The organism is Moheibacter sp., from assembly GCF_049672845.1.
GTDB lineage: Bacteria > Bacteroidota > Bacteroidia > Flavobacteriales > Weeksellaceae > Moheibacter.
Window position 1 is genome coordinate 1 of record NZ_JBATWT010000023.1, and the last position, 57,671, is coordinate 57,671.

Sequence of the window (57,671 nt, forward strand, 5' to 3'; positions counted from 1 at the left end):
AAGGTTTTAAAACACGGATAATAGCAAAGATTACTGCTTTGACTATCGTCCAATTCATAAACAAAGAGTACTTTAATAGAAATATAAATAATTTAAAAATCCAAATTATTTAAAATGCACAACGGGTTAGAAAAATATTTGGATTTCATTAACGCCAATAACTGTACCAAACAATTTTCAAATTTAAATAAATTGTTTAAATCCAATTTTCTTAAGAATTAAATGAGGATAATTTTTAAAAATAAATCGGGCGTCTTCTTCAATTCAGTTTAATTCACGATTTTTGCAATTCAATTTTTAGAAAATGACTTCCAAAGAGATACGTAAACAGTTTTTAAATTTTTTTGAATCCAAACAACACCTGATTGTCCCATCGGCTCCCATCGTTTTAAAAGACGACCCCACGCTGATGTTCAACAACTCGGGAATGGCGCAGTTCAAAGATTTCTTTCTCGGCTATAAAAAACCAACATCTGTCAGAATTGCCGATACCCAAAAATGCCTTCGCGTTTCCGGTAAGCACAATGACTTGGACGATGTAGGGAAAGACACTTACCACCACACCATGTTTGAAATGCTCGGGAACTGGTCTTTTGGAGATTATTTCAAAAAAGAAGCTATCGACTGGGCGTGGGAACTTTTGACCGAAGTTTATAAAATCCCCAAGGAAAATCTTTATGTAACCGTTTTTGAAGGCGACGAAAAAGACGGAACGGCACAGGATGAGGAAGCGCTTGAACTTTGGAAGAAACACATAGCCGAGGAAAGAATTCTCTTTGGAAACAAAAAAGATAATTTCTGGGAAATGGGCGAAACGGGACCTTGCGGACCTTGTTCGGAAATCCATGTGGACATCCGTTCGGCTGAAGAAAAAGCATTGGTTCCGGGAAGAGACTTGGTCAATCAGGATCATCCGCAAGTCATCGAAGTCTGGAACCTGGTTTTCATGCAATATCTACGCAAAGCCGATGGTTCGCTGGAAATTTTACCTTCCAAAAGCATCGATACCGGAATGGGTTTCGAGCGTTTGGCGATGGTTTTACAAGGGAAAACTTCGAATTATGATACGGATGTATTCCGCCCTCTGATTGATGATTTAGAAAGAATTTCAGGTAAGAAATACGGTGTCGATTTCACGAGCGATGTGGCTTTCCGCGTGGTGGTAGACCATTTGCGTGCGGTTTCTTTTGTGATTGCCGACGGCCAATTGCCTTCGAATTCGGGTGCCGGATATGTAATTCGTCGGATTTTAAGACGTGCGATTAGTTATGGTTATCGTTTTCTAGATTTGAACGAAGCCTTCATTTATAAATTAATTCCGACTCTGAAAGCCCAAATGGGCGAATTTTTCCCGGAACTGGAAAAACAATCTCAATTGATAACCGATGTAATCAAAGAAGAAGAAACGAATTTCCTTCGCACCATCGATCAGGGATTGGTTCGACTCGATAATTTCATTCAAAATAATTCCAACCTGAAAGAAATTCCGGGCGATGTGGTGTTTGAACTCTACGATACTTATGGTTTCCCGGCGGATTTGTCGAGAATTATTGCGGAAGAAAAAGAATTGACCATCGACGAAAAGGGATTTGAATCCGAAATGGAAAAACAAAAACAACGTTCCAAATCGGCAACATCTTTTTCGGCTTCGGACTGGACGATTTTATTGGACGATGCGGTCGAGGAATTCATCGGATACGATTATTTGGAATCGGATGTGAAAGTGACACGTTATCGTCAGGTTGAAAATAAAACCGGAACTTTTTATCAGTTGGTTTTCCAGGCAACGCCTTTTTATGCCGAAAGTGGTGGACAGGTTGGCGATACCGGTTTCATTGAAAATCAATTCGAAAAAGTTGAAATTATCAATACCAAAAAAGAAAATAATCTGATCGTTCATTTCACCAAAGAACTTCCGAAATATTTGGAACTTCCGTTTCATGCGGTGGTGGATAAGGAGCGTCGCAATCATATCATGCGCAACCACACGGCCACTCACCTTTTGCACGAAGCATTGCGCGACGTTTTGGGAACGCACGTGGAACAAAAAGGTTCGTATGTGGGACCTGATTATTTACGATTTGACTTTTCGCATTTTAATAAGATGAGTGAGGACGAACTCAAACAGGTCATCAAGCAAGTCAACACCCGAATTGCAGAAAGAATTCCTTTGGAAGAAAAGCGTTCGGTTCCTTTCAAAAAAGCATTGGAAGAAGGCGCCATGGCGCTTTTCGGAGAGAAATACGGCGATGTCGTTCGGATGATTAAATTCGGAAATTCAATTGAATTATGTGGTGGAACGCATGTTCAGAATACGGCCGATGTGATTATGTTCAAATTGCAAAGCGAGAGTTCGAGCGCAGCGGGAATCCGAAGAATTGAAGCTACGACCGGATTGGCGGCGATTGAAGAATTGAAAGATACATTTAATCAATACAATCAAATTCTTGCCGAACTGAAAAATCCGGCTGATCCAATTGATGCGGTTCAAAAATTAGTGGATGAGAACAAAGAGTTGAAATCCCAATTGGAAAAATTTGTACTGCAACAAGCCCAAATGGAAAAAGAAACCTGGAAAAAGTCTTTTGAAAACATCAATGGTGTGAATTTCCTGGCGGTTCGTACAAGTTTGGATGCGAATACCATCAAACAAATCGCTTTTCCACTCCGAAAAGAAATAGAAAATCTGTTTTTGGTGGTAGGTTCTGATCACAATGGAAAACCTTCGATCACCGTTTCGATTTCCGATGAATTAGTGGAAAGCAAAGGATTGAATGCCGGACAGATCGTGCGTGAATTAGGAAAAGAAATCCAGGGCGGCGGCGGCGGACAAGCTTTCTTCGCAACTGCCGGAGGAAAGGATGTAAGCGGATTGGACAGAGCGCTGGAAAAGGCGAAGAGCCTCACTTAAAGCCTCCCCTAACCTCCCGAATCAAGTTCGGGACAGGCTCCCCAAAGGAGGGGGATTTTTGGGGTCGTAGATTTCTGAAAATATAACCTTTCAAGGGTTTGAAACCTTGACAAGGTTTTTTATGGATGAGCTTTTATGAAGTTTGCTAATAATTTTTCTATGTTTTCTTTTCCTACCGGATTTTGGCTATGGACGGTAAATTCGGGAAGTGTGGCTTGGTTGTCGAGACAATATTCGACCAAGTATTTGGCACAATCGAAACTGGTTTTTCCCAAACCTAAATCATGGTCAAAAGAAATAAAATCGGGCATTCCGTTTTGGGGGATAAATGCAACCAATTCTTCGAAATTATAAACTCTTTCAAATCCTTCGGGAGTTGGGCGAAGATCGTCGAGGTAAAGGTTTTTAGAGTTCATAAGCAAAAGTTTTAAAGCAAATTTAATCTATGTACAGGCCATTTTATGTCGCTTAAAAATATTTTTCATAACGACGCGACTTGTCTTATGGGCTCTTTATACTTGCATTAAATTTAAATATGAAAATAGCCATTGTGGGAAGCCGTAGTTTCAAAGATTACGAACTACTAAAAAATGAAGTTGAAAAATTTATATCTGAAAATTCGCTTGAGGAAGTAACAATAGTTTCGGGTGGAGCTATTGGAGCCGATACTTTGGCGGAAGAATTTGCCGCTGAAAAGGGCTATAAAACCATCATATTTCTACCTGACCGGAAAACACATGGACGAGAAGCTTGCAGAATCCGAAATACCGATATTGTGGAAACCGGAGAAGTGGTTTTTGCTTTTTGGGATGGAATTTCGACCGGAACCAAAGACTCAATCGATAAAGCTCAAAATCTAAATAAATCTGTGTTTATTCATTTGTTTTGATTGATATATATCGCTCAATTTCGGACAGATAGTCTTTGAAATTGGGTAAACGATGTGTGTCTTCTACTTTTAATAAGTTGATGTTTTCCAATTCATTTTCCCACAAATGAGCGTGTTCGATGAGTTCATCATTTGTGGGAACAATGAGCATTGCATCGGTTGGGTATTCAATTTTATTTAAATAAGTTTTGAGTTGTCTGGGAAATTCAAATTCAGCAATTCTTTTGGAAACATCAAGCAAGGGACTGCTTAGTATAAGAATTGAACTTTCACCTTTCTGGCGTCTGCGCTCGCGCAATTGCCAAGCAAAATTGGCTCCAGTTGAATCACCAAAAAGGATTGGGTTGATTTCATTTTCTAATTTCAATTCGGCTTGATCCAATAATTCCGAAATATTGTTTTCGTTTTTCCATTCCAGACAATCAAATTCAAATTTACCTTGAAAATATTCTTTTAAGTTCAAGTATTTTCTTGAAGTTGCGTCTGAATTGAGACCGTGGATGTAGAGGAATTCTCTCATTGCTTTGGTTTTTTGGAACATAATGCTTCATCTATATTGTCTATCACTTCCATCAAAAAATCTGAAATTTCCTCGTGCTTATTTAATTTTTCCGCATTAATTAAATTTTCTGCGTCACCAAGATTATTCCACTTGTGTTGCCAAAGAAGGGTGGTTTCGGTTTTCCAATCTGGTGCCTTAAAGCCTAAATCATCTCTGATTTTCTTAAATTGGCTTTCTGTATCCTCAGTATTTCCCGAATTTCTGTTAATTAAAATAAGCGGATTTTTATAATTTTTAAAATGAAAACTTACATTTAAATCTTTACTTATAATTTCTACTTTATTTGCTAATTTATCATTACTTTCTTGACAGATTTTCACATCCCAGTTTGCTCTGTTACTTTTATTCAACTCAACTTCAATGGACTCGCTTAGGTTTTTCAAAAAATAAGATTGTTTAATTTCTAATACTTTTTGAAAATTTTTATAAATTTCTGCTGATGCTTCGAAATTTGACTCTATAATATTGATGATTTCTTGACCCATTTTTTTATTTAATGTTTGATTAGTTAATCCCTTTATTAAAAATGAATAATGTACCAACATTTCGCGTACAATTGGCTTGTCTGTTGCTAATTCAATGCATTTCTCAACCCAATTTAAAATGTGTTCTTTATAAGAAATCCTATGGTAGATTATATTTTTTTCTTGACTTTCCTCTCCGTCTAAAGTCAAATAAAGAATTTTTGCTTGAGAATATCTTTGTTGATATCTCAGTAATTGATTTTTTTGTTCAGGTGCATAAATTTTATTTTCAATCACAATTACATTTCCTTTATGATCGTTGATTAACAAATCAATTCTGCCTCCTTTAGTGAAATTTTCATCAATTAACCCAATGTAAACTTCTTTTTTGCAACTTGCTGTTTTACAATTAAATTGAAAAGAGTCAGAAAAAACTTCTTTTAAAAAATAATTCTAACGGAACTTCATTTAGTCCATGGCTTCCATTCGGATTTAGTAGTTCGTTAATAATTGCAGAATGAGTTCTTACTTCATCAGACTCCATTCCCATGATGGAGAAAATATTGAAACTCTCTCCAGAAACTTTTTCTATTTCCTTATATTTTGAAATGATAAGGTTTACGGAATTTAGTAGATGTTTCATAAGAATTTAAATTGTTTTGATTAATGTACCACTTTCTCTTCGAACTTCAATTTTATCGTTATATAATTTTATGAAATTAGTTATTTCGATTTTCATGAACTCTCTTTACTTAATTTTTCCACAAATTTAAAACCTCTATCCGCCAATCGATGTCGTTAAAAAAACTTTGTCAAAGTTTAGAACTTTGACAAAGTGGAGATGACTTTATTTAGAAAATAATTATTTTTAATACTGCTCCAACAGATACTTAATTTTTTCCCTCTGTTTAGCCCGTTTAACCTTTCATTAACGCAAAACAGTATTTAAATTTTTTAAAATTGCAGCCGAAATCTATTTAGAATGAAATTCATCCAACTCAACCTTTTACTCATCCTTACATTTTTATTATCTCTCAACCTTTCTGCTCAGGAAAAATATACCATTTCCGGAACGGCCGTGGACGAATTCCTGCAAACACCCGTAGAAGCGGCCACTGTTTATCTTTCTCTGAAAAAGGACTCAACCGTTGTGGATTATTCGCTTACCGATGTGGATGGAAGATTCAGATTAGAATTAAGAAAAATTGAAGAACCGGTTTTTTTTAGTATTAATGATGATTTGAGTGGCGAATACCGAATTGATTTCGAATCCTTTATGGAAAATAAAGATTTAGGAAAAGTTGAACTCAAGACGGTCATCAGTCTCGGAGAAGCCGTGGTAACAGGTTCGGCACCACCCATTCGGATAAAGTCCGATACTTTGGAATTCAATGCCTCGTCTTTTAAAGTGCGTCCGGATGCAAACGTTGAAACCTTATTGAAACAACTTCCGGGTGTGGAAATTGACGAAGACGGAAAAATCACCGTCAATGGGAAAGAGGTGAATCAGATTTTGGTAAACGGGAAACCCTTTTTTGACAAAGACGGGAAAATTGCTTTGCAAAACCTTCCGGCAAATATCATCAACAAGGTTCAGGTTACCGACACCAAAACCAAAAAAGAAGAAATTTCGGGCGATAAAGCCAGTGGAAATAATTCCAGTATCAACCTGACCATTGACGAAGACAAGAACAAAGGTGTGATGCTCAAAGCCATGGCAGGGTATGGGACAGATGAGCGTTATGAAAGTAGTCTGATGCTCAATTATTTCAAAGGCGATGCAAGGCTCAGTATTTTGGGTTCTTCCAACAACATCAATTCGGTGGGATTTTCTATGAACGATATTTTTGATAATATGTCGGGAGGCAGAAACCGAAGTGTTTATATGAGTGATAATGGTTCTTTTGGAATTAACGGAATTAATTTTGGTGGTTCGGGAAGTGGAATTACCCGATCAGATATCGGCGGAATCAATTATTCTGATTCATGGGCCGATGATGATATCGAATTCAGCGGAAGTTATTTTTATACCGGTTCGGACACCCAAAACAACAACCGGACAGTTCAGCAAAACCTTTTGCCTGATAATACTTTCACGACCGAATCCACTTCGTCTTCCCGAAATCAGTCGTTTAATCATAATTTCACCACCAATTTCGAAGTGAAAATCGATTCGACTTCCAGCGTATGGATTGAACCCGGATTTGCTTTTAACAAAACCAAATCGGAAAGTATTTTTGATAAATTTTCGGTAAATGAGCAAGGTGAATTGCTGAATGAAAGCAATGGTAGCACCAATGACGAACAAACCAAACAAAGTTTCAGCAACAGCATTAATTATTTCAAGAAATTTGCCAATAAAACCCGTTTGAATCTTGAGTTCGCCAATTCAAATTCAAGAGACAAAGCAGATGCGTATAATGTTTCCAATACATATTTTTATCAGTCGGGCGGTGCAGATGACATCCGGAATCAGTATAAACAAGACCGAAATAAAGAAGATGAATTTACCTTCAATCTGGAATATGAAATTCCGGTTTTGGATTCTGCCAATCTTGCTTTGGGTGTGGATTATGAAATTAAAAACCGAACTGATAATACCTATACTTTTGATTATGATGAAGTTTTTCAGGATTATCTGGCGCTGAATGAGATTCTGAGTTTTGAACTTTCTTCAGATTTCACCGGAATAAACCCTTATGCGAGCTATAATATCCGCAAAAATAAATTCAACACATCGATTACAGCTGGTGTTTCATTTTTATCACAGAAAAACCAAGGAAATTATCTTTCACAGGATTATTTTCTCAAACAGGATTATGTACTGCCAACATTTTCGGCCAATTTGAATTATCGTTTCAACAGAGGAAAATCGATTTATCTGAATTATAATTACGATGCAAATTTAGCTTCGGCACAACAACTTCTACCGATTGAAAACCTTTCCGATCCGCTGAATATTTATGTAGGAAATCCCGATTTGAGTCCGAATAAAGTACACAATATTTATTTTGGGTTTAATAATTTCAATTTTCAGACAAGAACCGGTTATAATATTTATTTCGGAGGAAATTACAACGAAACAGGAATTACAAATTACAGAATCATCGACGAGGATTTCGTGACGACTTCCACTTATCGGAATGTTCACGGAAACTACAATCTCTGGTCGGGCATTAACGGAAACAAGTCCTTTTCAAAAGGAAGAAGCAAATTCCGTTTGGGCGGTGGAATCGGCTTTAATCATTCCCATAACAAAGGTTTTGTGGATGGCGAGGAATTTATTTCACGCAGCTACAGCCTTTCACCGCGGGTGAATTTCAATTGGGATTTAGGGGAAGTCCTTACCATCAACCCAAGTTACAACCTTCGTTATCAGTTCACGGATTATGAAAATTACCGACTGGATAATTCGACCAATATTATTCATACAGCCAAACTTACCACCACGAATTATTGGCCCAAAAATTTCGTATTTGGAAACGATTTTAGTTATACCTATAATTCCAATATCGCAGACGGATTCAAAAAAGATTTCTTTTTGTGGAATACAAGCCTGGCGTATAATTTCTGGAAAGACCAACTGACATTTAAAGTAAAAGTCTATGACGTACTGAATCAGAACACTGGTGATCGCAGAACCATTTCGGACACCTTTATTTCTGATGTTCAGAACGATGTATTGAAGCGCTATGTAATGTTTTCACTCGGATTTAAACTGGATAAATTCGGTGGTGGAAAAAATGAAAGAAGAAGAGGTTCGCGTCTGATGATCTGGGATTAATCTGCCGGACTTTTTTGAAAGAGTATTAAGGCCTAAGTATTAAGAATTAAGACATTGTAGGATGTATATTGTATGAATGTATACTGAGGTTGAAAAAGAGTTAAGACTTTTTTTGATAAATCATCCAACACCCTGCATCCAACACCTAACATCCAACACCCTACCTAATAATTATCCCTCACATATTCCAGGAGCTTTTGCGTCTGCTGGCGAACCTGCCAGTTTTCCTTTTGATAATGATTATTCATAATGCTGAAAATCAATATTTTACCTGAATTTGTCTTTAGATAACCACTCAGGCAATAATTGTTTGAAAGCGTTCCGGATTTGGCATAAACATAAGGTGTTTTGCCGCCATAATTTCCTTTGAGTGTTCCGGTTCGGCCACCGATGGCAAAGATTTTAAACAAACGTTCCTGCTCAAATTCAGAGAGCAATTTGTCCAAAACAAAAACCATATCCTGAGGCGAAAAAAGATTGTAGCGGGAAAGTCCGGAGCCGTCAACCCAAACGGGATCCTGCGGAAATCCTTTCAGGAATTTCGTTTTCATATAATTCACCGCTTTTTCGGTACTCATCGAGCCGGAAACCTGAGCGGAAACCATCAGTAGAATTTGTTCGGCCAAAAAATTATCGCTCACTTCCATCATTCTTTTGTAAACCAAATCAGACGGAAGGCTGAAAAGGGTTTTAGCGCTTTTCGGTAGTTCTTTATCGGTCAGAAAAACATCTTTGCCCACGGCATCTGACAGCATCTGGCGAATCAGCTCGTCTTTAACTACAAAAGGTACACGTGTGGAAGAGCCATTTCTCGAGCCGAGGAAGAATTTATTCTCATGAAAATCACGACTGAAAAGACTTTCCTGATATTCAACCGAATCTGCCAGCGTCAAAGGAAAGGCAGAAGGCCCGCTTTTACCTTTTTTGATGGTCGCCATATTTCCATACAGCGGAAATTCGCTTCTTTCGGGCGAATAATATTTTTCATAATCTTCCCATGACCAGCCCAGTCCCATACGGGTTCCTTCAAATTTCCCCCAGCGCAGGTAAATGTTTCCCGGTTCTTTTTTCAAAAAATCAAGCGCACGGGTTACCGAACGGAATTCCGGATGAAGAAAAGTAGGGTCGCCCAATCCTTCAATGTATAAATCTCCGTCTTTTTGCTGATAACGAAGCGCCGGAATTGAATCAGGCAGCACTTTCATAGCGGCATAAAGCGAAAGAATTTTTACGTTTGAAGCGGGCGTGAAATACTTTTCACCATTGTAATTTTCCAAAACCTGTTTTTTCGCCGGATCATATAAATAAAAACCCGTAAACTGGGTTTTGTAAAAATCGGATTCCAAATGATTTTTCACCCAGTCAGAAGTTTGGGCAGTTGCCATTTGGCTTAAAATTATAAATAGAAATCCCAAAGAAAAATTCTTCATTTATTCTGTCTTTTCAGTTTTAATGTTAATATCTGTAGGAGGATTGGATATTGAAATTCCATTTTCATCAAAAAGCTGTTTCATTTCTTTCATTAATTTGAAATGTGTATCCCAATAATCCTGTCGCTTTGTAAATGCTCTGACTATGAGATTTACACGACTATCAGTTAGTTCACCTATTTCAACCGTTATATTTTTATCTTTTAAAACTGCAGGAGCGTTTTCCAGCATTTGACGGATTATACTCTGAGCCTTTTCAATATCCTCATTGTAAGACAAACTGATTTTCAAATCCAATCTTCTGGTATCTTTAACGGAATAATTGACAACCGGATTGTTCAGTACACTCGAATTGGGTAAAGTAACTACTTGTTGACGGTCATTTACAATCGTTGTATATAAAATACTAATGGATTCGACTGTACCCGAATGACTCAAAGCTTCGATGTAATCCCCTACTTTAAAAGGTTTGAACAAAATTATCAGAAGTCCGCCGGCGAAATTGGACAAACTTCCCTGCAAAGAAAGGCCAACTCCGGCCGCAAGACCGGCCATGATAGCTGCAAAAGAAGTCACTTTGATCCCAACAGTGCTGATGGCTGTAAGAATGACCAAAAGTTTGAAAACCACATCAATTACCGGTAAAATAAATTCCCGTATGGAAGCATCTACCTCGCGTTTGATCATGCGGTTTCGGATGATTTTTTTCAAACGGTTGGCAATCCAGAAACCACCGGCAATGATTAGAATTGCTACAGCAGATTTAACTCCAAAGCGGATTAATTCATCCAAAAGCCATTCGAACTTTTCAAACTCCATTTGTAATAATTTTCACAAAAATAATAGTTAGGAATCAGATTGAACAATTCCAATCAGATTTTAATATGTTTTAAAGAAATATTTAGACATAATTCACTTTTTTGCAAGAAAACATCTATAATTATCGCTAAAATAGCCCTTTGTAGGTATTTTATAATCTATTTAAACCCAATATTTTTACGCCAACTCATTAAAACACTATAACATGAAATTTTCAACATTTATTTTACTCTTTTCATTTCTTTTTATCAATATTTCTTGTTTTGAAGATCTTTTCGGCTTGGAAGACGATGGTGACGAATATTATTATGGCGACGACGACGGCGGTGGATCGGGAAATTTAAATCCAGGCTATGATTATTATTATGAATGTCCCGGTGGATACGGAAGTTCTTTTACGGTTCCAATTCCCGAAGGGACAGCCAGTTGTCAACAGGCTTATGAATACTTTGCCCGGGTATATGGATGTAATGATATAGATAATTTCAACTCAGCCAATTGTGCACTTTGCCATGATTGCGGGATTGAAAATTATTGTACCGTCTGTGAATAGATAAAGTTTCTACATCAAAAGATAATCTAATAATCCGGCTCAAAACATGGGGTCGGATTTTTTATTGAGATTCTCTCTGCCATCTGTCTTAAAAAGCGAAACATGGTTATCTTTGCACCGATGAAATTTGAAATCCAAGGAAAAGATCCTAATTCCAAAGCAAGAGCTGCCACTATTTCCACCGCACACGGCGAAATTCAGACGCCTATTTTTATGCCGGTAGGAACAGTGGCAAGTGTGAAATCGGTTCACCAGCGCGAGCTGAAGGAAGACATAAAAGCCCAGATTATTTTGGGAAATACTTATCATCTCTATCTGCGCCCCGGCATCGGGATTTTAAATCAGGCCGGCGGACTACATAAATTCATGAATTGGGATCGCCCGATTTTGACGGATAGCGGTGGCTTTCAGGTTTATTCGCTTTCCGACCGGCGGAAAGTTACCGAAGAAGGCGTTCGTTTTAAATCCCATATCGATGGATCCTATCATATGTTCACACCTGAATATTCGATGGAAATCCAGCGAAACATCGGTGCCGATATCATCATGGCTTTTGACGAACTCACCGGAATTCCGGCCGAATACAAAGATGCCAAACGCGCTATGCATGTCACGCATCGCTGGTTGGAACGTTGCCGAACTTGGTTAAATGAAAACCCGTCACTTTATGGATATGAGCAAACCCTATATCCGATTGTTCAGGGAAATTCATTTCATGATTTACGAAAAGAATCGGCAGAATTCGTGGCCAATTTCGGAGCGGACGGAAATGCCATCGGTGGATTGAGCGTTGGCGAACCGGAAGAAGTCATGTATGAAATCACTGATTTGGTAACCGATATCTTACCGCAAGATAAACCGCGTTATCTGATGGGAGTTGGGACGCCCTGGAATATTTTGGAATGTATTGCTTTGGGTGTCGATCAATTTGACTGTGTGATGCCCACCCGAAATGCAAGAAACGGAATGCTTTTTACCTGGAATGGGGTGATGAACATGAAAAATGCCAAATGGAAAGATGATTTTTCACCTTTGGACGAATCTGGAAAAAGTTATGTGGACAGTTATTATTCCAAAGCGTATGTCCGGCATTTGTTTGTGGCGGAAGAATATTTGGGCAAACAAATTGCATCGGTGCATAATTTAGCTTTTTATCTGGATTTGGTGCAAACCGCCAGAAAGCATATTTTAGACGGAGATTTCACCGAATGGAAAAATCGGATTCTTCCACAATTAAAACAAAGACTATAAGTTCATTTGAGAATATTTGACAAATATATCGTCCGCAATTTCGTGAGCACCTTCTTTTTCATGGTAATCATCCTTTCGGCTATTGCGGTAATCATCGATTTGAGTCAGAAGCTCGGACGGATTGAAGACAACGGTTCCACACCATGGGAAGCGATGACGCAATTCTATCCGTTCTGGGCGGTTTGGTTGGTGAACACATTTTTACCGGTTGCCGTATTTATTTCTGTGATTTATTTCACTTCGCGGCTTACCATGCAAACCGAAATTGTGGCTGCACAAGCGGGCGGAATCAGTTTTTATCGTTTGACCAAACCCTACGTTTGGGTAGCAGCGGGAATTGCAGTTGTGGCGCTTTTTGTGAATAATTTTGCCTTGCCATGGGCCAACATCAAAAAGAATACGTATCAGTACGAATACCTGCTCAGCAGTTCCAAAAAGGGTGAATATTACGAACGGCAGAAAATTTCTTCCCAAATTTCTCCCGACGAATTTATTTTTGCCCAAAACTATGACCGTGTCCAGAAACGGGGGACGAGCTTTGTTTATCAGGAATTCGAAGAAGAAAAATTAAAATATCAGATCATTGCTTCTTCCTTTAACTGGGACGAAAAAGATTCGGTTTACATACTTCGAAATGCTTACATACGCAAGGTAAAATCAGGTACCAGAGATAGTTTGGGATATGAAATCACATTGAAGCGAACTTTTAAATCCACGCCCGACGAAATTCTCCCGGAAGGTTATGTAGCCGAAACAATGAATTCAATCGAACTGAATCAGTTTATTCAAAAACAAAAATTCAAAGGTTCTGCGAGCGTTAACGCCTATATGAACGAATTGCATCAACGCAACAGTTCGCCTTTTTCAACCTTCATTCTCACGCTTTTAGCACTTTCGCTTTCTTCCCAAAAACGACGAGGCGGAATCGGATTAAACCTTGCGCTGGGAATCATTCTGGCTTTTGTCTATATTTTCTTCAATCAGATTTCGCTTACTTATTCCACGCAAGGATATGTCTCACCGTTTGTTGCGGCTTGGGGACCTAATGTTTTGTTTGGAGTCTTGACGGCTTATTTTTATATGAAACGGGCGAGGGCTTAAGTATTTAGAGTTTGCTTTATTCTATGTTTTCCATTTTTCAAATAATACTCTAAACGCTTCGGGTGTTTCTCCTAATATTTTAAAAGTGATTTCACAATCTTTATTAGCTGTGGAATATTTAATTTTATATTCATCAAACTGATTGATATAAATTTTCAGAGACAGTTTTTGGTTTATATGAAATTGAATGGGCAATTGATTGAATAAGTATTTGAAAATCTTAAAGTTATTATGCTCAAATATTAAAGTATCCTCACTTATTTTTAATGTAGCATTTGTATACAACCCGCCGGTTGTTTTTCCAATCATTTTTGGATATTTTACTTGTTTAAACTTAATAGAAACTTCCAGCATATAATTAAAATTAAACTTTAAGCATTACCCAAACCGTTCAAAATGCGCCCTTTCCAATTCCTCCCTATGATCCGGATGGGCGATGGAAATCAAAAGTTTGGAACGTTGCTCCAGATTTTTTCCGTACAAATTCACCACGCCATACTCCGTCACTATGTAATGCGCATGACCTCTCGTTGTAACCACACCGGCTCCTTCTTTCAAAAACGGCGTAATCCGTGAAATTCCCTTATTGGTAACCGATGGAATCGCAATGATGGGTTTTCCACCTTCGGAAAGCGCCGCGCCACGCATGAAATCCATTTGACCGCCGATTCCCGAATATTGATAAGTCCCGATGGAATCCGAACAGATTTGTCCGGTTAAATCCACTTCCAGCGCACTGTTGATTGCAACTACCTTCGGGTTCTGACGAATCGTTCCCGAGTCATTTACCAAAGAAACATTCATAAACGACATACTCGGATTGTCATGCACAAAATCATAAACCCTTTTGGTTCCGGCCACAAAAGAAGTCACCGTTTTACCACGCAGAATATTTTTCTTTTCATTGTTAATCACACCCGACTCGATAAGCGGCACCACGCCATCTGAAAACATTTCAGTGTGAATTCCCAAATCTTTGTGATTGCCCAAACAGCTCAGAACCGCATCGGGAATTGCCCCGATTCCGGCTTGCAAAGTTGATCCGTCTTCAATTAAACTTGCAACATTCTCTCCGATTTTTTGGATGGTATCATTGATTTTACTTCCATAATCCACCGCAGGAAGTTCGGTTTCGTGCCAGACCATCGCATCGAATTTGGAACTGTGAACGGGTGAGTCACCTAGCGTTCTTGGCATTTTTGGGTTTACCTGTGCAATGACTAGTTTGGCATGGCGAACTGCCGACCAGGCCGCGTCCACAGAAGTTCCCAAACTGCAAAATCCCTGACTATCGGGTGGCGAAACTTGTACGATGGCCACATCCAATGGGAGATATCCTCTGGAAAACAAAAGCGGAATTTCACTCAGGAAAATAGGAACATAACGGCCATGGGAACTATTCGCCCATTCACGAATATTGGTGGAAACGAACAAAGAATTCAGATAAAAACTATCGGTCACACCCGGTTCCTTCCATTCGATATCACCAAACATACTGATGGAAACCAGTTCTACATTTTTAATTTCATCTTTTCTTTTTAATAAAGTATTCAAAACATGAAGCGGCGTTGCTGCGCTTCCATGAAGAAAAACACGGTCACCGGATTTCACCAGTTTCACCGCTTCTTCAGCCGAAATGTAATTTATATTCTCCATAATTCTCAAATTTAACGAAGATTATTAATTTGCTGAAATGAAATGATGAATCTCATTAAAACTCGTAAATTTGCACTCTTAAAATTAATTAAAAATGATCAACATTACACTTCCGGACGGGAGCATCAGGCAATATGAAAGCGGAATTACTCCGATGGGAATTGCCCTGAGCATCAGCGAAGGATTGGCTCGAAATGTCATATCCGCATTGGTAAACGGCGAACAGGTAGAAACCACAACTCCTATCACCACCGACGCTACCGTTCAGCTTTTGACGTGGAATGATGATTTGGGAAAGAAAGCATTCTGGCACTCTTCTGCCCACCTTTTGGCACAGGCAATTGTGGAATTCTATCCAAACGCCAAACTAACCATCGGGCCGGCAATCGAAAACGGATTTTATTATGATGTAGATTTTGGGGAAGAAAGTTTTCAGGAAAAAGATTTCGAAAAAATCGAAAAAAGAATGCTGGAAAACGCCCGAAAAAATTCGGAATTTAAACTCTATCCGGTTTCCAAAGCCGATGCTTTGAAAGAATACGCCGGAAACGAATACAAAACCGAACTGATTGAAAATCTTGAAGACGGAGCGATTACGTTCTGTTCGCATGATAATTTCACCGATTTATGCCGTGGTGGACATATTCCAAGCACGGGAATTGTGAAAGCGGTGAAAATCCTAAATGCCGCCGGTGCTTATTGGCGTGGAGACGAAAAAAACAAACAATTGGTGCGTGTGTACGGGATTTCTTTTCCGAAACAAAAAGATTTAACCGAATACCTGAATCTTTTGGAAGAAGCCAAAAAACGTGACCATAGAAAATTGGGAAAAGAACTTGGATTTTTCACTTTCTCTGAAAAAGTCGGACAAGGATTGCCGCTTTGGTTGCCAAAAGGAGCTGCTCTGAGAAAGAAATTGGAAAACTTCCTGATGAAAGCCCAACAAAAAGCCGGATATGAAATGGTAATTTCACCGCACATCGGACACAAAGATCTGTACGTAACTTCCGGACATTATGCGAAATACGGTGCCGATAGTTTCCAGCCGATTCATACGCCGAACGAAGGCGAAGAGTTTTTATTAAAACCCATGAACTGTCCACATCACTGCGAAATTTACAAAGCTGAGCAATGGTCTTATCGTGATTTGCCCAAGCGTTATGCAGAATTCGGAACGGTATATCGTTACGAACAAAGTGGTGAATTACACGGATTAACACGCGTTCGCGGATTTACACAAGATGATGCCCATTTGTTTTGTACGCCCGATCAATTATTGGAAGAATTCAAAAATGTGATTGATTTGGTATTGTATGTTTTCAGTTCACTTGGATTTGAAGACTTTGTGACCCAGGTTTCTTTGCGCGATCCGGATAATAAGGAAAAATACATTGGTTCTGATGAGAATTGGGAAAAAGCCGAAAATGCCATCATGCAGGCTGCCGAAGAAAAGGGTTTAAAAACCGTCGTGGAATACGGTGAAGCCGCATTTTATGGTCCTAAACTTGATTTCATGGTGAAAGATGCTTTGGGCAGAAAATGGCAATTGGGAACCATTCAAGTCGATTATAATTTACCGGAACGATTTGAGTTAAGTTATATTGGCGCAGATAATCAGGCACATACGCCTGTGATGATTCACCGTGCACCATTTGGTTCCATGGAAAGATTTGTCGCAATTTTGCTGGAACACACCGCCGGAAATTTCCCGCTTTGGTTGACCCCAGATGTTTTTATCATCCTGCCAATCAGCGAGAAATATCAAGAATATGGTGAAAAACTTTCTAAATTCTTAGAAAATTCCGATATTCGCGGCCTGATTGATAATCGCAACGAAAAAACGGGGAAAAAAATCCGCAACGCGGAGATGAAAAAAATCCCTTATATGCTGATTGTAGGTGAAAAAGAAGCCGAAAATGGTACAGTTTCTGTTAGAAAACACGGCGGTGAAGATTTAGGCGAAATGACAATGGAAGAGCTTAAAGAAAGGATTATCAAAGAATTAGAAGTTAATTAAAATTATATAAACTATCGCAATAAGAAGAAAAGGTGGGGGACGTCGTCCCGCACGAGTGATCAAGGAAGATCAGCATAAGATTAATCAGAAAATTACCGTACCCGAAGTCCGGGTAGTTGGTGAGGGCATTGAGCCCGGAATTTATCCTATTGCCAAAGCTTTGCAAATGGCAGAGGATGCAGGTTTGGATTTGGTAATGATTACCGAAAAGGCGGTTCCGCCGGTATGTCGTATTGTGGATTATAAAAAATTCCTATACGAACAGAAAAAGAAGGAAAAGGAACTGAAAGCCAAACAACAAAAGGTTACGATTAAGGAAATCCGATTTGGACCTCAGACAGATGATCATGACTACGAATTCAAAAAACGTCATGCGAGAAGTTTTCTGGAAGAGGGTTCAAAATTGAAAGCTTATGTGTTTTTCAAAGGCCGATCCATCATCTTTAAAGATCAGGGCGAAATTTTATTGTTGAAACTCGCTCAGGAACTGGAAGATGTGGGCAAAGTGGAACAACTTCCAAAATTAGAAGGAAAGCGGATGATCATGATGATGGCTCCGAAAAAATAATACGAAACTCGAATTTCGACATTCAAATTTCGCAAAAGGAACAAACGTTTTATAAAACATACAGTTATGCCAAAATTAAAAACAAAATCTGGGGCTAAAAAGCGCTTCAAACTTACCGGAACGGGTAAGATCAAAAGAAAACACGCTTACAAAAGCCACATCCTTACAAAAAAGGAAACCAAACAAAAACGTAATTTGACTCAGACAGGATTAGTTCATGCTTCTGACGAGAAAAGCGTTAAACAACAATTGAGATTAATCTAATTTAATCTCCGGTTTATTTAATTAAATTATTAACCCTGTGTTGGTGCTCAGTCAAGTGACGATTATCGTCCGCCCACCACAAAAAAATTAAAAATTATGCCAAGATCAGTAAATTCAGTAGCGTCAAGAGCGCGCAGAAAAAAGTTGATGAAGTTAGCCAAAGGTTACTTCGGACGCAGAAAAAATGTATGGACCGTAGCTAAAAACGCGGTTGAAAAAGGATTGGTTTATGCTTACCGTGACCGTCGTCAGAAAAAGAGAAACTTCCGTTCTTTGTGGATTCAAAGAATCAACGCGGGAGCGAGACTTCACGGAATGTCTTATTCACAATTTATGGGTGCTGCTAAAAAAGCCGGAATCGAATTGAACCGTAAAGTTCTTGCCGATTTGGCCATGAATCACCCGGAAGCTTTTAAAGCAATTGTAGAAAAAGTAAAATAAATTAAATCACATAAAACGTTTGTAAATCCCGCACTCTCGTGCGGGATTTTTTTGAATTCAACATAATCATAGTCCATTATTTATATGTAATTAGTAGATCATAATCTATTATTTATATAAAAACAGTAGATTACAACTTGTTTTTTATACTTTTGTAGAAAGTTAAAGGCATGAGCATTCAAAGGAAATTAAGGAATCATCTGATATCCAAATGGGATTCTGGAAAAGTAATTTTGGTAACAGGTCCGCGGCAAGTAGGAAAAACTACTTTGATTCATTCGCTATGTAGAGAAAAGGGAGACTATCTGTTTTTGAATGGAGATGATCCGGAGGATAGGGTTTTACTGGAAGATGCTGGAGAGAAAAAACTGCGGCAAATCATCGGAGATCATTCAAGAATTTTTATAGATGAAGCACAGCGCATCAAAAACATTGGAATTTTACTTAAAATTATTCATGACCAAATTGACAATGTAAGCGTGCTGGCGAGTGGCTCTTCAGTGATTGGATTAAATGAAGAAATAAATGAACCTTTAACCGGCAGAAAATGGGAATTTAATTTGTTTCCTTTTAGTTGGGAAGAAATGAATCAACATTTTGGGTATTTAGAAAATCAAAAAAACCTTTCATCTTATTTGATTTACGGAATGTACCCGGAGGTCATAACGCATCCCAATGAAAAGGAAGACATCCTGAAAGAATTAACCAAAAGTTATTTGTATAAAGATTTATTGCAACATAAGGGAATTAGAAAACCGGAATTATTAGATAAAATTTTACTCGCTTTGGCTTTGCAGGTAGGACAAGAAGTCAACTATAATGAATTGGCAAATTTAGTGCGTGCAGATAGGTCCACTGTGGAAGAATACATTTCTCTTTTGGAAAAAACCTATGTCATTTTCCGTTTACTTCCGCTGAGTCGAAACATTCGAAATGAAATCAGTACTTCTCGTAAAATTTATTTCTATGACAATGGAATTCGCAATGCAATCATAGGAGATTTCAAACCCCTTGATTTTCGGCAAGATATCGGGGCATTATGGGAAAACTTCATGGTTTCGGAGCGAATAAAGAAATTGCGATACGATGCTTGGTCCGGAAGATATTATTTCTGGCGGACGTATCAGCAGCAGGAAATTGACTGGATTGAAGAGTCGGAATCCAAATTCAATGCTTTTGAATTCAAATGGAATCCAAAAAAAGGCAAATCAAAATTTTCGAAGACCTTTTTGGCTAATTATCCGGTAGAATCGACTTCAGTTATTTCCCCCAAAAATTTAGATGAATTTTTGCTGTAATCAACCCTAACAGGGTTTTAAACCCTGTTAGGGCTAAAAAATGAATTATAAATGCTTATCCAATAAAGTTCTGATTTGCGGGTCAGAAGGACGTGGCGCGTCTACATTCAAGATGTTTCCATTCTGATCAACTAAAATAAATCTCGGGATTCCTTTGATGCCGTACTCCTGTACAAAATCTGATTTCCAGGCATTATCGGCAAAGATTTGAATTCCTTTAAGGTCTTTTTCTTTGACCATTTTCTGCCATTTGTCAAAGTCTTCCTTAGGATCGATCGACATACTTACAATCCTGATGTTTTTGCCTTGATAATCAGATTCCAATTGTTTCAAAGCCGGAATTTCACGGATGCAAGGGCCACACCAGGTTGCCCAAACATCAATATAAACCAGATTCCCTTTCAGATCGTCAAGCGAAACGGTGTTTCCGTTGATGTCAGGATAGCTGAACTTCGGTGAAGGTTGTCCCGGAAGCAATTTCTGAACTTTTGCAAAAGCCTCGGCCGATTCCTTTTTTAGTTTATTATCTTCGGCATTTTTCTGAATGAAATCGTTGTATCGCTCTGCATCGGGACTTCCTGATTCGATTGAATACATCAGGAATTCCTTCATCACCGCATCTTTTATTTTTGGAGATTTGATTTCTGAAATAACCTTCATAATATCATCTGGTTTTTCAGTCATTCCCATTTTTTGGGCAATTTTCGAAAACACAAATTGCTGGTAATTAGGGATGTTGGTGAAATCATCTTCGTTCTCTAAATTGATTTTGCTCAATTCATTTTCAATTTCTTTTGATAATTCAACCTCATTTTGAGTAAAATATTGGTGAGCAGACGGATATTGTAACAATTGTAAATAATAACCATATTTGATATTCTTTTCTTCTATGATTTCAAAATCTTTTTTGACATCTGATTGAGTCAGAATACTTTCTATTTCAACTTTCAGCTCTGATACTTTTTCTTTGTATTCATTTTCAGGAAGCGAGAAAAATGCTGCCGGATCAGGAGAAAAAGATTCTTCTTTGAGGTATTTCTGAGCTAAATAATTATTCTCATTGGCAGAAGTTCCGCCATATTTTAATTTCTCGTCAAATTCCTCCATATCGGTCGAAACAAATAAACTATCGCCCGGATTCAGGAATATTCCGGTTCTTTCTCTTCCGGCATAAAATTCGAAATATCCGGCCGTAGATATTTTGAGCGTGTCTGCAAATTCTCCCTCATGAAGGGCGATAGCTTTGCGTAAATTCTCGCTCACAACATATACACTGTCAGCATTTGCGTTTTCGATTTTTCCGGCAATGGTCACAAAATTCTTTTCTTCCTTACTACAAGAAAAAATAAACAAGAGAATAATTGCAACCGGAAATATATTTTTCATAATGAAATTGGATTAAATTTTATCAAAACTAAGAATTTAAAATTCCCATTAAGAATTTTTTTATTTTTTTGACAGTTTCAGTCTTTGAATTTCTCTGTTAATTGTGTTAAACCGCTTAAAATACGATCATTGCACAATCTAATTTATTAAATTTGAGTAAAAGAATCAGTTATGAAAATCAGAATTTCAATCCTTGTATTATTATTAATCGGAATTTATAGTTGCGATTCAAAATCAGAGAACCTACAAGAAATTGAAAAGATTGAAACAGAAAATAAAGAAATGACATCTTTTCATTGCTATCAGTTCACAAATGGAAAAGACTCTATCAGTTTACATTATCAACGTGATGGGAATGAAATAAAAGGTTGGATGAATTATGATTTTTTTGAAAAAGACGGATCAATCGGTGAAGTGGAAGGAGAAATATCCGGTGATACATTGAAGCTGGAATATAAATTTCTGGCCGAAGGAACTATATCCGAAATGGAAGTATTTTTTCTGAAAAGAGATAATTATAAATTATATCGAGGTTCAGGTGAAATGGTGATGACAAATGATTCGGTAATGATTTATTCAAATCCTTTCGAAATTAAATTTACTGATAATATGCCATTAGGAGAATTAAAAAACTGTTCTGAAGATTTAATAAAACAATCCGACAAGAAATTCTATATGGAATTTAAAAGCAGAAATTAGAAAAGACTTCCTTCATCTTTGGAAGTTTGCTGTTCGAAACCCGCGTCCACGAGCAGATTGGATGAATTGGCAGCAGCTACAGCCAAGACGTCGGCTCGTTCGTTGAATTCATTTCCGGCGTGTCCTTTTACCCATTGGAAAGAAACTTTGTGTAATCGATACAAAACAAGAAATCTTCGCCATAAATCTTCATTTTTCTTGCCTTTGAACGCCTTTTTTTCCCATCCAAACACCCATTTTTTTTCTACTGCATCGCAGACATATTTCGAATCTGTATAAATGGTAATTTCGGATTTAAGTTTTTTCAGTTTTTCCAAGGCAATGATTACGGCCATCAGTTCCATACGGTTGTTGGTCGTGAGACGATATCCTTGTGAGAATTCTTTTTTAATTTTATGTTCGGTTTCAAGCAAAATAGTTCCATATCCGCCCGGGCCAGGATTTCCAAGCGATGAACCGTCTGTATATGCGATGATGGCCAATATTTCGAAATTAAATATTAATTTATAAGATCATCATAAATCAGCTTGTAGGACTTTTCTTTGACCTCTGATTTATCACGCAAAGATAGATGTTCAGTAGGAATTATATCGATTAAGTTTACGCATACTTTACCAGGATAACCTCTGGTCCAAGACCATGGAAACATTTCTTTCACACCTTTGATCGAATATATCACAATGGGAACTTTTGTGGAAATCGCAATCATAAAGGCTCCCTCGAGGAAATCTTCCAGAATGATGGATTCATCATCAGGAATTCCGCCTTCGGGAAAAATCACAATGCTACTTCCCTGGCTGATTCTTTCTTTGGCAAGTTTAAACACGCGTGTACGGCTTTTCGTATCGGATCGGTCCACAGTGATGCATATTTTTCTGTAAATAGGCCCGAAAATAGGAAGTTTGGCCAGTTCGTCTTTTCCCACAAAAACAATCGGATGGTTTTTATGAAGAATTGCCATCAGCATAATATCCAGAATCGAAGTATGATTCGAGATAAATATATAAGGTTGATTTTTTTCTAAATCTTGATTTTTATTTAATTCTAACCGAAATCCCAAACCGTAAAAAATCAAAATCGCCCACAAACGTATTCCTTTGTAGGCAAGTGGGAAAGTTTTGGGTGACAAAGCCAGCGGGAAAGTCCAAAAAACTCCTATGGTAATGATGAGTAATGTGGATAAAATTAAAAACCAAATTTTCCACAGCAGTGTCATTATTTTTCTGAAGCCTTCCATTGACCTTCAAAATTAGTAAATCCGCTGTGAGAACAAATAAAAAAAGCCCTGAAAATTCAGGGCTCTTATTTTGCTTTTCCTAAAAGGATTATTGAGCAGCTTCTTGAGCAGCGTCTTTTACGTCAGCAGCAGCACCTTCTACAGTTTCAGCAGCACCTTCTACAGCTTCAGCAGCACCTTCTACAACAGTTCCAGCAGCTTCAGATGTAGCATCAGCAGCAGCGTCAACAGCTTCAGAAGCATCTTCCAAAGCAGCATCAGCAGCTTCGTTTGCATCAGCAGCAGCTTCTTCTACTTGCTCTTCGTTAGTTTTAGTTTCACAAGCGATGTTAGTGAAAGACAAAGCTACTACAGCCAACAAAGCGAATCCTTTTACAAATACTTTTTTCATAACTAAATTTTTTAATGGTTTTTATTTGTTCCAAAAGTACATTAGCTTTGTGTCTGTCTCTTTGAAAATGCGTTGTAATCAGTTTGTAAATTATTTTACAATTTACAAAACGCTAATTATCAAAGATTTAAACCTATAAAATTGAATAAAATTTCTGATATAGAATTATTTAATTTACTGAAAAAAGACGTCACAAAGCGTTTTTTTGAGTCAAATTCTGCCTCATCCCAGGATATTTCTGAGTGGAAAGGTCAGGACATTGTGAATTTTCAGGAAGATGTTTTTGAAAAAATGCGTTCAACCGTAAGTGAAAAATGGTTTTACACCTATTTCAAATCGGAATTTAAAAAGCTTCCGCGAATCGATATGCTCAATCTGCTTTCGCAATATGCAGGTTACACGGGTTGGGCAGAATTTGCATTGAAGCAGCATAATGATTTAAAAACAGAACCCAAACCGGAGATAATTGAAGAAAAACCGGAAATTATTCCTGAAGCCGTTCCGAAAGAAATTCCGACACCGGCAAAACCGGAGGAGAACAGAGAAATCAAAAAGGAAGTAAAAAAGAAAAACCGGATTTGGCCCATTGCTTTGATGAGTTTTTTTGGATTGGGAATAGCGGCAGTCGCTGTTTATTTCAGTTTTTTCTATCAGAAAACCTATGAATTCTGCTTTGTAGACACCGATAGAAATTCCAGAATTACAGAACCTATCGAAATCACCATTGCAAGAAAAGGATTTACGCCGTTGGAATTGTTCACAGAACAAGGTTGTGTGGAATTTGCTTCGACAGAAGACACACTCTTGATGACCATTAAATCAACTTATTACAAACAAGACACTTTTAAAATTAATCTGCATCAATACCAAGGAATGGAAACAATCCGCCTGGAACCCGATGATTATAAAGTTATGTTACGGCATTATTCCAAGTCCTCACAAAGTGTAAAAGAAAGAATCAAAATGCTTGATTCGATGATTGCAGACGACGCGTTAATTTATCAAGTATATGATAATGAATATTTTGGGGTCGAAGTATTGAGTAAAAAACAATACATTAATTTAGTATCCTTGCCCACCAGTTCCCTTAAAAATTTCACGCTGATTGAAGCGGAAAGAAAACAAGGGAAAATTGTAAAAATCAAATTCAAAATCCACTCAGATGAAAATTAAGTCATTAATAATACTGCTCATTTCAGGGTTGATTTTTGCCGTCTGGTCTTGTAAAAATGAACCGACTTTTCAGGGTGAGCATGATCCTGAAGTTATCAAAACTTATAAAAATCAGTCCACAACGGTTTCCAGAATGGATTCGCTGGCTTCTGTGAATTTCATTACCCGACAAAAATTAACCGAATTATATGAACTGACTTCGCTTTATTCGGCAAATGCTTCCGACAGTTTACTGCGCGAAATTTTATATCCTCAAATTAAAAGTTATTTCCTTGAAAATGATACGGTTAATATTCCGTTTTTGCTAAAAGAAATGGATTCGTTACGGGTTAATTACGTGGAAATCAGCAATTTGAAATTGTCTGAAAAAGACAGCCTGTCACCCGATTCGGTCAAAATTGTGAACTACGGCGTTCGTTATTTTTCAAATGATAAACGACTCATCGATTCGCTTGAAAAATCGGCCACTTTCATTTTGAAAAAAGAACCGAAAAAATTCAAGCACGAATTTATTTTCTATTTCTCTGATTTAAAGTCGGTTCAAAAGGCTGAAAACGATACGATTTCATCGCCTGTAACGCAGTAATCCAGCGGAATATCGGTAGGTTCAACTTCCTGAATTTTGGGTATGGGCGGAAAAAAATTCAGTCCGATTTTTAAAGGTTGAACTTGAAATTCTGACAAAAATCGGTCGTAATATCCGCCGCCATAACCGATTCTGTTGCCCAAGCGGTCACAAATCAACATCGGTTGTAAGATGACTTCAATTTGGCTGTTGTCAAATTCAATGCAATCAGTTGGTTCGGGAACTCCGAATTTTCCAGTCGTCCATTCGGTTCCTTTTTCAATCCGGCAACTGATCATTTTTTTTCCGACTACTTTCGGAACCAAAACTATTTTATCATGATTCAGAAGAGATTCAATGATGGGAAAAGTATTGATTTCGTAGTTCTGAACAATCGGCACAAAAATATGAAAGACCGATTTTTCCCAAATCGGCATTTTTTTTAGGTTTTCAAGGATTTTCAGGCTGCATTCTTGGATTTCAACTTCAGAAAGCTGATTTCTTTTGGATTTATAAAGCGATCTGAGTTCAGACTTTTTCATGTTTCCTTCACCGAAATTATGTTTACCGGACAAGCTTTGGCAGCACGATCGCAATCTTCAAAAATACTGTGATCTGGATCTTTCAGTGTATGAAAACCTTTTTTATCAATGGCTTTCAATAATACCGATTTTCCATCTTTTTTGGACATCCGGAATTTTTCAGGTGCCAGCTCAGCGCAATAATTGCAGCCTATACATTTGTCCCTTTGTAAAGTTATGATAACCATTTAAGTTTCAAGTTTAAAGTTTAAGGTTTCAAGTTATCAAGTTATCCCCTCTAACTCTTCAACACTCAAACGCTCCGACACTCATCAATTTCACGCTTCCGCAAATTCGGTTTTGACGAGTTTGTACAATTTATCGGAAGGACGAATTCTGAAATCAATCGGAATGGTGATATTATCACCTTTTTTTGCAGAATCAGATACCAAATCTTCCACCATCATAGAAGAAACAGTCGTTTCTTTAGCGCCGGTTGTTGGTCCTGTAATCAATATTTTATCACCAATTTTCAAGTCATAAGCTTCAATCTGGAACTGACCGATATTGGTTTTCGGATAAAAATGTTTTCCTTTTCCGATGTACACTTTCTTTTGCGTGGCCATAGAGCCGTTTGCCGGCGACCATTCGCCTAATTTTTGACCAAGGTAATATCCGCTCCAGAAACCTCTGTTGTAAACGGTTTGAAGCAAAGTCATCCAGTAATCGGTTTTTTCTTTTGAGAAAGTTCCATCGGCAATTGAATCGATGGCTTCGCGGTAACAACGAATGACGGTGGCCACATATTCCGGGGCACGACCTCGTCCTTCGATTTTCAAAACTTTGATGCCAGCGTCGACTATTTCATCCAGGAAATCAATGGTGCAAAGGTCTTTGGGTGACATCATATATTCGTTGTCCAGTTCGATTTCAAATCCGGATTCCTGATCGATTACGGTGTATTTTTTACGGCAATTTTGTTTGCAGGCACCTCGGTTGGCTGATGAGTTACTCGAATGCAAACTCAGGTAGCATTTTCCTGAAACTGCCATACAAAGCGCTCCATGGCCGAAAATTTCGATTTCTACCAAATTTCCGGATGGTCCGCATATATTTTCTTTTTTGATTTGTTCTGTAATCTTTTTAACCTGACTCAAACTCAGTTCGCGGCTCAATACAATTGTATCGGCAAACATCGCATAGAAACGAACCGTTTCAATGTTGGTCACGTTGATTTGAGTAGAAATATGAACTTCCATCCCGATTTGGCGTGCATAAGCAATCACCGCTTGATCCATAGCAATCACGGCAGTAATTTCCGCTTCTTTGGCTTTGTCCATAAGACTTTTGATGACAGAAAGATCATGGTCATAAATAATCGTGTTCAGCGTGAGATAAGTCCGTACACCTAATTCTTTACAACGATTGGAAATTTCCGGAAGGTCATCCATGGTAAAATTTATCGAAGCACGCGCACGCATGTTCAGCTGTTCTACTCCGAAGTAAACTGAATCCGCTCCATTGTCAAGGGCAGCCTGCAGAGATTCAAAATTCCCGGCCGGTGCCATCAATTCCATTTTTCCGTCTTTTGTCATATCCTTTTTATTGAATCTGCAAAATTACAAAAAAACCTCACAGGTTCATCCGAATTACTTCGGAACAAATAAAATCATGAAAGATTTAAATTATTCTTAACTATTTGAAATTTATAAAGTAAATCACTCCATATCGGACTCATTCTGTTTATCACCAAGCATCCAAGGGATGATGTAATAGAATCCGATGGCTGCGATTGTCATCAAAATTCCGGTTCCAATCCATAATGTACTGAAACCAAATTCCTGGGCTATGAAAGTTCCCAAAGAAGGTGTAATGATAAACGCCAGCGAAAATCCAATTCCCAAAAGTCCCATATAAGCACCTTTATTGTCAGCGCCAGACCTAAGTGCCGTAACGGTGGACATAAAAGGAAGCGTCCAGATTTCGCCTACGCATAGTATGGTCATGGAGATAATGAGAATGACGAGGCTGTTGTTAAATCCAAGAATTGCAAAGGAAATTCCACAAAGAAATGTTCCCAGGAAAAGAGTAAACCTCAGTTTAAACTTTCGTTCGGCAATCTGAACGAACAGCATTTCCAGAATTACGATGATAAGTCCGCTGTATCCGAGAATGTATCCGATGGTTCTTTGGGATAATTTGGCTTCTTCCTTGTAAAAAATAGTCAATGTATTGAGAATTTGGAAGAAACAAACCGAAAACAAGAGGCAGAAAAAAGCAAATAGAATAAATTTCTGATCTCTGTAAGGGGAAAGAGATTTTGGATTTGATGTGGTTTCTTTGACGATTTCGCGGTTTCTGTGACTTCGGTTACGGAAAAACCAGATATAAGTGATTCCCGCAATCAGTGCAGCCAGCGCATTTGAGAAGAAAAGAAAATTATAGGAAATCGCCGATAGAATTCCGCCGAGTGCAGGTCCAATGGAAAACCCCAAGTTCACTGCCATTCGATTCAACGAAAACGAACGTGTGATATTTCCTTTTTTGGCGTAACGTGTAATAGCAACGGAGTTGGCCGGGCGAAAAGCCTCACTTACGGTACTTTGTAAAAGAATTATAATGGCGAGTCCCACTTCTGATTTGAAAAGCGGAATCATACAAAACAGGGGAACGCTCAACAACAGTGCGGCAGACTGAACTTTGAATTCACCGATTTTGTCGGTAATCATACCACCAAGCCAGGAACCGAGTACGGAACCGATTCCAAAGAAACTTAAAACCAATCCTGCATTTTTCAGGCTGAACCCCAGATGATCGGTCATATAGATTCCCAGAAAAGGAAGCACCATAGAACCGGAGCGGTTGATCAGCATTACCACTGCTAGCATCCAGCTTTCTGCCGAAAGGCCTTTGAAAGAATCGGTATAAATTTTTAAAAGTCTCATCTATGTTTTGCCGTGTTGTTAATTGCCGGCTTAAGCCAAAAAAAGCAGCCCTTTTTGGACTGCTTTTCGATTTTTTATTTTTTATAAATTAATTCGAAACAACTTTGATGTCCACTCTTCGGTTTTTGGCTTTGCAAATGTCGGTATCGTTGGCTTCACATACGAAATGCTGAGCGCCATAACCTTCAGATTGCATTCTGCTTTCATCGACACCTAATTTAGCCAGTGTAGATTTTACCACGTTTGCACGTTCTGTAGATACATTCAGGTTTACTTCTTCTGCACCAGTATTGTCGGTATATCCGCCAATTTTGATTTTCGCATTGGGATATTCCGCCATCAGGTCTGCAATGTTTTGCAACTGCTCTTGAGATGACTCCAATAAGTTAGAAGAACCTGTTTTGAAATGAACTCTGTCCAGGGAAACCCATTTCCATGCATCTCCTCTCGCACCGGTCTGTTCCAATTTAGTATTGGAAAGGAATCTGTATAATTTTTGTTCGCTGGAAGAACTTCCTACATTCAATGTTTTACCTGATGGAAGTTTGATTTCAGAAGTTTCTCCCAAGTCATATACAAAATTCCCATCGGCATCTATTGTTTCTGCATAAGCGACTTCGGTATTTTCTGTAATTTCACCTTCAACTAAAGCATCGGCCTCACTTGAAGCATGTCCGCCCAAAATAGGAGCGATTACCAATCCGATCAAACAAGTCAATTTAATCAAAATATTCATGGATGGTCCTGAAGTATCTTTGAATGGATCCCCTACCGTGTCACCGGTAACAGCAGCTTTGTGTGCCTCAGATCCTTTGTAAGTCATTTCGCCATTGATTTCAACTCCTGCTTCGAAAGATTTTTTTGCGTTGTCCCAAGCACCTCCTGCATTGTTTTGGAAAATAGCCCAAAGTACACCCGAAACGGTAACACCCGCCATATAAGCTCCAAGTGCTTCTGCTCCCATAACAAATCCGATGATAATCGGTGTGATGATAGTCAATGCTCCCGGTAACATCATTTCTCTCAATGCGGCTTTGGTTGAAATTTCAACACATTTGCCATATTCAGGCGTTCCGGTTCCTTCCATAATCCCAGGAATTTCTTTGAACTGACGACGTACTTCCTCCACCATGGCCATCGCTGCTTTTCCAACTGACTGCATCGCCAAAGCGGAAAACACAACCGGAATCATTCCTCCGATAAACAAAGCAGCCAAAGTTTTGGCTTTGAAAATATTGATTCCGTCGATTCCTGTGAAGGTTACATAAGCTGCAAATAATGCAAGAGCCGTCAATGCCGCAGAAGCGATTGCAAATCCTTTTCCGACTGCCGCAGTCGTATTCCCCACTGAGTCAAGAATATCGGTTTTTTCACGAACTTCTTTTGGAAGTTCACTCATTTCGGCGATTCCTCCGGCGTTGTCTGCGATTGGTCCGAAAGCGTCGATTGCCAACTGCATCGCAGTAGTTGCCATCATGGCAGAAGCGGCAATTGCCACACCGTAGAATCCGGCTAATTCATAAGAACCCCAGATTGCAGCTGCAAATAATAAAACAGAAGAAAAAGTTGAAATCATCCCTGTAGCCAAACCTGCAATGATGTTGGTTGCGGCTCCGGTCGATGAGTTTCTTACGATGTTCACAACAGGTTTTTTACCTAATCCTGTATAATATTCAGTAAATGCAGAAATCAACCCTCCAACGGCAAGACCAATTAAAGTTGCGTAGAAGACGTTCATTCTGGAAATTTCTTTGATTCCTTCTCCGAAGAAATCCATGTATAAGGTTTCAGGCAACATCCAATTGATCAAAAAGAATCCTGCGATAGCAGTAATAATGATAGATGACCAGTTACCTAAATTTAAAGCGGCTTGAACCTTACTTTCTTTGGCTTCGTTTGAATTAACTTTTACCAAGAATGTCCCGATGATTGAAGCAATAATTCCTACTCCGGCAAACATAATCGGCAGGATGATAGGTCCCATTCCACCGAACTCATCTGTAAAAGAAGTTCCATTGGCAGTTACAAAATCCTTGATAATATAATTCCCCAAAACCATGGAAGCCAAAACAGTTGCTACATAAGAACCAAAAAGGTCAGCTCCCATACCGGCTACGTCACCTACGTTATCACCTACGTTATCGGCAATCGTAGCAGGGTTTCTCGGATCATCTTCGGGAATTCCGGCTTCAACTTTACCTACTAAATCCGCTCCAACGTCGGCTGCTTTGGTATAAATTCCTCCACCCACACGTGCAAAAAGCGCAATAGACTCAGCTCCCAGAGAGAATCCGGCAAGAGCTTCCAACGCAATGGTCATTTCGTCATAAAAAGGTTTGCCACCTGTTACGAAATGATTAATGAAAAATATGAAAAACAAAGAAAGACCTAATACAGCAAGACCTGCCACTCCTAGTCCCATCACGGTTCCTCCCGAAAAAGAAACATTCAGCGCTTTTGGTAAACTTGTACGTGCAGCCTGTGTGGTTCTAACGTTTGCAGCAGTTGCTACTCTCATCCCAATGTTCCCCGCAAGTGCAGAGAAAATCGCTCCGATGATAAACGCAGGAACAATCAGCCAGCTTGTGGTATCCACGATGGTGGAAATCCCGAACAATGCAGCAGACGCAACGATTACGAAGATTAATAATAAACGGTATTCGGCCGATAAGAAAGCCAGTGCGCCTTCCTGAATGTTTTTTGCAATTCCCTGCATTTTTTCATTCCCCGCATCCTGCTTCTTTACCCACATGAATTTTGAAATCATCATCAATAATCCTACAATAGCGAGGATTACCGGAATCCATAAAGAGAGTTGTTCCATCTGTATAATTTTAATTGTTTTTAATTGTCAAATAATGTCTTAATTCTCTGTTTTTCACATAAAACATTTCGTTTTTTATAAAAATTTTAACAATCAGCAAATATAGCATATTCCGTTTATTTGAAAAGAAATTTGAAATTTATCTTGAGAATTCGACAAAATTATACCTCAATTAGTTAGGAATCCTTAAATCACTATTTTATCATTTACCTAAAGTCTCCTTATTTTGAGATTTAGCTTCCCTGTTGGAAATAGACCTCTTCATAGGGTTGGATCAGAACCCAGCCATCTCCGGAAAATTTCATTTGGAATTCTTCACCGCTTCCTCTACCGAGAAGGCTTTTGAAAGATACGTTTGTTTTCAGTTCAGGGCTAAGATTCCCTGACCAGGCCACCGTGGCATTGGGATCGGTAAAAACGGGTTCATTGGGTTTGACCATCAAAACCAGCGGATCGCCGTGCGTCGTAATTGCAATGTGTCCGGTTCCGGTCAGGCGTACCTGAAAAATCCCGCCCGACATCATTCCGGCTACACTTTTCAGCATCGTTATCTGGTTTTTAATCGTCTGGTCGTGCGCTAGAATATCGTTTCCGTTTACACAAATCGACTCATTATCAAGATGTAAGACTTGTACTTTTTTGCCGTTGTCTGCCAGATAGAGTCGCCCGGTTCCTTCGGCTTTCATCAATTTGGCACCTTCTCCCGTAAGTGTTTTTTTTAATAAATTTCCAAGTCCGCCGGAAAGCATTCCTTCCCGCTGAAATTTTATGTTGCCAGTATAGCCCACCATTGCCCCATTTTTGGACCAAACGAACTGATTATTCAGGTTGATTTCCAGCATTTGGGGTGTTTCGAGTTCAAAATAATCGTGTTCGGCATCATTCTGCCGTTTTTTGGCAATGAATGATTGTAAAGAGTATTCGCTCATAATGTATTAATTAAGTTAGTTTATCTAATTAATTTCAAAATGAAAACTTCCTAAAAAGAAAGTCCCATTCCGATTGTAACACCAAATTTTCGCGCATCGGGCAATTCCAGATAATTTCCACGCCAGTTAAAATCAATTCGGAACGGACGAAAATTCCCGATTCCGATGTTCTCAATTCCAAATCCGTATTCGAAATAAATTTTATCATTCGGCGCCAAATACTCAATGTCCGAACGGTTCATCTCCAAACTTTCCTTTGAGATATCGCCCCAAGCCGCTCTGATAAATCCTATTTCTCTGATTTTTAATTTTTTAATCAAAGGAATTTTATTGAAAATCCATCCGTTGAAATGATGATCGAGAATAAAAGTCGCATAGGAATCGGTAACGAATTCATAATAATCCAATTGTGAAAATATGCCCGGAATCTGTCCGTAACTTTCATTTCCCGGAATTACACTCAGCAAAGAAAGCGGTACACCTTGAAAGATTTTCCCCGCTTCGACCGTTAAATCACTTCTCCCCAAAGAACCAATCAGAATCGGTTTGCTGAATAAAAACTGGAGTTTGTCGTAATTGAACTGACTGTTAAAAAGTCCGCTGAAGCCTTTGGTATAACGCAACATAATGGTCGGTGCCAAAGTGCTGTGTTCGTATCGGTCGATTCCGTATCGGGAAAATTTCGCACCCGGACGAGCGATCAAAGACAAACTGATTTGGGTATCGATCAGATGTTCTTCCCGATAACCTTTTTCGTTGATGTAGCCGATGTTGAACAAGGCCGGATCTCCGGCGCGTGTGGTCTGATAATTTCCGTCAATCCGCACGGTGAAATTTTTCCAGGGATCAATCGAAGTGTAAATATTCGTCTTGTTGATATGGCTGAGTTTGTCATTGCTTCCTTGTCCGATGATCGAGGAAGATGCAAAACTTCTGGTCATAATCCCGTCGGAAGTGGTGAGTTGAACGCCCAATTGTTCAATATCGCGTTTGGTTCCAATTCCAATTTGGAAGCGGTTAAATTTATTGAACATAAACCTTGCTTCGGCACCGTATTTAAACTGATGATCTCTGAAGCCGTAAGCGAGATATCCGGCAATTCGCCACATATCGTTTTGTGAAAAATAAGTTCGTGCGCCGGCACGTAAACGGAAACCTTCAATATCGTTGTATCCAAATGAAGAATATAAATTTCCAATGTCGATGGCATTCCAAACTTGCCAATAACCCGAGCCGAGAATTTCTACCGATTTCACAATTCGCTTGAAACGAGGCACTTGCTGAAGACTGTCGAGCATTTCATAAATCCCATCTTCGTTTCGGGAAAGTCTTTCGTGGCGGGCGTTTGCCCAATACAAATCATTTTTCTCAAAAGCGCCCGAAGTATAAGGATCGTGATTTCTTTCGTTGTAAAATTCGTCCGGATGAGGGTTATCAAAATTGAAATCTTTGTAAGAAACCGTTCGGTGCGCAAACAAACCTTTTGAAGTTTCTTTCTTATTCAAAAGACTCATATCCAATAAAATATATTCGCGTTTCAATAAGAAAACTGAATCGTTTTTCACGTCAAATTGTTGGCTCACAAAGATATCCCGCACAAAGTTCACATCGATGTTTTTGGTGCTTTGCATATCGATTTCCTTCACGGCGTATTCTTTCATACTGATGTAAAAATCGCCTTTGAACGTATGTCCGGCGTCTCTCTTTGGATAGTATTTAATTCGATAGCAATCAATGCCGTCAATGTTGATCGTGTCGGAAAGTTCGTATTCATAAACCGAAAATCCGTCGCGTGCAATCGGACTTACGAAATTGATATTGAAGAAATTAAGTCGATTTTCGTAAATATTGAATTCTTTGTAAAGATTTTTCAGGGTTTGGCCCACAATTTCGTTGTCATCAAATCCCGAACTTTTATTGGCCACCAAATCTTTTCTTTCCTTTTTTGTGGGTAAATTTTTCCCGTAAACTTTATAAATGGATTCGTTGAGAAAGGCCGGGAGAAAGGCTTTTCCGGTGATGTCGGATGTATCTATTTTCTCGAAAATAAATTCCATATCCTTGAAAACCCGGTTTTGGGTGAGTGCGCTGTCCACATTGTTCAGGTCGAACTGCAGTTTTTCATATTCCTCGTATTCATATTGAGGAACGTTTCGCAGTCCATTGTTTCTCTTTCTAGCCCAGACTTCGCGCATGATGGCATACGCCGGGTTTTCTTTTTTGTTTTTGTACTTCTTTTGTCGGCCGGTGATGGTTGCTTCCTGGAGCGAAATGGTGGATTCTTCCGATAGCGAAGCATCGGCAGTCAGCGTAATGACAAGATTGTAATTAACTTTTGAAGTGAGTTCAATTTCTTGGAATTCAAATCCGTCAGCGGTAATTTCCAAAATAGAATCATTGTTTTCGGATTCGAGATAGAAACTGCCATCGGTGTTTGTAGTGGTAAAAACGCCGGCATTGGGTAAAGTTACATCAGCATAAGCCACAGGTTTTTTGGTAGCGGCATCGGTAATTTTACCCGAAACCTTTACTTGAGCAGCCAGTGATCCACAAATCAAAAGCAATAATAAAACGATAAGCCGGTTGAAAGTCATAAAACGTTTAGCAAATATCCATAAAAAAACCTTCCAAATTCAGGAAGGTTTCTATGTTTAACAAATTTAAATGTTTATTTCTTGTAAGCGACAGATTTGGCTGCATCCACCACTTCTTCCACGCTGGGAAACCATTCTTTGAAAAGTTCAGCCGAATAAGGCGCTGAAATATCGGGAGCGGTGATTCTTTTTATCGGTGCATCCAGATAATCAAATGCTCTTTGTTGAACCATATAAGTTACTTCCGTCGAAATGGAACCATAAGGCCATGATTCTTCCAAAATCACCAATCGGTTGGTTTTCTTAACCGAATTGATAATGGTATCGTAATCCAAAGGACGCAAAGTTCTCAGGTCGATGACTTCTGCACTGATGCCTTCTTTTTCCAATTGTTCAGCAGCGGCCAAAGCATTTTTCATGATTTTCCCGTAAGAAACAATCGTCAAATCGGTTCCGTCTTTTTTGATGTCTGCAACCCCGATCGGAATTAAATATTCATCTTCGGGAATGTCCATTTTATCGCCGTACATCTGTTCGGATTCCATAAAAATCACGGGATCGTTGTCACGAATTGCGGATTTCAATAATCCTTTTGCGTCATAAGGATTGGATGGAACCACAACTTTTAGTCCGGGTGTATTGGCGTACCAATTATCAAAAGACTGTGAATGCGTTGCACCCAATTGTCCTGCTGAACCGGTTGGTCCGCGGAAAACGATGGGAACATTCCATTGTCCGCCCGACATTTGGTACATTTTTGCGGCATTGTTGATGATTTGGTCAATGGCCACCAGCGAGAAATTAAACGTCATGTATTCTACAATCGGGCGACAACCTGTCATGGCTGAACCCACAGCAATGCCGGAAAATCCGCCTTCGGCAATTGGTGTGTCGATTACACGTTCCGGCCCGAATTCGTCCAGCATACCTTTGGAAGCTTTGTAAGCTCCGTTGTATTCTGCTACTTCTTCACCCATCAGATAAACCGAAGGGTCTCTTCTCATTTCTTCACTCATTGCTTCGGCAATGACTTCTCTGAATGTTTTTTCTGCCATTTTGAAATTCTAAGGATAGCAAAAGTAAGGAGTTTTGGCTAAATAATGTTCATAAATGCTTTTAAAAAGTCCGGATATTGATATTGGGCGAGGTTTTATGTTAACCATCTGGGTTTTGAATAGCTAGAAAAATGTCTTAATTCTTTTCTTTCGAAATGCGCAAAATATAAACTAGTGAAAAATGGGATAGACCCCAACGCTGCAACGATATGGAAAACCAGTGACCCCTGCGGGTCTACCCCTAAATTTTATTGAGCTAAAGATAAAAAATATGCGGACAAACATCTGAAAAATTTGGGATTAGCTATCGCTGATCCCTAAATGGGAAGATTCAAAGCTCAAAAAGCCTTCAAGATTTCATCTTGAATATTTTTTTGTTTTCTTTCATTTTTGAAATTAAAATTTCAACATTTCAGAAAACAAAAAAACCTCACAGTTTCCTGTAAGGCTTTTTGAGTTTTGTGGGAGCAGAGGGATTCGAACCCCCGACCCTCTGCTTGTAAGGCAGATGCTCTGAACCAACTGAGCTATGCTCCCTCAAATTTGGACTGCAAATATAAGTAGGTTTTTCAGTTCTGCAAATAATTTTTTCAAATTTGGGTAAAATATTTTTAAGGACTAAATTCGCCGACTGATTTACAAAGAATTATGGGAAAGAATAAGCTGAAGAGATTCGCCGAAAACAAAACCTTTGATAACGTATTCCAGCCCACGCGTCAGGAAGTTATGGGAGAATTTGATTTAAAAGGAAATTGGAATGCCGAATTTTTTAAAAATGAAAATCCAATCGTCCTGGAACTCGGTTGTGGTAAAGGTGAATATACCGTGGCGCTCGCTCAGAAGTATCCCGATAAAAACTTCATCGGAATTGACATCAAAGGCGCCCGTTTCTGGCGTGGTGCCAAAACTGCCGTTGAAAATGGAATGAAAAACGTAGCATTTTTGCGTACCCAAATTGAACTCATTGATTATGCCTTTGGCGAAAATGAAGTCAGTGAAATCTGGATTACTTTCCCAGATCCGCAAATCAAATTTCGACGTACCAAACACCGATTAACGCATCCGGAATTTCTCAAAAAATACCACAAGGTTTTAACTGAAAACGGGCTGGTTCATTTGAAAACCGATAGTGAGTTTCTCCATGGCTATACCCATGGAATTATCCAGATGCAAGGTCATGAAGTATTGATTTCCAGTCATAATGTTTACCATCCTGACAATAAGGAATTACCTGAGGAAATCACGTCCGTACAGACTTTCTACGAACAGAAATTCTTGGAAGAGAATAAAAATATTACGTACATTCGTTTCAGCTTAAAATATTAACACACAATGAAAAAACAAATTTATTCCCTTTTAATCTTAATGGTTTCGGGACTTTTATTTGCCCAGGAAAATGACTGGTTTCATGCAACTATGTATGCAGAAAATGCACAGGCGCTGAAAGATGCAAACCCCGACGGAATTCAGATTCTTGCTACAAACGGCGATCAGTCTGCAGTATATGTAAAGGAAGATGTAGCGCACCAACTTCACGGAAATGTGGTGATTCATGGTCCGGGGTTCGTTTTTAAAAAATCGGAACAAGAAGCCATTTCTTTCATTCAGCAAAATTTTCAAAGAGCTTATGACGTAATGGATTTTACCATTACAGAAGATGCATACGTTCAGGAATGTCTGGATATGGTAAATGCGCAGAACATCGAAGAAACCATCCTGATGCTTGAGGATTTCGGAACGCGGTACCACCAAAGAGCCGAAGCTGAACAAGCAATTTATGACCTCCGCGACAAATGGCAGGCGCTTGCAACGGCTGCAAATCGTACCGATGTGTCTTTCGAGGTTGTTGAACATTTCGGTACACCTATGCCTTCGCTGATTATGACTATTGAAGGAGCGGAACAACCGGACGAATATGTAATCATTGGCGGACACGCAGATTCCATCACGCAATTTGCCAGCAACGCGCCGGGTGCCGATGACAATGCTTCGGGAATCGCTACTATTACGGAAGTAATTCGCGTTTTACTGGACAATAATTATAAACCGCAAAAAACCGTTCAGTTCATGGCTTATGCAGCAGAAGAAATTGGATTGGTAGGTTCAGACGAAATTGCCGAAGATTATTTCAATGACAATAAAAATGTGGTGGCCTATGTTCAGTTTGATATGACTAATTACAATGGTTCTGTTCAGGATATTGCCATCATTCAGGACAATTATACCAGCGGCGATTTGAATATTTTTCTTATCGAACTAATGGAGCATTACAACAATACCGGAACACATGCACTGACTTATACAAGTTCAGCTTGTAATTACGCTTGTTCAGATCATGCTTCCTGGAAGGCTCGTGGTTATCTGGCTTCTTTTCCGTTTGAAGCGAGATTTAACGACAGCAATCCACATATTCACACAACGGGTGATGTTTATTCGGTAAGCGGAGATTCCAATCACGCTGCGAAATTCACAAAACTCGGATTGGAATTCATCATTGAGGTGGCGAAAAGATCTACACTTTCCACTTCAGAAGTTTCCAAACCTTCAGTTAGTCTCGTGGTAAACAACAAAGAATTGATTTACGAAATCAGCAGTGCCAGCGGTAAAATCAAATCTTTGGAAATCATCGATACTTCTGCAAGAAGAGTATTGAGCAAATCCAATCTGGATGCTTCCGGAAAAGTCAACATCAGCGTATTACCTGCCGGCGTTTATGTAGCAGCTTTCAAAGATGCACAAGGCAAATCAATCGTGAAGAAATTTTTAGTGAAATAATTGATCAGAACTTTATACAAATGAAAAAGCAACTCTTTCAGAGTTGCTTTTTTTATGCGTTAAGAATTAAATTAAAACCATTGTTTCTGATTGCGAACGTAAGTTTCTTCGAACTCTTCGTCAGATTTCGTCAGGTAAATAATGCCTTCAATCAGTCCGATTATACCGCCGATTCCACAAGTTAGAACGCCTACGATAAGTTGAATAATTCCGGTCTGTGTATAACCCAGATAAAATTTATGAACACCAAGACCTCCTAGTAAAATGCCCAGAAGTCCGGCGATAAGTTTTTTATCTGATGTCTTTTCCGGCTGTGGTTGTGGATTTTGTGAATGTACTTCCATATGATTTGATTTATTGCAAATTTATGAGAATTGATTTAAATAGATTTAAACCACTCCTGAAATTTATCGCCCAACACAGGAACCAGTTTTTTCTCGCCCTGAACAGCGCCTATAAAACCAATAATCCACATGATTATCACAAGCACATACAGCGCCCAACCAACTAATCCGCCGATCTCTCCTAAAATCGCAGCCATGATGTAAACGATGATTCCCACCGCAAAAGATGACAACATAATACCCAAAGACTGTCTTATGTGAAAGTTCGTGTAATCTGTCTTTTCCTTACGTACAACGAAGGCTATCAACAAGCCTATCCAAGTAAGATAACTTACAATTCCAGTAGTTTTTTCGTCCATAATTTTTTGATTTTTATTATGTTAACAAATTTAACTTATTTTCCAAATCTCACAAGTTTTTTGAGTTTAAAGATTTGTCAAACCACTTAAAACTCTATATTTGCAACCGAATCGGTGTCCGCCACAGGCGGATGAAAAGGGAATCCGGTGAAAACCCGGAGCTGTCCCCGCAACTGTAAGTTCAATTTTTTAATCTACAATCCACTGTGCGTCGCGGCGTATGGGAAGGAGAAAGAACAAGCCAGGAGACCTGCCGTTTCATTAACCCATAATTTTTTGCTTTCGGCGGAAAAGCAACGAGCACGATGAAAAATAAAATTTTATTTCTGTGCATGATGTCGATGTTTCGACTGGTTTTTGCACAATCCGACACGGTTCAGCTGAATGAAGCAAGTATTTCAGACAGTTACCTATTGCGTTTTACTGAAACAAGGAAGACGACGACTCTTTCGGGCTCGGTTTTGCAGCGAAGCGGTGGTTCAGCGGTTTCCTTATTGAACTTCAATTCACTCGTTTACCTGAAAGAAAACGGTGCCGGAATGGTCGCTTCGCCTTCTTTCCGGGGAACAACGGCCTCCCAAACGGCCGTCATCTGGAACGGCATCAACGTCAATTCTCAATTTCTGGGGCAATCCGATTTCAATACGTTGAATACCTTGGCTTTTGACAACATCAGCGTTCAAGCCGGTGGCGGAAGCATCGGATACGGAAGTGGCGCTGTGGGCGGAAGCATTCATCTGAACAATGAAATCCGTTTCAATCGTGGATTGGAAAATCAAATTTCGGCGCGCTATGGAAGTTTTAATTCCTACGGAATGAATTTGAAATCAACTTATTCCAACGATCAGCTCAGTCTCAATCTGGCGATGGGAAGAGTGGGTTCTGACAATGATTATGAAATTCACGAGACGGATTTACGAAATGCGAACGGCGAATATTACAATCAGTACTTGAATCTTTCGGCTGCTTATCGCTTTCGTCCGGGACATTCTTTGAAGTTGCACAGCCATATTTCGGATGGAAAACGACATTTTTCATTGATTGGACTCAATTCGATTCAATCAAAATACGAAGATTATAATTCGCGCTTTATGGCCGAATGGGACTATCAATCCGGGAACTGGATTTCCAATCTGAAACTCGTTCATTTGGGCGAAGAATACCGGTATTTCCCGACTTTGCAAACCGTGGATTATGAATTCGGCGATTCAGATACCTGGATGGCGCGCTATGATTTGGGATGGAATAAAAACAATTTCCTTTTGAATGCCATTCTGGATTTCAGTCATACCGAGGGAATTGGTTCTGAAATTCTTTGGGCCAAACGACAAATCGCATCGGCAAGTCTTTTGTGGAAACACCAATTGAATTCAAAACTTTTGTACGAAGCGAGCATTCGCCAGGAATTTGCCGATAGTTATCGGCCGCCCTTTTTGTATTCTTTGGGTTTGAAATGGGAGGTTTCAAAGTTTTATGAGCTTCGTTTGAATGCGTCCAAAAACTTCCGTATGCCGACTTTCAATGATCTTTATTGGCCCGGAAGTGGAAACCTTGATTTGAAACCCGAAACATCCCATCAGGCGGAGCTGGGCAATCAATTCAAATTTGGGAATTTCTCATTGGATATTCTGGGTTATTATAATTCGGTCAAAGATTTATTGCAATGGATCCCGGACGGTGCCATCTGGGCGCCTCAAAACATCGGAAAAGTAGAGGTTTACGGTTTGGAATCCCAATTGAATTATGAAAGAAAATGGGGGAATCATAATTTTGAAATTCAGGGATCTTATGCATATACGGTTTCGGAAAATCAGGTGACCCAAAAGCAATTGATGTATGTTCCTTTTCACAAAGCGACGGCTTCGGCGGGCTATTCTTACCGATGGATTTCGGCGTATTATCAGTTCATGTACAATGGGAAAGTCTTTACCGATACGCAAAATGAGCATGAATTAGCGGCTTATCCGGTTTCTAATTTCGGTTTGGAATTCGCCTTTGGCAGAAACCGAGATTATAAAATAGGCGCTCAGGTTTTGAACCTATGGGATGAAGCCTATCAAAACGTTCTAAACCGGCCGATGCCCGGAAGAAATTTCAATCTGTATATAAATTTAAAATTCTAATAAATGAAAAAATTACAATTCTTAGCAGCAGGTCTTGTGTTTTTTGCCTTGACTTTTAGCTCTTGTAGCAGCGATGATGATCTTGCGTTTGAACCGCATTCCACCGAAGATTTCGAAGATGGAATTTTGATTCTCAATGAAGGGAGTTTTGGTGGCGGAAATGCTTCTCTCAGTTTTTTGGATGAGGGAGGAGTAGTTCAAAACAATGTTTATCAGTCGGTGAATGGAAGTTTATTGGGCGATACCGGTCAAAGTATGCATGCAGAGGACGACCGGATTTTCATCGTGCTCAACGGCTCCGGAACCGTTGAGGTTGCGAATCGATATACTTTGGAGCGTATCGGAACGATTTCAAGCGGTTTATCCAATCCTCGTTATTTTTTGATTGAGAACGGAAAAGGATTTGTGTCCAATTGGGGGGATCCGGCGGATCCTTCAGATGATTTCGTGGCGGTGATTAATTTGAATAATTATTCGGTGGAAACCACAATTCCGGTAGCAGAAGGGCCTGAAAAAATGGTTTCTGAGAACGGAAAAGTTTATGTAGCACATGCGGGTGGATGGAATCAGGGAAATTCGGTTTCGGTCATCAATGCATTTACGAATACGGTTTCTCAGACCATTGAGGTGGGTGATGTTCCCGATTCGATGGTGGAAGAAAATGGGAAACTTTATGTTTTATCCTCGGGTATTCCCGCTTGGACAGGAAATGAGACGGGAGGTTCCCTTCATGTAGTGGATTTGTCCACCGATCTTTTGATTTTTAGTTCTCAATTGGGTAATTCCAGTCACCCTATGCATTTGAGTTATTCAAATAATCGGTTTTATTATACTATGAATTCAGAGATTTATTCTTTCGATCCTGCTTCTCCTGAGCTTTCGGATTCTCCTTTGTTTTCAGTCAGTGAACCGAATGTGATTTATGGATTTTCGGTGAAGGATCAACGAATTTACATCACTGATGCCGTGGATTTTGCCTCGAACGGAAAGTTATGGATTTATGATGTTACGGGGAATTTATTAAGCGATCACTCCATGGGCCTTTTGCCTCGCGACTTTGTATTTAATGATTGATTTATAGCATTCTATCTAATTTGTCCCGGAAATTATTTCGGGACTTTTTTCTTTGTCGTATATTGGCTTTTCAAAAATCATAATTATGAAAAAATTCTTATTGGTACTTGTGGGTGCATCGCTGTTTTTCAATCAAAGTTGCAGCAGAGCACAGGACGCTCCTCCTTCTGAAATGTCAATCGAATCGGTAAGTTCCGCTACAGGCGAAAAAGTTTTGATTCGGCTGAAACCCAAAGTAGGTGATACCCAGAAAACGCTTATGACCATGGATATGAATTCACAGGGTGCTCAAAGCATAAGTATGAACATGACCGCTAATATGGACATGAAAGTTACCGGAAAAGAGGGTGATGTTTATGATTACGAATTGAAATACAATTCGATCAAAATGAATATGAATGCCGGAGGAATGGAAATGAATTATGATTCTCAAGCCACTGAACATACCGGAATGGGCGCAATTCTTCACGAACAGATGAAGGAATTTTTCACAAAACCGATTGTAATGAAAATGAACGAACGCGGTAAAATTTCAGAATTCCAACTGCCGGGAAATATGGGTTCGCAACAAATGGGCGATATGGGTTCCATGTCCATTCCGATGCCGGAAGAACCGGTTGGAGAAGGTGACTCCTGGTCAGCAGAACGACCGCTTGAAGGTGCCGGCATCATGAAAATGAATATGAAACTTGAAAAAGTGACTGTAAGTGATATCATCATCGGGACGACTGGTGACATTCAAGATGATGCAGGAAATAAAATCGGTGGGTTCAGCGGAGATTATAAACTTGACCGAAACAGCGGTTTAACCAAAGACGGGACGATGAATCTCGATATGAACGTTGAAGGACAGCCGATGAAAATGACAGTGAATTTTAAAGCGATTTAATTCGCTGAATTAATTAAATAAAGTCCTGTAAGGTTAAACTTTACAGGATTTTTATTTAAGCCGCTTTTTTATGCAAATGCCGCGTCAGTTTAATGGACAAATCCAGTAAAACGATTTTGGCATTGGCATTTCTTTCAATATGATAAGAAGATTCGTTTAATTCTTCCAAAATTTCGGCGATATTGGCACCGTGAATGAAAGGCGCAAATTTGTCCCAGTTAAATCCTTCGGCGCCTAATTGTAGGTAAACCAATTCTTCTGCGCGGTAGGTTTTCAATAATGCCTGACGGAATATTTCGGAACAATAAGTCAAAAACTGTTTTTGTTTTTCCCTTGGCCAGCTACTGATTTCGTTTGCCCATTTGACCAGATTTTTCAGCACTGCAGGATTTTTTGCCGCCATAAATGCATTTCTTACCCATTGCACAAAGAAAGTTTCAAATTCTTCATTGGCCGAATCTGTATTTTTCAGCGCTTCGCGCAAATTACCGTTGGACGAAACTGAAATCCGTTTGGCATCGTTCGGATTTAAACCTTTTTCCTGAATGAGATATTCTGCGATTTCTTCATCGGTCAATCGGTTTAGTTTTACCAATTGACAACGGGAAATAATCGTGGGTAATAATAAGTCTTCACGTTCTGTCACAAGTAGAAAAACCGTCTTTTTGGGTGGTTCTTCCAGGATTTTCAGGAGTTTGTTGGCAGCGGCTTCATTCATCATTTCGGGAAGCCAGATGATGACGAATTTATAACTTCCTTCATAACTGTTGAGCGAAAGAAATTTGACGATTTCCTGTGCTTCGTGTACATTGATGATGCCCTGTTTTTTTTCAACTTCCACAAATTCCAACCAGTCATACAAACTTCCAAATGGATTTTCCAGCACAAATTCACGGAATTCCTTGATGAAATGATTACTGGTAGGTGTTTTGATTTTTTCCGTGGAAGTAACCGGAAAACTAAAATGAATATCGGGATGTTGCAGTGATTCGACTTTGGCTCTGACGGCGTCGCCTTTTTCGGAAGCCAAGATTTCTGAAGCATAAGCGATTGCGGCGGCAAGATTTCCCCAGCCATTCTCGCCTGAAAATAATTGGGCGTGGCTGATTCTTCCTTCCGCTACAGAATTTCTTAATTTTTCACTGATTTTTGATTGTCCGACGATATTCTCCCAATTCATATCCCAAAAGTAAGTTTTTAATTTATAAATTTGAGAGAAGAATCTGAAAGTAAATTCAGGAGAATAAATAATTCGTTTATCAAAGCAAAATAACATGAAAAAAAAGTTTCTCATTTTAGTAAATATGAGTTTAGCGATGAGTCTTATGGCACAGGATTTTAAAGGAGAATATCCGAAGACAAAAAAAGGAAATCAGGTCGATGAATTTTTTGGCGTAAAAGTAGAAGATCCGTATCGTTGGCTGGAAGATGATTTAGCGTCAGAAACAAAAAACTGGGTGGAAGCTCAGAACAAAACGACATTCAGTTATCTGGACGAAATTCCGTTTCGGGATAAATTAAACAAACAATTGACCGATTTATGGAATTACGAAAAGATTTCGGCGCCTTTCCAGGAAGGTGATTTTACCTATTATTACAAAAACGATGGATTGCAGCAGCACTACGTGCTTTATCGGAAAGGAAAGAATGGTAAAGAAGAGGTTTTCATTGATCCCAATAAATTTTCAAAAGACGGAACGACTTCACTGGCAGGTGTAAGTTTTACCAAAGACGGTTCGCTTTGCGCGTATCAGATTTCGGAGGGAGGTTCTGACTGGCGGAAAGTCATCATCATGAAAACGGCCGATAAAAAACAAATCGGTGATACCATCCGCGATGTGAAATTCAGTGGAATTTCTTGGAAAGGAAACGAAGGTTTCTATTATTCAAGTTATGACAAACCAAAAGGAAGTGAATTGTCTGAAATGACTGACAAACACAAACTTTTTTTCCATAAAATGAACACCCAGCAAAGCGATGATGTGTTGGTTTTTGGTGGTGATAAAACGCCAAGAAGATACATTGGTGGCGGTGTAACCGAAGATCAGCGCTTTTTGGTGATTTCTACGGCTGTTTCCACTACCGGAAATGAATTGTACATTCAGGACTTGACGAAACCAAATTCAGCGATTGTTCAGATTTTGGATAATTTTGATACTTCAACCGATTTTGTTGATAATCAGGGAGATGAATTATTTCTTTTGACCAATATGAATGCGCCCAACAATCGTCTGGTAAAGGTCAATATCAAAAATCCGAAACCTGCCAATTGGGTTAATGTAATTCCGGAAACTGAAAATGTTCTGAATATTTCAACGGCAGGCGGATATCTTTTTGCACACTATATGAAAGATGCTTTGGATGTGGTTCAGCAATATAACCATTCGGGTAAAATGATCCGAGAAATTAAACTTCCGGGACAGGGTTCTGCGAGCGGATTCTCAGGGAAAAAAGAAGAAAAGAAAATTTATTATTCATTCAGTAATTATGTGACGCCGGGAACGATTTATGATTATGATGTAGAAAGCGGAAAATCAAATCTTTATATGAAACCGGCGATTAAATTTAATGCGGATGATTATGAATCCAAACAGGTTTTCTATACTTCGCATGACGGTACAAAAGTTCCGATGATGATTTCGTATAAAAAAGGAATCAAATTGGACGGAAAAAATCCAACAATTCTTTATGGTTATGGCGGATTTAACATCAGCCTGACACCGGGATTCAGCGTTACAAATGCGGTTTGGATGGACAACGGCGGAATTTATGCCGTTCCGAATCTGCGTGGCGGCGGCGAATACGGTAAGAAATGGCATGACGGCGGACGTCAATTAAACAAACTGAATGTTTTCAAGGATTTCATTGCGGCGGCTGAATATTTGAAACAGGAAAAATATACCTCAACGGAATATCTGGCACTTTCGGGTGGTTCAAACGGTGGACTTCTGGTAGGAGCGACAATCACGATGAAACCGGATGTGGCCAAAGTTGCATTACCGGCAGTGGGAGTTTTGGATATGCTTCGTTATCATACGTTTACGGCCGGGGCAGGTTGGGCTTATGATTATGGAACTGCCAATGACAACAAAGAAATGTTTGATTATCTGAATGCTTATTCGCCTGTACACAATGTGAAAAAAGGCGTTTGTTATCCTGCGACGATGGTAACTACTGGTGATCACGATGACCGTGTAGTTCCGGCGCACAGTTATAAATTTGCAGCGGAACTTCAGGATAAACAAGGATGTAAAAATCCTGTGATGATCAGGATCGATACAAAAGCCGGACATGGTGCAGGGAAATCGACTGAAGCGATTATCAACGAAGCTGCTGATAAATTTGCCTTTACGCTTTATAATATGGGTGTGAAATTATAATTCCATTCTTAACTAAATAAAAATGCCCTGTCAAAAGCAGGGCATTTTTTAATTGGGTCGTTTAAGCATTCTGAAAAGAAAGCATGAGGACATTTAGTGAATTGGAATTAGTCAGTTGACGATTCATTTAATCGTTTATCGGGAATTTTTTTTGAAACCCATAAAAAAAGAAGCGCCAGAATAATCCGGCGCCTCAAAAAACTCAATTAACTCTCTAAAAAACTCTATATCTGTTATTTTTTTACAACTTTGAAAATTTTAGCTACACCTCCTTCCAGTTCGGCTTTGATTACATATACACCACCGGGCAATGCGCTTAGATTGATCTGATTGGAAGAGGTTTTAAGGCTGCTAACCAGCTGACCTGCCATATTGTAAACGTTTATGGCTCTAACCGCTTTGTCAGAAGAAATATTCAAGATATCTGTTACAGGATTTGGATAATAGCTGAAGGATGAAGTATTAATATCTCCGATTCCCAGTTCTCCAATGTTCAGCGTATAGTCTTCTGTTTGTCCATATTGGTACTCTCCACATGGATTGGTTGGAGATACATCATAATTTTTAACAACTCTCATTCGTGTCTGACCGATAGTAGCATCTGCAGGAACTTCAATTGTACCTGTAGCCTGCTGTCCGTCTGCTCCTGTAGAGTTTGAAATTGAACCAATCGGATAAGTTTCATTGGCATCATTAAAATCACCATCCTGGTTCCAGTCGATGAACACAGTAAAGTAATTGATGTAGTTTCCGCCTGTGTTTCCTTCCAAAGCAATTGGATAAGACCCTCCCTGATTTACAGTGCCTTCGATATCAAGGAAATATTCGTTGAATGGGGTTGTGCCTAGTTCAGCTGAAGAATTATTTTCGATTCCTGCAAATTCAACATAAGTAATCGGCTCGGTATAGAATTCATAAGTAACATTACAATATGCATCATTTACAGTCACTGTAAAGCTACAAGAGTCCATAACATTTCCATCACCATCTCTTAGTTCATGATAAATAGTAGTAGTTCCCAGTGGGAAAGCGGAGCCAGAAGGCAGTCCGTTTACCAAAATGATTTCGGTTCCTTCGGGTGTTTCACCATCACAGCTGAATGTAATTTCATAGTACACTACAACTTCTGCTTCTCCTAATTCTGCATCCACTACGATGTTTAAAGGACATTCCAGCGAGCACTCAGATTCCATTAACAACATATCATCAAAGAATACAGCCCATCCCGGTGCCATGAATGCCGGACCGTCACCCCATCCGCAAATATAATTTCCGTCTGAAGAAATTCTGTAAGCAGTTCCGACCATAGTTGAAGCATCTATCCCGAACTGAGCCAGAACATCAGCCAGCGCAAGGGCTTCATCGCCAAGTGAAGGATGATAGATTAATGGTTGTCTTAAAAATCCGGGAAGTGTACCATATCCGATGATGACTCCTGTTTCTGAAATATCACTGAATGTTGCAGATAAAGTACCTTCAGGAAATCCAACAGATGTCAATTCTTCTGTTGCAATATCAAATACAAAAGGCGCACCGTTAATTCCTCCGACGATGATATTATTATCGCTTATTGAACTTGCTTCACCTCCTGCTTCAGAAATCAGGCTGATGGTCCCATCTTCTGAAAAATAGGCCGGCATTCTCAATGTTCCTGTAGGCAGATCATCCATCCAGCCAACTGCAATTCCGTCATTATTGACACCATATGCTGCGCCATATTCATACAAATCACTCGAAAGAACTGTTAAAGTCTGCGTCTGAATATTGTAAATAAAAGGCCATGACTCAAAAGCATCATTGGAGGTTTGTCCCACCGCATAAATTCCATTTTCAGAAATGTCATAAAGTGTATACTCATAATTACTGTCCATGTTGGCAAATTCTGTCCAGACACCTTCATTGCGATAGGCCGGTGTGCCGTTATAAACCCCAAGAATCTGATCGGCATTATTAATTGATTTTGTTTCGGCCACTCCTGATTCCGACGTATTAGAAGTGTTTGAAATAAAATCATAGTAACCGTTTCCGTGTACTGCCTTACCTTCATTGTTTATGTCATAAATAGCCATTCCAAATCCTTCAAGTAAATTATACTGGACTTGTGAGAAACCGTAAATTCCGATAAACAACATCAAACTGCATAAAAATTTTTTCATCTGTTTTTTTGTGTATTAGTTATAATATTTATGCGAAAGTAAATTCATCATTATAACCATCAAAGAAAAACCCTTTTGAAATTCGGGAAAAAACGAACAAAAGTTTATAAAAGAACAGAGCTGTAAATAGTTAAAATTCAGTATTTTATGTTTTAAAATTTTCATTATAATAAAAATTTCAAAACATCTGAATCCTGGTTTGTGAAATCTTGTATAAAAGCATTAAAAATAAAAAGAGGTGCCTATTCAGACACCTCTCTTACTCTCAATTAACTCTAACTAAAACCTCTAATGATTTTATTTTTTTATGATTTTGAATGTTTCTACCTGTCCGCCCTGAAGTCTTGCTTTGAAAACATAAACTCCTGCCGGCAAAGCGGAAATATTTACCTGTCCGTTTGAAACTTTCGTGTTGCTCAACACCTCTTGTCCTGCAAGATTGAAAACTGAAAGACTCTCAATCGTTTTATCTGAAGTGATGTTTAGAACATCTTTCACAGGGTTTGGATAGTAAGCAAAGTCAAAAGATGTCATATCGCTTAATCCAAGTGTTTCACAAGTACCTTCTACCAACATCATACCCTCAATGTTTGCACCGTTGTCATCTGTAAACACAGCCCATGAAGCGCCTCCGTCAGGAGATTGCCAGCTTGGGTAAGAATCCGGATTTTCTGTATACAGGTAAGATACCCAGTAAACGTTTGCGTTGGTTGAATCAGGTGCACCTGAAACCCCGATCCAGTAATGTGCATCCTCAGAGCCGTTGCTTGTCAGAATAACTGAAGTTGGCAATGTTAATTCAACTGTCCACTGTGGATAAGATGTGCTTCCAAAAGTTCCGTTTGGTGTTACAACAGCAGTAATTGCTTCCTGTGTTGTTCCAATCTGATTTCCAACACTTCCATCCTCGTCTTCATAAACTGCAACATCAAAAGTTGTAGGAGTTCCGCCAAGTGAAACTACCTGAAGCGTTATTTTCTCAAATGTGAACTGAGTTCCTCCTTCCACTACTACATCGTTTGCAACAATATAATGCGCAGTTGAGGAATGAATGAATCCTGCACCGTTGTGAGTTTCACCTGCAAATTCTTGTGAACAACCGTCTCCTGTAGAACCTTCACCTACGATTACAGTATAATCTTCTGTCTCGCCATAACCCTGATCTTCATCACAAGCCATATCCCAGGTAGCGGTTCCTTCACCAACTGCCGCAACTCTTACTCTCATTCGGTAAGAACCTTCTGCAACATCGGCAGGGATTGAAACGGTGCCCGTAACAGGACCTGCTGATCCGGTTCCGATGTAGGTAAATTCGTTTTCATCAAATGTATAGCTGTTGTCATAGTCAATCCATACTGAAACTGACTCATATGCCCATCCGTCTCCTACTGTAACAGAAATCGGATAAGCTTCTCCAGCCACAACATTTGCAGACTGATCTGTATAGTTTCCGTATCCGTTCTGGCTACAGTCTGTATCGTTATTGATTCCTTCAAAAGTTACATTCGTAATCAAATCACCGTCTGTACAATCCAGTACGGGTTCACAGTAATCCTCTCCCGGTTCGTCTGATGCCAGTTCAACTTTAATGTTGTCCACATACAAATAGAACATATTTGCAGCTGAATAGCTATTAAATCCGAAATAGTAAACTCCGTCAGTGTCAGGCGTGAAAATTACTTCGTTGGTAATTGCGTCTTCAGATGTTGCAATACCCGGATGGTCTGCCAGAACAGTTGTCATTGCAGTGTGTTCTGCAGATGTTCCATAAGCTACTTTCAGATTTTCAGGGAAAGTTCCCGCACTTTCTGTTCCGTAGTCATAAGTAATTTTATAATCTGTTCCTGCTGTCAGGTTAATTCCTTGTGTATAGAACCATGCATTTGCGCTGTTAGATGCATTCCATCTGTAACGCAGATAAGTACCAGAGAAATCACCGTCTGTTCCGGTATAAGTTTCCCAGTCGTTTCCTGTTCCCGCATTTTCAATGCTTGTACATTCGGGCATATCAGGGGCAACAGCTGTTTCGAAATCCTGATAATAAGGTACATCAACCGCTTCACAGTCTCCTGTCGCGCCTGGTAGTTTTACCATAAATGCAACAATGGTATTGCTGGCATTGATACCGTTTCCAACGATCATTGTTCCGTCAGGAGAGATTCCTAATGGAAGATTCAGAGAAACGCCCTGACGGTCAATTCCCAATCCGTCCACATAATCATTCAAAGCAACTCTTCCGTTAGCTTCTGTCCAGATGAAACCTTCTCCGAATGCTGCAGGTCCCGGCCATGCTCTGTAATATCCAACTACTACACTACCGTCCTGGTTTACTGCTGTTGAAGCTCCTCTGAAAAACATTCCTGAATTCGGATGTGGAATTGCCAGAAGACCGGAAGTTTCGTTCCAAATCCATGCCTGGTTTTCATATCCACCTCCTACAACCCATTGTCCGTCGTCAGAAACTGCTGAAGCTTCATCAACTTCAAATCCATTATTATCAAAAATTAAAGTTTGGTTTCCGTCTGCATCCCAGATAGCTCCTTGTCTGTATCCGATGTCAGAATCCTGCCATCCTACAATCACACTACCGTCAAAGCTTACATCATTAGCTCTTGAGCTGCTTCCTGCAACTGTGCTTCCCATGTCAACCATGCCACCGGCCACCGTTCTTTTGATAGCATGTGCTGAACCGGCGTTCACCCAGCCCAGTCCCACTATAGTTGAACCATCTCCGGAAAGGCCCCATGCAGAAGCAGAAGATCCATCTGACTGTCCTCCGATTCCACCCAGATAAGTCCAGGTTCCAGTAGCAACATCATAAACTCCGACCTCATTAAGATTGGTAGCGGGATTGGTCACCGTTGCCGATATTTTGGTTCCGTCATTGGAAACCTTTGGATTTCCAGCATTCGAATAACCGTTTGAAATTGTGTTGATAGTTACAAGTCCTCCGGCTTCTGTCCACATGAAATTTTCAGCAGTAGAAGAGATTGTAACAACTCCGTTATCAGAAACATCTTTTGCATTGATGTTTTCCGGAGCAATGACATAAAGCTGTCCATACGAAAGACCGCCAAAAAGAATGGCCAATAAAAAGGCCGATTTGAGTGTTAGTAAATAAATGTTCCTCATTTGTTTTTATTAGTTTATAAAGGCAAAAATACCTTTTGTTATATGAATGGGATAAAGTTATCAATTATTTATCTTTTGAAATTCGTGAAAATCCAAAGAAATAATTAATTTACAAAATACAGATAAACAAGTGTTTATATGGTTTTTTCTGTTTTTTGAAAGAAAACTGATTTTAGAATTTTATCTGGGATTTGAGGCGGCTGAACATCTTTTGAAACTTGATTTCACCCCAAATTATACTGGCCAGAACCAGTAGAAATACCAAGAGACCGATCAGAACTCCTGCACCGTATCTCCATTTCAGATCATCTTCTTTTTTACTTGTTTCGTCCGAATAATTCTGAAGAAGATTATTAATGGTTTTCCTTTCATTATGTTTAATCTGTTGCTCGGTCTTCACATATTCCTCATCATAAATATGATAATTATTCCAGTCCTTCAGGGCAAGATAATTTTCCGATAAACCTTTAAAAATTCCGCGGTTCAAAACCAAATCACCGACCTCTTTTGTCAAATTCCTTGCGTTTTCCAGTTCAGAAATTGCTTCTTCGTAGCGGCCTTCAAGCGTATAAACTTCGGCAAGTCCTTTTTGGGCAAAAGCCATCAGACTTTTGGCTTTGGATTTTTCGGCTAATGCTCTGGCGTCCAGAAAACTGATTTTGGCTGAATCGAGCTGATTAAGTGAAATGAAGCAATTTCCTTTATTATAAGTGGTTACACTGCGATTTGCCCAACTTTTGGTACTTTGAGGGACTTTCAGATAAGAATTATAGGCACGGTTCAGATAATCAATGGCAATGTCGCAACTCAACTGTTCGCGGTAGATAAATCCACGGATTGCAAAGTTATTTCCCATTGTAAACCATATCGAATCCTGTACCGGATAATTTTTGGCAATCAGATCTGCTTCATCCAAAACCTGAAGTGCCTTTTCGTTTACCCCAAGTTCGTGATACTGAGCGGCTATTTTATTGAGAATGTCCAGCTTAAGTTTGGGATTATCGAGCTTTTTGTTGATTTCATTGGTTTTCAAAGCATACTCAAGCGATTTTTCATAATCACGCTTGGAGGCATAGGCATTTGACAAAACCAGAAGTGCCTGAATCTGTCTTTCGGGATTTGCATGATTATTGTCAAAAATTTTCCCGGCGAGTTCAATGGCGCGATCGGGGTTGTCATATACGCTGATAACCGCAACTTCATACAAACTGTCGTCATCTTGCTGACTATAAGCATTTTGTAAAACAAAAAACGCCATCACAACTAATAAACCGGACTTATATTTCGCTGCTGTTTTCATTATACAAGTTCCAGTTTTTCCTTTTTTACCTCATCCCTCACAAACTCCACAAACATGATTGGTGAAACCCCCACAATGGATTTAAATACCGTTGTGAACGTACTGTGTGATGAAAAGCCACATTCTTCTGCCAGATAACTTACTTTGAAATTCAGGTAATTGGGGTCGTTTTTAATTTTTTCAGTTATATAATTAATTCTCAGTTCGTTAATATAGGAATTAAAATTTTTGTGTTTCTGACGATTGATAACATCAGAAAGGTATTTGGTATTTGTATTCAATTGTGCCGCCAGCATTCCCAATGACATATCTTTATTGGTAAATTTCCTGCTCGCCTCAAACTTTTCAAGTCCCAATAAAATTTGATTTTCACTTTCCTTTAGCAATACAGGCGTTTTCTGCACCTCCGGCTTTTCTTCTTTTGTTTCCGTTTTCACAACAACTTCACTCGTTTTCTGACGGTTGAAATAATCAAAGAGATTCTGATACATTCTGAGTTTATTCCGGTTACGGAAATAGAAAATTATTTTAATCAGAATGGCCAGAAAACACAATCCGCACACAACATAAAGTGCAGTCTGATAAGTCTTTGAAAGCTTTTCATAATGTTCGTCCAGATCTTTACTGACGAGCATATGCGCAGAATTTGAAGCTTCGTTTTCCTTTTTAGATATTTCAGGCGTCAGGTTTTGAGCAAGCTGAGTATATTCCTGAAACTTTGAAATACTATCCATCGCAAGGTAACTACTGGCTAGTTTTTGATTGAGTTCCCGTAAAATAATAGGATTCTTTATTTTCTGAGTGATTTTAAGTGCTTTACGGTAATTTGTAACCGAGGAATCCAATTGTTTTTGTTTGAAATAATATTCTCCCTTTAGTTTCAGGTAAAGCGCCGTCGTCCAGCCCGGAGAAGGTGATATAAAGGCATCTTTGGCCTTTTCGATGTAGTAGAAAACTGAATCTTTCTCATTCCGAACCAGACTTTCATTTGCCTTTCGGATTAAATCTTCGGCCAGAAAAGCCGGCTCAATGTCCTCCTGTTTTTTGGGTCGGAGATTTTCCGGGACATTCAGATTAAGAAACTTAAGGGTTCTGCCAATGAGTTCCGTACTTTTATTTTCAATTTCAGAATTACCCGCTTCTCTTGCTTTGTCTTTAGCTGCAAATCCTGATTCCAGTGCCTGACCATGCTTTCCCATCACATAAAATGAAACCGCCTGTACATAAAGCGGGCCTGCAATAGCATTGTCGTCTTTGCTTATTTTGAGAATATGTTCCGAAATTCGATTGGCCTCTACAGGATCATAATGAACGATTGTCTCAGCTTGTTCCAAAAGCTTCTCCGATTCGGTTTGAGCAAAAACAAACCAACCCGGAAAAAGGATAATTATAATGAAACGCAGTTGAAACATCTGATTAGGTTATGCAAAACAAAGATAGTATTTTCAATGTTTTAAACTGAAATGTCAGTATAATTTATACCGCTTTTTTAAACTCAGAAAGCGGATTAAAATTCATATTTTAAAATTTTTTAATGAAATTCATATTGATTTGGTTTAGAATAACTCAATCCGATTTGATATATCTTTGTAAAAAATTACACCTTAACAAACTTTAACATAATTCTACCAATAAATTAGCGCAAAGGAATTCATAAAATGCGCAAATTAGCGTGCTTAAATCAAACAAGATGCAGAACGAACTGACCTCATTTGACATTCAACAAGTCAGTGAAGAAATTGAAAAAGAAAGCCAGATCATCTACCGGCTTTCCAACGAAATCAACAAAAAAGTAATCGGACAGGAAAAAATGATTGAAAGCCTGCTCATAGGGCTTCTTTCAAACGGACATATTTTACTGGAAGGCGTTCCCGGTCTGGCCAAAACACTCGCCATCAAAACCCTTTCAGAAGCCGTGAGCGGTTCTTTTTCCCGAATTCAGTTTACGCCTGACTTGCTTCCGGCAGACGTCGTCGGTACGCTGATTTACAACATCAAGGAAAACGATTTCAAAATAAAAAAAGGACCCATTTTTGCCAATTTCGTTCTGGCAGACGAGATCAACCGTTCGCCCGCAAAAGTGCAGTCGGCACTGCTTGAATCCATGCAGGAAAAACAAGTGACAATCGGCGATGAAACCTATAAACTTGAAAATCCTTTTCTTGTACTTGCCACTCAAAATCCGGTGGAACAGGAAGGAACTTATCCGCTGCCCGAAGCGCAGGTGGATCGTTTTATGCTCAAAACCGTCATTACTTATCCCAACCGCGAAGCTGAAAAACTGGTTTTACGAAACAGCATTGACGAAACATTTCCGGAAGTTGAAAAAGTAATCGATTTGCAGGAGATTTTGAAAGCGCGAAGCATTGTAAAGAAAGTTTATATGGACGAAAAAATCGAGCGATATATTCTCGACATCGTTTCGGCCACAAGGTTTCCCGAGGAATATAACCTCTCCAAACTTTCACCGCTGATTTCCTTCGGGGCTTCACCGCGCGGAAGCATCAATCTTGCGTTGGCAGCACGTGCGTATGCATTTTTGAGAAGAAGAGCTTATGTGATCCCCGAAGATGTACGCGCAATGAGCAAGGAAGTACTTCGACACAGAATTGGATTGAGTTATGAGGCAGAGGCAGAAAATATTTCGACTGATAAAATCATCGACGAAATTTTAAATGCCATTCCGATTCCTTAAACTTCCACAACTTTGAACATTAAACCTTAAACTTTTAAATTTCCAGTTGGACACCAAAGAAATCATCAAAAAGGTCAAAAGAATTGAGCTGAAAAGCCGGCGAAAAGCCAATAATTTCTTTATGGGCGAATACCAGAGTTCGTTCAAAGGCCGTGGAATGATTTTTTCCGAAATCAGGCCTTACCAATATGGCGATGATGTCCGAAATATTGACTGGAACAAAACCGCACATTTCAACGAACCTTATGTAAAAGTTTTTGAAGAAGAACGGGAGCTGACGATGGTTTTGATGGTCGATGTGAGCGCTTCCCAAAACTTCGGAACGCGCAAACAATTCAAGGCCGATACTGTGGCCGAAATCTGTGCTACCCTCGCTTTTTCGGCGATTACATACAATGACAAAGTGGGTTTGATTCTTTTTTCTGACGAAATCGAATTGTTCATTCCTCCGAAAAAAGGAAAAAAACACGTTTTGAGAATCATCCGTGAACTGGTCAATCACGAACCCAAAAATTCAGGAAATAATTTGGCAGGTGCCCTGCGTTTTCTGATGGATACTTTTAAAAGAAAAGCCAATGTTTTTATGCTTTCAGACTTCATTGACGAAACTGATTATCTGAAAAACCTGAAAATAGCAGCCAAAAAACACGATATTACCGGCATCAGAATTTACGACGAAAAAGAAACCGAAATCCCGGATATCGGTTTGGTCAATATGATCGACAATGAAACCGGTGAAAAGAAAAGCATCAACACCTCTTCTCCTTTCGTTAGAAAACAATATAAAAATTATTACGACCGACTGGCTTACGAATACAACCAGCGGTTCAATCTTGCCGGAGCAGGTAATCTGACCATCAGAGCAGATGAAGACTACATCAAACCTTTGTTGAATTATTTTAAAAAACATTCGGTAAAATGATGAGGTTAATCGATGATGCCCTTCGACAAGCTCAGGGTGACAAATGTGGGGTATGGAAAGTTGGAAGATGGATTTTGATGGCTGTTTTCTATTTTCTGTTTTCTATTTTCTTATCGGCACAGATTGAAACCAAAATTGATACAGCACACATCAAAATCGGGGAGCCTATTCAGTATTCGCTGACGGTTCCGGTTC

At 39.2% G+C, this 57,671-nt stretch carries 49 protein-coding genes, 1 tRNA gene, 2 pseudogenes and 1 riboswitch (1 of these 53 running past the window's edge); of the genes and pseudogenes, 24 read left to right on the forward strand and 28 right to left on the reverse strand.

Going from position 1 to position 57,671, the window contains the following annotated elements:
* Positions 1-113 (forward strand): annotated as a pseudogene (locus tag WBF63_RS07655) (IS982 family transposase); the annotation flags it as partial.
* Between the two features lie 191 nt (positions 114-304).
* The gene (gene alaS, locus WBF63_RS07660; RefSeq protein ID WP_424369122.1) at positions 305-2,911 is read left to right on the forward strand and encodes an alanine--tRNA ligase; all 2,607 of its coding nucleotides are present in this window, start codon (positions 305-307) and stop codon (positions 2,909-2,911) included.
* Between the two features lie 119 nt (positions 2,912-3,030).
* Here the strand turns inward: alaS and WBF63_RS07665 are convergent, their stop codons facing one another.
* The gene (locus WBF63_RS07665) at positions 3,031-3,327 is read right to left on the reverse strand and encodes a cyclic-phosphate processing receiver domain-containing protein (protein WP_424369123.1); all 297 of its coding nucleotides are present in this window, start codon (positions 3,325-3,327) and stop codon (positions 3,031-3,033) included.
* A 119-nt stretch (positions 3,328-3,446) separates the two neighbouring features.
* Here WBF63_RS07665 and WBF63_RS07670 point away from each other — a divergent pair, with 119 nt between their 5' ends.
* The gene (locus WBF63_RS07670; protein ID WP_424369124.1) at positions 3,447-3,800 is read left to right on the forward strand and encodes a DUF2493 domain-containing protein; all 354 of its coding nucleotides are present in this window, start codon (positions 3,447-3,449) and stop codon (positions 3,798-3,800) included.
* Here the strand turns inward: WBF63_RS07670 and WBF63_RS07675 are convergent.
* From WBF63_RS07675 to WBF63_RS07685, 3 genes and pseudogenes are all read right to left on the reverse strand, one after another.
* On the reverse strand, positions 3,784-4,320 hold the full coding sequence (locus tag WBF63_RS07675; RefSeq protein WP_424369125.1) for a hypothetical protein: 537 nt from the start codon (positions 4,318-4,320) through the stop codon (positions 3,784-3,786). The genes WBF63_RS07670 and WBF63_RS07675 overlap by 17 nt on opposite strands.
* Positions 4,317-5,231 (reverse strand): annotated as a pseudogene (locus WBF63_RS07680) (PD-(D/E)XK nuclease family protein); the annotation flags it as partial. The gene WBF63_RS07675 and the pseudogene WBF63_RS07680, both read right to left, overlap by 4 nt.
* 19 nt (positions 5,232-5,250) lie before the next feature.
* Positions 5,251-5,469: a PD-(D/E)XK nuclease family protein gene (locus tag WBF63_RS07685; RefSeq protein ID WP_424369126.1), complete on the reverse strand. Its 219-nt coding sequence runs from the start codon at positions 5,467-5,469 to the stop codon at positions 5,251-5,253.
* A 339-nt stretch (positions 5,470-5,808) separates the two neighbouring features.
* Here WBF63_RS07685 and WBF63_RS07690 point away from each other — a divergent pair, with 339 nt between their 5' ends.
* The gene (locus WBF63_RS07690) at positions 5,809-8,610 is read left to right on the forward strand and encodes an outer membrane beta-barrel protein (RefSeq protein ID WP_424369127.1); all 2,802 of its coding nucleotides are present in this window, start codon (positions 5,809-5,811) and stop codon (positions 8,608-8,610) included.
* A 164-nt stretch (positions 8,611-8,774) separates the two neighbouring features.
* On the opposite strand, the gene WBF63_RS07695 is transcribed toward WBF63_RS07690, so the two are convergent.
* Together WBF63_RS07695 and WBF63_RS07700 are read right to left on the reverse strand one after the other, a co-directional pair.
* A complete protein-coding gene (locus WBF63_RS07695; RefSeq protein ID WP_424369128.1) occupies positions 8,775-9,995 on the reverse strand; it encodes a D-alanyl-D-alanine carboxypeptidase/D-alanyl-D-alanine-endopeptidase in 1,221 nt (406 codons plus the stop codon).
* A 45-nt stretch (positions 9,996-10,040) separates the two neighbouring features.
* Positions 10,041-10,859 (reverse strand): mechanosensitive ion channel family protein, encoded by an 819-nt coding sequence (locus WBF63_RS07700; RefSeq protein ID WP_424369129.1) that lies wholly within the window; start codon positions 10,857-10,859, stop codon positions 10,041-10,043.
* Between the two features lie 205 nt (positions 10,860-11,064).
* Here WBF63_RS07700 and WBF63_RS07705 point away from each other — a divergent pair, with 205 nt between their 5' ends.
* From WBF63_RS07705 to WBF63_RS07715, 3 genes are all read left to right on the forward strand, one after another.
* Positions 11,065-11,412 (forward strand): hypothetical protein, encoded by a 348-nt coding sequence (locus WBF63_RS07705; protein ID WP_424369130.1) that lies wholly within the window; start codon positions 11,065-11,067, stop codon positions 11,410-11,412.
* A gap of 120 nt (positions 11,413-11,532) precedes the next feature.
* A complete protein-coding gene (gene tgt / locus WBF63_RS07710) occupies positions 11,533-12,663 on the forward strand; it encodes a tRNA guanosine(34) transglycosylase Tgt (RefSeq protein ID WP_424369661.1) in 1,131 nt (376 codons plus the stop codon).
* Positions 12,664-12,669: 6 nt separating this feature from the next.
* Entirely contained in the window at positions 12,670-13,764 is a 1,095-nt protein-coding gene (locus tag WBF63_RS07715) for an LptF/LptG family permease (RefSeq protein ID WP_424369131.1), read from the forward strand.
* 21 nt (positions 13,765-13,785) lie between these two features.
* Here the strand turns inward: WBF63_RS07715 and WBF63_RS07720 are convergent, their stop codons facing one another.
* Positions 13,786-14,118 (reverse strand): hypothetical protein, encoded by a 333-nt coding sequence (locus WBF63_RS07720; RefSeq protein WP_424369132.1) that lies wholly within the window; start codon positions 14,116-14,118, stop codon positions 13,786-13,788.
* Positions 14,119-14,142: 24 nt separating this feature from the next.
* Positions 14,143-15,420 carry an acetyl-CoA hydrolase/transferase family protein gene (locus WBF63_RS07725; RefSeq protein WP_424369133.1) on the reverse strand — a complete coding sequence of 426 codons (1,278 nt, stop codon included), beginning with the start codon at positions 15,418-15,420 and terminating at the stop codon, positions 14,143-14,145.
* Between the two features lie 94 nt (positions 15,421-15,514).
* Between WBF63_RS07725 and thrS the strand changes: the two genes are divergently transcribed.
* The 5 genes from thrS (at position 15,515) to WBF63_RS07750 (ending at position 20,008) form a co-directional block, all read left to right on the forward strand.
* Entirely contained in the window at positions 15,515-17,437 is a 1,923-nt protein-coding gene (gene thrS / locus WBF63_RS07730; RefSeq protein ID WP_424369134.1) for a threonine--tRNA ligase, read from the forward strand.
* A gap of 55 nt (positions 17,438-17,492) precedes the next feature.
* A complete protein-coding gene (gene infC, locus WBF63_RS07735; protein ID WP_424369135.1) occupies positions 17,493-18,005 on the forward strand; it encodes a translation initiation factor IF-3 in 513 nt (170 codons plus the stop codon).
* Positions 18,006-18,071: 66 nt separating this feature from the next.
* The gene (rpmI, locus tag WBF63_RS07740) at positions 18,072-18,269 is read left to right on the forward strand and encodes a 50S ribosomal protein L35 (protein ID WP_424369136.1); all 198 of its coding nucleotides are present in this window, start codon (positions 18,072-18,074) and stop codon (positions 18,267-18,269) included.
* Positions 18,270-18,365: 96 nt separating this feature from the next.
* Entirely contained in the window at positions 18,366-18,710 is a 345-nt protein-coding gene (rplT, locus tag WBF63_RS07745) for a 50S ribosomal protein L20 (RefSeq protein ID WP_424369137.1), read from the forward strand.
* Positions 18,711-18,880: 170 nt separating this feature from the next.
* Entirely contained in the window at positions 18,881-20,008 is a 1,128-nt protein-coding gene (locus tag WBF63_RS07750) for an ATP-binding protein (protein WP_424369138.1), read from the forward strand.
* Between the two features lie 45 nt (positions 20,009-20,053).
* Here WBF63_RS07750 and WBF63_RS07755 read toward each other — a convergent pair whose 3' ends face one another.
* Positions 20,054-21,394, reverse strand: coding sequence for a redoxin family protein (locus WBF63_RS07755; RefSeq protein WP_424369139.1), 1,341 nt, complete (start codon positions 21,392-21,394; stop codon positions 20,054-20,056).
* A gap of 171 nt (positions 21,395-21,565) precedes the next feature.
* Here WBF63_RS07755 and WBF63_RS07760 point away from each other — a divergent pair, with 171 nt between their 5' ends.
* Positions 21,566-22,093 carry a hypothetical protein gene (locus WBF63_RS07760; RefSeq protein WP_424369140.1) on the forward strand — a complete coding sequence of 176 codons (528 nt, stop codon included), beginning with the start codon at positions 21,566-21,568 and terminating at the stop codon, positions 22,091-22,093.
* Here the strand turns inward: WBF63_RS07760 and rnhA are convergent.
* The 3 genes from rnhA to WBF63_RS07775 form a co-directional block, all read right to left on the reverse strand.
* A complete protein-coding gene (gene rnhA, locus WBF63_RS07765; RefSeq protein ID WP_424369141.1) occupies positions 22,090-22,575 on the reverse strand; it encodes a ribonuclease HI in 486 nt (161 codons plus the stop codon). The two genes, WBF63_RS07760 and rnhA, sit on opposite strands and share 4 nt — an antisense overlap.
* A gap of 17 nt (positions 22,576-22,592) precedes the next feature.
* Positions 22,593-23,330, reverse strand: coding sequence for a lysophospholipid acyltransferase family protein (locus WBF63_RS07770; RefSeq protein ID WP_424369142.1), 738 nt, complete (start codon positions 23,328-23,330; stop codon positions 22,593-22,595).
* An 88-nt stretch (positions 23,331-23,418) separates the two neighbouring features.
* Positions 23,419-23,721, reverse strand: a complete 303-nt coding sequence (locus tag WBF63_RS07775) for a hypothetical protein (RefSeq protein WP_424369143.1) — start codon at positions 23,719-23,721, stop codon at positions 23,419-23,421.
* A gap of 141 nt (positions 23,722-23,862) precedes the next feature.
* Between WBF63_RS07775 and WBF63_RS07780 the strand changes: the two genes are divergently transcribed.
* Both WBF63_RS07780 and WBF63_RS07785 read left to right on the forward strand, forming a co-directional pair.
* Positions 23,863-24,894 carry a hypothetical protein gene (locus WBF63_RS07780; protein ID WP_424369144.1) on the forward strand — a complete coding sequence of 344 codons (1,032 nt, stop codon included), beginning with the start codon at positions 23,863-23,865 and terminating at the stop codon, positions 24,892-24,894.
* Positions 24,884-25,480: a hypothetical protein gene (locus WBF63_RS07785; protein WP_424369145.1), complete on the forward strand. Its 597-nt coding sequence runs from the start codon at positions 24,884-24,886 to the stop codon at positions 25,478-25,480. The genes WBF63_RS07780 and WBF63_RS07785 overlap by 11 nt, the downstream gene beginning before the upstream one ends.
* Here WBF63_RS07785 and WBF63_RS07790 read toward each other — a convergent pair.
* The 9 genes from WBF63_RS07790 to WBF63_RS07830 all read right to left on the reverse strand — a co-directional run bounded on the left by WBF63_RS07790 (position 25,435) and on the right by WBF63_RS07830 (position 36,864).
* Positions 25,435-26,001: a 5-formyltetrahydrofolate cyclo-ligase gene (locus WBF63_RS07790; protein WP_424369146.1), complete on the reverse strand. Its 567-nt coding sequence runs from the start codon at positions 25,999-26,001 to the stop codon at positions 25,435-25,437. The two genes, WBF63_RS07785 and WBF63_RS07790, sit on opposite strands and share 46 nt — an antisense overlap.
* Positions 25,998-26,228 (reverse strand): ferredoxin, encoded by a 231-nt coding sequence (locus tag WBF63_RS07795; protein WP_424369147.1) that lies wholly within the window; start codon positions 26,226-26,228, stop codon positions 25,998-26,000. The genes WBF63_RS07790 and WBF63_RS07795 overlap by 4 nt, the downstream gene beginning before the upstream one ends.
* 90 nt (positions 26,229-26,318) lie before the next feature.
* Entirely contained in the window at positions 26,319-27,575 is a 1,257-nt protein-coding gene (locus WBF63_RS07800; protein WP_424369148.1) for a peptidase U32 family protein, read from the reverse strand.
* A 123-nt stretch (positions 27,576-27,698) separates the two neighbouring features.
* A complete protein-coding gene (locus WBF63_RS07805; protein ID WP_424369149.1) occupies positions 27,699-28,925 on the reverse strand; it encodes an MFS transporter in 1,227 nt (408 codons plus the stop codon).
* An 88-nt stretch (positions 28,926-29,013) separates the two neighbouring features.
* Positions 29,014-31,749, reverse strand: a complete 2,736-nt coding sequence (locus tag WBF63_RS07810) for a sodium-translocating pyrophosphatase (RefSeq protein ID WP_424369150.1) — start codon at positions 31,747-31,749, stop codon at positions 29,014-29,016.
* Positions 31,750-31,982: 233 nt separating this feature from the next.
* Positions 31,983-32,678, reverse strand: a complete 696-nt coding sequence (locus tag WBF63_RS07815) for an AIM24 family protein (RefSeq protein ID WP_424369151.1) — start codon at positions 32,676-32,678, stop codon at positions 31,983-31,985.
* Positions 32,679-32,728: 50 nt separating this feature from the next.
* Complete coding sequence (locus tag WBF63_RS07820; RefSeq protein ID WP_424369152.1) at positions 32,729-35,272, reverse strand: DUF5686 family protein; 2,544 nt, start codon at positions 35,270-35,272, stop codon at positions 32,729-32,731.
* 74 nt (positions 35,273-35,346) lie between these two features.
* Positions 35,347-36,327: a pyruvate dehydrogenase complex E1 component subunit beta gene (locus WBF63_RS07825; protein ID WP_424369153.1), complete on the reverse strand. Its 981-nt coding sequence runs from the start codon at positions 36,325-36,327 to the stop codon at positions 35,347-35,349.
* Between the two features lie 462 nt (positions 36,328-36,789).
* Positions 36,790-36,864, reverse strand: a tRNA-Val gene (locus tag WBF63_RS07830).
* A gap of 111 nt (positions 36,865-36,975) precedes the next feature.
* On the opposite strand from WBF63_RS07830, the gene trmB reads away from it, so the two are divergent.
* Positions 36,976-37,653, forward strand: coding sequence for a tRNA (guanosine(46)-N7)-methyltransferase TrmB (trmB, locus tag WBF63_RS07835; protein ID WP_424369154.1), 678 nt, complete (start codon positions 36,976-36,978; stop codon positions 37,651-37,653).
* A 6-nt stretch (positions 37,654-37,659) separates the two neighbouring features.
* Entirely contained in the window at positions 37,660-39,102 is a 1,443-nt protein-coding gene (locus WBF63_RS07840; RefSeq protein ID WP_424369155.1) for a M20/M25/M40 family metallo-hydrolase, read from the forward strand.
* 71 nt (positions 39,103-39,173) lie between these two features.
* Here WBF63_RS07840 and WBF63_RS07845 read toward each other — a convergent pair whose 3' ends face one another.
* Together WBF63_RS07845 and WBF63_RS07850 are read right to left on the reverse strand one after the other, a co-directional pair.
* Positions 39,174-39,446, reverse strand: coding sequence for a TM2 domain-containing protein (locus WBF63_RS07845; protein WP_424369156.1), 273 nt, complete (start codon positions 39,444-39,446; stop codon positions 39,174-39,176).
* Between the two features lie 35 nt (positions 39,447-39,481).
* The gene (locus WBF63_RS07850; RefSeq protein ID WP_424369157.1) at positions 39,482-39,805 is read right to left on the reverse strand and encodes a DUF4870 domain-containing protein; all 324 of its coding nucleotides are present in this window, start codon (positions 39,803-39,805) and stop codon (positions 39,482-39,484) included.
* A gap of 95 nt (positions 39,806-39,900) precedes the next feature.
* Positions 39,901-40,077, forward strand: a riboswitch (cobalamin riboswitch).
* A 33-nt stretch (positions 40,078-40,110) separates the two neighbouring features.
* On the opposite strand from WBF63_RS07850, the gene WBF63_RS07855 reads away from it, so the two are divergent.
* The 3 genes from WBF63_RS07855 to WBF63_RS07865 all read left to right on the forward strand — a co-directional run bounded on the left by WBF63_RS07855 (position 40,111) and on the right by WBF63_RS07865 (position 43,891).
* Entirely contained in the window at positions 40,111-41,928 is a 1,818-nt protein-coding gene (locus WBF63_RS07855) for a TonB-dependent receptor plug domain-containing protein (protein WP_424369158.1), read from the forward strand.
* A gap of 3 nt (positions 41,929-41,931) precedes the next feature.
* The gene (locus WBF63_RS07860; protein WP_424369159.1) at positions 41,932-43,002 is read left to right on the forward strand and encodes a YncE family protein; all 1,071 of its coding nucleotides are present in this window, start codon (positions 41,932-41,934) and stop codon (positions 43,000-43,002) included.
* 85 nt (positions 43,003-43,087) lie between these two features.
* A complete protein-coding gene (locus WBF63_RS07865) occupies positions 43,088-43,891 on the forward strand; it encodes a DUF6263 family protein (RefSeq protein ID WP_424369160.1) in 804 nt (267 codons plus the stop codon).
* Between the two features lie 55 nt (positions 43,892-43,946).
* On the opposite strand, the gene WBF63_RS07870 is transcribed toward WBF63_RS07865, so the two are convergent.
* On the reverse strand, positions 43,947-45,071 hold the full coding sequence (locus tag WBF63_RS07870; RefSeq protein ID WP_424369161.1) for an ATP-binding protein: 1,125 nt from the start codon (positions 45,069-45,071) through the stop codon (positions 43,947-43,949).
* A 94-nt stretch (positions 45,072-45,165) separates the two neighbouring features.
* Between WBF63_RS07870 and WBF63_RS07875 the strand changes: the two genes are divergently transcribed.
* Positions 45,166-47,271, forward strand: coding sequence for a prolyl oligopeptidase family serine peptidase (locus WBF63_RS07875; RefSeq protein WP_424369162.1), 2,106 nt, complete (start codon positions 45,166-45,168; stop codon positions 47,269-47,271).
* Between the two features lie 233 nt (positions 47,272-47,504).
* On the opposite strand, the gene WBF63_RS07880 is transcribed toward WBF63_RS07875, so the two are convergent.
* The 4 genes from WBF63_RS07880 to WBF63_RS07895 form a co-directional block, all read right to left on the reverse strand.
* Positions 47,505-49,427 carry a GEVED domain-containing protein gene (locus WBF63_RS07880; RefSeq protein ID WP_424369163.1) on the reverse strand — a complete coding sequence of 641 codons (1,923 nt, stop codon included), beginning with the start codon at positions 49,425-49,427 and terminating at the stop codon, positions 47,505-47,507.
* A 297-nt stretch (positions 49,428-49,724) separates the two neighbouring features.
* Complete coding sequence (locus WBF63_RS07885; protein ID WP_424369164.1) at positions 49,725-52,559, reverse strand: GEVED domain-containing protein; 2,835 nt, start codon at positions 52,557-52,559, stop codon at positions 49,725-49,727.
* A 172-nt stretch (positions 52,560-52,731) separates the two neighbouring features.
* The gene (locus tag WBF63_RS07890) at positions 52,732-53,859 is read right to left on the reverse strand and encodes a tetratricopeptide repeat protein (RefSeq protein WP_424369165.1); all 1,128 of its coding nucleotides are present in this window, start codon (positions 53,857-53,859) and stop codon (positions 52,732-52,734) included.
* Complete coding sequence (locus WBF63_RS07895) at positions 53,859-55,271, reverse strand: helix-turn-helix domain-containing protein (RefSeq protein ID WP_424369166.1); 1,413 nt, start codon at positions 55,269-55,271, stop codon at positions 53,859-53,861. The genes WBF63_RS07890 and WBF63_RS07895 overlap by 1 nt, the downstream gene beginning before the upstream one ends.
* Before the next feature lie 278 nt (positions 55,272-55,549).
* Here WBF63_RS07895 and WBF63_RS07900 point away from each other — a divergent pair, with 278 nt between their 5' ends.
* The 3 genes in view from WBF63_RS07900 to WBF63_RS07910 are tightly spaced (at most 46 nt apart) and all read left to right on the forward strand, a layout consistent with a single transcriptional unit that may run on beyond the window.
* Entirely contained in the window at positions 55,550-56,554 is a 1,005-nt protein-coding gene (locus WBF63_RS07900) for an AAA family ATPase (protein WP_424369167.1), read from the forward strand.
* A 46-nt stretch (positions 56,555-56,600) separates the two neighbouring features.
* Complete coding sequence (locus tag WBF63_RS07905; RefSeq protein ID WP_424369168.1) at positions 56,601-57,476, forward strand: DUF58 domain-containing protein; 876 nt, start codon at positions 56,601-56,603, stop codon at positions 57,474-57,476.
* Positions 57,473-57,671 carry the 5' end (the start) of a hypothetical protein gene (locus WBF63_RS07910; protein ID WP_424369169.1) on the forward strand. The gene runs 824 nt beyond the window's last position, so only the first 199 of its 1,023 coding nucleotides appear in the window; it begins with the start codon at positions 57,473-57,475; the stop codon falls past the right edge of the window. Before WBF63_RS07905 ends, WBF63_RS07910 begins: the two co-directional genes overlap by 4 nt.

Excerpts from the sequence above, each read along its gene's own strand:
- WBF63_RS07845 (WP_424369156.1), bottom strand. The coding sequence starts at position 39,446 with ATGGAAGTACATTCACAAAATCCACAACCACAGCCGGAAAAGACATCA.
- WBF63_RS07850 (WP_424369157.1), bottom strand. The coding sequence starts at position 39,805 with ATGGACGAAAAAACTACTGGAATTGTAAGTTATCTTACTTGGATAGGC.
- alaS (WP_424369122.1), top strand. The coding sequence starts at position 305 with ATGACTTCCAAAGAGATACGTAAACAGTTTTTAAATTTTTTTGAATCC.
- WBF63_RS07800 (WP_424369148.1), bottom strand. The coding sequence starts at position 27,575 with ATGACAAAAGACGGAAAAATGGAATTGATGGCACCGGCCGGGAATTTT.
- WBF63_RS07875 (WP_424369162.1), top strand. The coding sequence starts at position 45,166 with ATGAAAAAAAAGTTTCTCATTTTAGTAAATATGAGTTTAGCGATGAGT.
- WBF63_RS07705 (WP_424369130.1), top strand. The coding sequence starts at position 11,065 with ATGAAATTTTCAACATTTATTTTACTCTTTTCATTTCTTTTTATCAAT.
- tgt (WP_424369661.1), top strand. The coding sequence starts at position 11,533 with ATGAAATTTGAAATCCAAGGAAAAGATCCTAATTCCAAAGCAAGAGCT.
- WBF63_RS07860 (WP_424369159.1), top strand. The coding sequence starts at position 41,932 with ATGAAAAAATTACAATTCTTAGCAGCAGGTCTTGTGTTTTTTGCCTTG.
- WBF63_RS07755 (WP_424369139.1), bottom strand. The coding sequence starts at position 21,394 with ATGAAAAATATATTTCCGGTTGCAATTATTCTCTTGTTTATTTTTTCT.
- WBF63_RS07815 (WP_424369151.1), bottom strand. The coding sequence starts at position 32,678 with ATGAGCGAATACTCTTTACAATCATTCATTGCCAAAAAACGGCAGAAT.
- WBF63_RS07795 (WP_424369147.1), bottom strand. The coding sequence starts at position 26,228 with ATGGTTATCATAACTTTACAAAGGGACAAATGTATAGGCTGCAATTAT.
- WBF63_RS07900 (WP_424369167.1), top strand. The coding sequence starts at position 55,550 with ATGCAGAACGAACTGACCTCATTTGACATTCAACAAGTCAGTGAAGAA.
- WBF63_RS07855 (WP_424369158.1), top strand. The coding sequence starts at position 40,111 with ATGAAAAATAAAATTTTATTTCTGTGCATGATGTCGATGTTTCGACTG.
- WBF63_RS07810 (WP_424369150.1), bottom strand. The coding sequence starts at position 31,749 with ATGGAACAACTCTCTTTATGGATTCCGGTAATCCTCGCTATTGTAGGA.
- WBF63_RS07720 (WP_424369132.1), bottom strand. The coding sequence starts at position 14,118 with ATGCTGGAAGTTTCTATTAAGTTTAAACAAGTAAAATATCCAAAAATG.
- WBF63_RS07785 (WP_424369145.1), top strand. The coding sequence starts at position 24,884 with ATGAAAATTAAGTCATTAATAATACTGCTCATTTCAGGGTTGATTTTT.
- trmB (WP_424369154.1), top strand. The coding sequence starts at position 36,976 with ATGGGAAAGAATAAGCTGAAGAGATTCGCCGAAAACAAAACCTTTGAT.
- WBF63_RS07690 (WP_424369127.1), top strand. The coding sequence starts at position 5,809 with ATGAAATTCATCCAACTCAACCTTTTACTCATCCTTACATTTTTATTA.
- WBF63_RS07840 (WP_424369155.1), top strand. The coding sequence starts at position 37,660 with ATGAAAAAACAAATTTATTCCCTTTTAATCTTAATGGTTTCGGGACTT.
- WBF63_RS07760 (WP_424369140.1), top strand. The coding sequence starts at position 21,566 with ATGAAAATCAGAATTTCAATCCTTGTATTATTATTAATCGGAATTTAT.
- WBF63_RS07770 (WP_424369142.1), bottom strand. The coding sequence starts at position 23,330 with ATGGAAGGCTTCAGAAAAATAATGACACTGCTGTGGAAAATTTGGTTT.
- WBF63_RS07675 (WP_424369125.1), bottom strand. The coding sequence starts at position 4,320 with ATGAGAGAATTCCTCTACATCCACGGTCTCAATTCAGACGCAACTTCA.
- WBF63_RS07885 (WP_424369164.1), bottom strand. The coding sequence starts at position 52,559 with ATGAGGAACATTTATTTACTAACACTCAAATCGGCCTTTTTATTGGCC.
- WBF63_RS07670 (WP_424369124.1), top strand. The coding sequence starts at position 3,447 with ATGAAAATAGCCATTGTGGGAAGCCGTAGTTTCAAAGATTACGAACTA.
- WBF63_RS07775 (WP_424369143.1), bottom strand. The coding sequence starts at position 23,721 with ATGAAAAAAGTATTTGTAAAAGGATTCGCTTTGTTGGCTGTAGTAGCT.
- WBF63_RS07790 (WP_424369146.1), bottom strand. The coding sequence starts at position 26,001 with ATGAAAAAGTCTGAACTCAGATCGCTTTATAAATCCAAAAGAAATCAG.
- WBF63_RS07695 (WP_424369128.1), bottom strand. The coding sequence starts at position 9,995 with ATGGCAACTGCCCAAACTTCTGACTGGGTGAAAAATCATTTGGAATCC.
- WBF63_RS07825 (WP_424369153.1), bottom strand. The coding sequence starts at position 36,327 with ATGGCAGAAAAAACATTCAGAGAAGTCATTGCCGAAGCAATGAGTGAA.
- WBF63_RS07865 (WP_424369160.1), top strand. The coding sequence starts at position 43,088 with ATGAAAAAATTCTTATTGGTACTTGTGGGTGCATCGCTGTTTTTCAAT.
- WBF63_RS07700 (WP_424369129.1), bottom strand. The coding sequence starts at position 10,859 with ATGGAGTTTGAAAAGTTCGAATGGCTTTTGGATGAATTAATCCGCTTT.
- WBF63_RS07805 (WP_424369149.1), bottom strand. The coding sequence starts at position 28,925 with ATGAGACTTTTAAAAATTTATACCGATTCTTTCAAAGGCCTTTCGGCA.
- WBF63_RS07750 (WP_424369138.1), top strand. The coding sequence starts at position 18,881 with ATGAGCATTCAAAGGAAATTAAGGAATCATCTGATATCCAAATGGGAT.
- WBF63_RS07685 (WP_424369126.1), bottom strand. The coding sequence starts at position 5,469 with ATGAAACATCTACTAAATTCCGTAAACCTTATCATTTCAAAATATAAG.
- WBF63_RS07820 (WP_424369152.1), bottom strand. The coding sequence starts at position 35,272 with ATGACTTTCAACCGGCTTATCGTTTTATTATTGCTTTTGATTTGTGGA.
- thrS (WP_424369134.1), top strand. The coding sequence starts at position 15,515 with ATGATCAACATTACACTTCCGGACGGGAGCATCAGGCAATATGAAAGC.
- WBF63_RS07890 (WP_424369165.1), bottom strand. The coding sequence starts at position 53,859 with ATGAAAACAGCAGCGAAATATAAGTCCGGTTTATTAGTTGTGATGGCG.
- rpmI (WP_424369136.1), top strand. The coding sequence starts at position 18,072 with ATGCCAAAATTAAAAACAAAATCTGGGGCTAAAAAGCGCTTCAAACTT.
- WBF63_RS07895 (WP_424369166.1), bottom strand. The coding sequence starts at position 55,271 with ATGTTTCAACTGCGTTTCATTATAATTATCCTTTTTCCGGGTTGGTTT.
- WBF63_RS07870 (WP_424369161.1), bottom strand. The coding sequence starts at position 45,071 with ATGAATTGGGAGAATATCGTCGGACAATCAAAAATCAGTGAAAAATTA.
- WBF63_RS07725 (WP_424369133.1), bottom strand. The coding sequence starts at position 15,420 with ATGGAGAATATAAATTACATTTCGGCTGAAGAAGCGGTGAAACTGGTG.
- WBF63_RS07880 (WP_424369163.1), bottom strand. The coding sequence starts at position 49,427 with ATGAAAAAATTTTTATGCAGTTTGATGTTGTTTATCGGAATTTACGGT.
- rplT (WP_424369137.1), top strand. The coding sequence starts at position 18,366 with ATGCCAAGATCAGTAAATTCAGTAGCGTCAAGAGCGCGCAGAAAAAAG.
- WBF63_RS07665 (WP_424369123.1), bottom strand. The coding sequence starts at position 3,327 with ATGAACTCTAAAAACCTTTACCTCGACGATCTTCGCCCAACTCCCGAA.